Origin of the sequence: Brevibacillus choshinensis, assembly GCF_001420695.1 — a bacterium.
GTDB classification, from domain to species: Bacteria; Bacillota; Bacilli; order Brevibacillales; family Brevibacillaceae; genus Brevibacillus; species Brevibacillus choshinensis.
Genome location: NZ_LJJB01000007.1, coordinates 785,979 through 843,649, shown reverse-complemented (window position 1 = coordinate 843,649; position 57,671 = coordinate 785,979). Strand labels below are relative to the sequence as shown.

The 57,671-nt window shown below is 49.3% G+C and carries 57 protein-coding genes and 1 other annotated feature (1 of these 58 only partly in view); of the genes, 11 read left to right on the top strand and 46 right to left on the bottom strand.

Translation table 11 applies throughout. The features are described from left to right. Positions 1-84: 84 nt before the first annotated feature. Positions 85-414, bottom strand: a complete 330-nt coding sequence (locus tag AN963_RS04010; protein ID WP_055743261.1) for a histidine triad nucleotide-binding protein — start codon at positions 412-414, stop codon at positions 85-87. 193 nt (positions 415-607) lie between these two features. Here AN963_RS04010 and AN963_RS04005 point away from each other — a divergent pair, with 193 nt between their 5' ends. Beyond that, positions 608-1,990: a UDP-N-acetylmuramoyl-tripeptide--D-alanyl-D-alanine ligase gene (locus tag AN963_RS04005; protein WP_055743260.1), complete on the top strand. Its 1,383-nt coding sequence runs from the start codon at positions 608-610 to the stop codon at positions 1,988-1,990. Positions 1,991-2,081: 91 nt separating this feature from the next. Here AN963_RS04005 and AN963_RS04000 read toward each other — a convergent pair whose 3' ends face one another. Together AN963_RS04000 and AN963_RS03995 are read right to left on the bottom strand one after the other, a co-directional pair. Then, complete coding sequence (locus AN963_RS04000) at positions 2,082-3,218, bottom strand: TolB-like translocation protein (protein ID WP_055743259.1); 1,137 nt, start codon at positions 3,216-3,218, stop codon at positions 2,082-2,084. 153 nt (positions 3,219-3,371) lie between these two features. Then, a complete protein-coding gene (locus AN963_RS03995) occupies positions 3,372-4,502 on the bottom strand; it encodes a D-alanine--D-alanine ligase (RefSeq protein ID WP_055743258.1) in 1,131 nt (376 codons plus the stop codon). A 223-nt stretch (positions 4,503-4,725) separates the two neighbouring features. Between AN963_RS03995 and AN963_RS03990 the strand changes: the two genes are divergently transcribed. Then, entirely contained in the window at positions 4,726-5,217 is a 492-nt protein-coding gene (locus AN963_RS03990) for a hypothetical protein (protein WP_055743257.1), read from the top strand. A gap of 73 nt (positions 5,218-5,290) precedes the next feature. Here the strand turns inward: AN963_RS03990 and AN963_RS03985 are convergent, their stop codons facing one another. Continuing rightward, positions 5,291-6,586: a class I SAM-dependent rRNA methyltransferase gene (locus AN963_RS03985; protein WP_055743256.1), complete on the bottom strand. Its 1,296-nt coding sequence runs from the start codon at positions 6,584-6,586 to the stop codon at positions 5,291-5,293. A 99-nt stretch (positions 6,587-6,685) separates the two neighbouring features. Here AN963_RS03985 and AN963_RS03980 point away from each other — a divergent pair, with 99 nt between their 5' ends. Beyond that, on the top strand, positions 6,686-7,642 hold the full coding sequence (locus AN963_RS03980) for a Na/Pi cotransporter family protein (RefSeq protein WP_055743255.1): 957 nt from the start codon (positions 6,686-6,688) through the stop codon (positions 7,640-7,642). On the opposite strand, the gene AN963_RS03975 is transcribed toward AN963_RS03980, so the two are convergent. The 13 genes from AN963_RS03975 to lepA form a co-directional block, all read right to left on the bottom strand. Next, on the bottom strand, positions 7,639-8,304 hold the full coding sequence (locus AN963_RS03975; RefSeq protein ID WP_055743254.1) for an LrgB family protein: 666 nt from the start codon (positions 8,302-8,304) through the stop codon (positions 7,639-7,641). The genes AN963_RS03980 and AN963_RS03975 overlap by 4 nt on opposite strands. Next, the gene (locus tag AN963_RS03970) at positions 8,297-8,692 is read right to left on the bottom strand and encodes a CidA/LrgA family protein (protein ID WP_055743253.1); all 396 of its coding nucleotides are present in this window, start codon (positions 8,690-8,692) and stop codon (positions 8,297-8,299) included. Before AN963_RS03970 ends, AN963_RS03975 begins: the two co-directional genes overlap by 8 nt. 110 nt (positions 8,693-8,802) lie before the next feature. After that, on the bottom strand, positions 8,803-9,468 hold the full coding sequence (deoC, locus tag AN963_RS03965; RefSeq protein WP_055743252.1) for a deoxyribose-phosphate aldolase: 666 nt from the start codon (positions 9,466-9,468) through the stop codon (positions 8,803-8,805). A 3-nt stretch (positions 9,469-9,471) separates the two neighbouring features. After that, a complete protein-coding gene (locus AN963_RS03960) occupies positions 9,472-9,900 on the bottom strand; it encodes an NUDIX hydrolase (protein ID WP_055743251.1) in 429 nt (142 codons plus the stop codon). Next, positions 9,897-11,255, bottom strand: a complete 1,359-nt coding sequence (gene mtaB, locus AN963_RS03955) for a tRNA (N(6)-L-threonylcarbamoyladenosine(37)-C(2))-methylthiotransferase MtaB (RefSeq protein WP_055743250.1) — start codon at positions 11,253-11,255, stop codon at positions 9,897-9,899. The genes AN963_RS03960 and mtaB overlap by 4 nt, the downstream gene beginning before the upstream one ends. A 29-nt stretch (positions 11,256-11,284) precedes the next feature. Beyond that, positions 11,285-12,037 carry a 16S rRNA (uracil(1498)-N(3))-methyltransferase gene (locus AN963_RS03950; RefSeq protein WP_055743249.1) on the bottom strand — a complete coding sequence of 251 codons (753 nt, stop codon included), beginning with the start codon at positions 12,035-12,037 and terminating at the stop codon, positions 11,285-11,287. Between the two features lie 18 nt (positions 12,038-12,055). Continuing rightward, positions 12,056-12,997: a 50S ribosomal protein L11 methyltransferase gene (gene prmA, locus AN963_RS03945; protein WP_055743248.1), complete on the bottom strand. Its 942-nt coding sequence runs from the start codon at positions 12,995-12,997 to the stop codon at positions 12,056-12,058. Between the two features lie 70 nt (positions 12,998-13,067). Next, positions 13,068-14,195: a molecular chaperone DnaJ gene (dnaJ, locus tag AN963_RS03940; RefSeq protein ID WP_055743247.1), complete on the bottom strand. Its 1,128-nt coding sequence runs from the start codon at positions 14,193-14,195 to the stop codon at positions 13,068-13,070. A gap of 107 nt (positions 14,196-14,302) precedes the next feature. Further along, entirely contained in the window at positions 14,303-16,135 is a 1,833-nt protein-coding gene (dnaK, locus tag AN963_RS03935; protein WP_055743246.1) for a molecular chaperone DnaK, read from the bottom strand. A 50-nt stretch (positions 16,136-16,185) separates the two neighbouring features. Beyond that, positions 16,186-16,725, bottom strand: a complete 540-nt coding sequence (grpE, locus tag AN963_RS03930; protein WP_236707867.1) for a nucleotide exchange factor GrpE — start codon at positions 16,723-16,725, stop codon at positions 16,186-16,188. Between the two features lie 57 nt (positions 16,726-16,782). Continuing rightward, positions 16,783-17,811 (bottom strand): heat-inducible transcriptional repressor HrcA, encoded by a 1,029-nt coding sequence (gene hrcA / locus AN963_RS03925; protein ID WP_055743244.1) that lies wholly within the window; start codon positions 17,809-17,811, stop codon positions 16,783-16,785. Between the two features lie 242 nt (positions 17,812-18,053). After that, a complete protein-coding gene (gene hemW / locus AN963_RS03920) occupies positions 18,054-19,196 on the bottom strand; it encodes a radical SAM family heme chaperone HemW (RefSeq protein ID WP_055743243.1) in 1,143 nt (380 codons plus the stop codon). Between the two features lie 60 nt (positions 19,197-19,256). Next, entirely contained in the window at positions 19,257-21,074 is a 1,818-nt protein-coding gene (lepA, locus tag AN963_RS03915; RefSeq protein WP_055743242.1) for a translation elongation factor 4, read from the bottom strand. A 276-nt stretch (positions 21,075-21,350) separates the two neighbouring features. On the opposite strand from lepA, the gene AN963_RS03910 reads away from it, so the two are divergent. Continuing rightward, entirely contained in the window at positions 21,351-22,217 is an 867-nt protein-coding gene (locus tag AN963_RS03910; RefSeq protein WP_055743241.1) for a GNAT family N-acetyltransferase, read from the top strand. A 51-nt stretch (positions 22,218-22,268) separates the two neighbouring features. Here AN963_RS03910 and AN963_RS03905 read toward each other — a convergent pair whose 3' ends face one another. From AN963_RS03905 to AN963_RS03895, 3 genes are all read right to left on the bottom strand, one after another. Continuing rightward, positions 22,269-23,258, bottom strand: a complete 990-nt coding sequence (locus tag AN963_RS03905) for a hypothetical protein (RefSeq protein WP_055743240.1) — start codon at positions 23,256-23,258, stop codon at positions 22,269-22,271. After that, positions 23,228-23,776: a sigma-70 family RNA polymerase sigma factor gene (locus AN963_RS03900; RefSeq protein WP_055743239.1), complete on the bottom strand. Its 549-nt coding sequence runs from the start codon at positions 23,774-23,776 to the stop codon at positions 23,228-23,230. The genes AN963_RS03905 and AN963_RS03900 overlap by 31 nt, the downstream gene beginning before the upstream one ends. Before the next feature lie 554 nt (positions 23,777-24,330). Further along, positions 24,331-25,422, bottom strand: a complete 1,092-nt coding sequence (locus tag AN963_RS03895; RefSeq protein WP_055744437.1) for a M24 family metallopeptidase — start codon at positions 25,420-25,422, stop codon at positions 24,331-24,333. A gap of 123 nt (positions 25,423-25,545) precedes the next feature. Between AN963_RS03895 and AN963_RS03890 the strand changes: the two genes are divergently transcribed. Continuing rightward, complete coding sequence (locus AN963_RS03890) at positions 25,546-26,325, top strand: alpha/beta fold hydrolase (protein ID WP_055743238.1); 780 nt, start codon at positions 25,546-25,548, stop codon at positions 26,323-26,325. A 27-nt stretch (positions 26,326-26,352) separates the two neighbouring features. Here AN963_RS03890 and AN963_RS03885 read toward each other — a convergent pair whose 3' ends face one another. The 8 genes from AN963_RS03885 to gpr all read right to left on the bottom strand — a co-directional run bounded on the left by AN963_RS03885 (position 26,353) and on the right by gpr (position 35,194). After that, positions 26,353-27,246: an ABC transporter permease gene (locus AN963_RS03885; protein WP_055743237.1), complete on the bottom strand. Its 894-nt coding sequence runs from the start codon at positions 27,244-27,246 to the stop codon at positions 26,353-26,355. A gap of 13 nt (positions 27,247-27,259) precedes the next feature. After that, the gene (locus AN963_RS03880) at positions 27,260-28,270 is read right to left on the bottom strand and encodes an ABC transporter permease (RefSeq protein WP_055743236.1); all 1,011 of its coding nucleotides are present in this window, start codon (positions 28,268-28,270) and stop codon (positions 27,260-27,262) included. Between the two features lie 117 nt (positions 28,271-28,387). After that, a complete protein-coding gene (locus AN963_RS03875) occupies positions 28,388-30,061 on the bottom strand; it encodes an ABC transporter substrate-binding protein (RefSeq protein ID WP_055743235.1) in 1,674 nt (557 codons plus the stop codon). A gap of 112 nt (positions 30,062-30,173) precedes the next feature. Continuing rightward, positions 30,174-31,145 carry an ABC transporter ATP-binding protein gene (locus tag AN963_RS03870; protein WP_055743234.1) on the bottom strand — a complete coding sequence of 324 codons (972 nt, stop codon included), beginning with the start codon at positions 31,143-31,145 and terminating at the stop codon, positions 30,174-30,176. Between the two features lie 18 nt (positions 31,146-31,163). Beyond that, the gene (locus AN963_RS03865) at positions 31,164-32,132 is read right to left on the bottom strand and encodes an ABC transporter ATP-binding protein (RefSeq protein WP_055743233.1); all 969 of its coding nucleotides are present in this window, start codon (positions 32,130-32,132) and stop codon (positions 31,164-31,166) included. A gap of 314 nt (positions 32,133-32,446) precedes the next feature. Further along, a complete protein-coding gene (locus tag AN963_RS03860) occupies positions 32,447-32,755 on the bottom strand; it encodes a DUF3679 domain-containing protein (protein WP_055743232.1) in 309 nt (102 codons plus the stop codon). Positions 32,756-32,760: 5 nt separating this feature from the next. Further along, a complete protein-coding gene (gene spoIIP, locus AN963_RS03855; protein ID WP_055743231.1) occupies positions 32,761-33,939 on the bottom strand; it encodes a stage II sporulation protein P in 1,179 nt (392 codons plus the stop codon). Between the two features lie 154 nt (positions 33,940-34,093). Continuing rightward, on the bottom strand, positions 34,094-35,194 hold the full coding sequence (gpr, locus tag AN963_RS03850) for a GPR endopeptidase (protein ID WP_055743230.1): 1,101 nt from the start codon (positions 35,192-35,194) through the stop codon (positions 34,094-34,096). 156 nt (positions 35,195-35,350) lie between these two features. Here gpr and rpsT point away from each other — a divergent pair, with 156 nt between their 5' ends. Further along, a complete protein-coding gene (gene rpsT, locus AN963_RS03845) occupies positions 35,351-35,626 on the top strand; it encodes a 30S ribosomal protein S20 (protein WP_055743229.1) in 276 nt (91 codons plus the stop codon). 56 nt (positions 35,627-35,682) lie between these two features. Here rpsT and holA read toward each other — a convergent pair whose 3' ends face one another. The 4 genes from holA to AN963_RS03825 form a co-directional block, all read right to left on the bottom strand. Further along, a complete protein-coding gene (gene holA / locus AN963_RS03840; RefSeq protein WP_055743228.1) occupies positions 35,683-36,723 on the bottom strand; it encodes a DNA polymerase III subunit delta in 1,041 nt (346 codons plus the stop codon). 251 nt (positions 36,724-36,974) lie between these two features. Continuing rightward, a complete protein-coding gene (locus tag AN963_RS03835; RefSeq protein ID WP_055743227.1) occupies positions 36,975-37,832 on the bottom strand; it encodes a hypothetical protein in 858 nt (285 codons plus the stop codon). Next, positions 37,832-38,377, bottom strand: a complete 546-nt coding sequence (locus tag AN963_RS03830; protein ID WP_055743226.1) for an RNA polymerase sigma factor — start codon at positions 38,375-38,377, stop codon at positions 37,832-37,834. Before AN963_RS03830 ends, AN963_RS03835 begins: the two co-directional genes overlap by 1 nt. A 53-nt stretch (positions 38,378-38,430) precedes the next feature. Then, positions 38,431-40,815 (bottom strand): DNA internalization-related competence protein ComEC/Rec2, encoded by a 2,385-nt coding sequence (locus AN963_RS03825; RefSeq protein ID WP_330218813.1) that lies wholly within the window; start codon positions 40,813-40,815, stop codon positions 38,431-38,433. Between the two features lie 199 nt (positions 40,816-41,014). Between AN963_RS03825 and asnB the strand changes: the two genes are divergently transcribed. From asnB to comER, 3 genes are all read left to right on the top strand, one after another. Further along, on the top strand, positions 41,015-42,940 hold the full coding sequence (gene asnB, locus AN963_RS03820) for an asparagine synthase (glutamine-hydrolyzing) (protein WP_055743224.1): 1,926 nt from the start codon (positions 41,015-41,017) through the stop codon (positions 42,938-42,940). A 97-nt stretch (positions 42,941-43,037) separates the two neighbouring features. Next, the gene (locus AN963_RS03815; RefSeq protein WP_055743223.1) at positions 43,038-43,772 is read left to right on the top strand and encodes a ComEA family DNA-binding protein; all 735 of its coding nucleotides are present in this window, start codon (positions 43,038-43,040) and stop codon (positions 43,770-43,772) included. A gap of 76 nt (positions 43,773-43,848) precedes the next feature. Continuing rightward, positions 43,849-44,682: a late competence protein ComER gene (gene comER, locus AN963_RS03810; protein WP_055743222.1), complete on the top strand. Its 834-nt coding sequence runs from the start codon at positions 43,849-43,851 to the stop codon at positions 44,680-44,682. A 143-nt stretch (positions 44,683-44,825) separates the two neighbouring features. On the opposite strand, the gene leuS is transcribed toward comER, so the two are convergent. The 9 genes from leuS to AN963_RS03765 form a co-directional block, all read right to left on the bottom strand. After that, positions 44,826-47,243, bottom strand: coding sequence for a leucine--tRNA ligase (gene leuS, locus AN963_RS03805; protein ID WP_055743221.1), 2,418 nt, complete (start codon positions 47,241-47,243; stop codon positions 44,826-44,828). A 94-nt stretch (positions 47,244-47,337) separates the two neighbouring features. Beyond that, positions 47,338-47,580: a binding site (T-box leader), on the bottom strand. A gap of 44 nt (positions 47,581-47,624) precedes the next feature. Next, positions 47,625-48,368, bottom strand: coding sequence for a class I SAM-dependent DNA methyltransferase (locus AN963_RS03800; RefSeq protein ID WP_055743220.1), 744 nt, complete (start codon positions 48,366-48,368; stop codon positions 47,625-47,627). A gap of 5 nt (positions 48,369-48,373) precedes the next feature. Then, entirely contained in the window at positions 48,374-48,730 is a 357-nt protein-coding gene (gene rsfS / locus AN963_RS03795; RefSeq protein WP_055743219.1) for a ribosome silencing factor, read from the bottom strand. Continuing rightward, the gene (gene yqeK, locus AN963_RS03790; RefSeq protein ID WP_055743218.1) at positions 48,723-49,319 is read right to left on the bottom strand and encodes a bis(5'-nucleosyl)-tetraphosphatase (symmetrical) YqeK; all 597 of its coding nucleotides are present in this window, start codon (positions 49,317-49,319) and stop codon (positions 48,723-48,725) included. Before yqeK ends, rsfS begins: the two co-directional genes overlap by 8 nt. Further along, complete coding sequence (locus tag AN963_RS03785; protein WP_055743217.1) at positions 49,312-49,896, bottom strand: nicotinate-nucleotide adenylyltransferase; 585 nt, start codon at positions 49,894-49,896, stop codon at positions 49,312-49,314. Before AN963_RS03785 ends, yqeK begins: the two co-directional genes overlap by 8 nt. Positions 49,897-49,905: 9 nt before the next feature. Then, the gene (gene yhbY, locus AN963_RS03780; RefSeq protein WP_055743216.1) at positions 49,906-50,196 is read right to left on the bottom strand and encodes a ribosome assembly RNA-binding protein YhbY; all 291 of its coding nucleotides are present in this window, start codon (positions 50,194-50,196) and stop codon (positions 49,906-49,908) included. Between the two features lie 34 nt (positions 50,197-50,230). Then, a complete protein-coding gene (locus tag AN963_RS03775; RefSeq protein ID WP_055743215.1) occupies positions 50,231-51,085 on the bottom strand; it encodes a shikimate dehydrogenase in 855 nt (284 codons plus the stop codon). Between the two features lie 76 nt (positions 51,086-51,161). Continuing rightward, on the bottom strand, positions 51,162-52,280 hold the full coding sequence (gene yqeH / locus AN963_RS03770) for a ribosome biogenesis GTPase YqeH (protein WP_055743214.1): 1,119 nt from the start codon (positions 52,278-52,280) through the stop codon (positions 51,162-51,164). Beyond that, the gene (locus tag AN963_RS03765) at positions 52,277-52,801 is read right to left on the bottom strand and encodes a YqeG family HAD IIIA-type phosphatase (protein WP_055743213.1); all 525 of its coding nucleotides are present in this window, start codon (positions 52,799-52,801) and stop codon (positions 52,277-52,279) included. Before AN963_RS03765 ends, yqeH begins: the two co-directional genes overlap by 4 nt. A gap of 199 nt (positions 52,802-53,000) precedes the next feature. On the opposite strand from AN963_RS03765, the gene AN963_RS03760 reads away from it, so the two are divergent. Then, complete coding sequence (locus tag AN963_RS03760) at positions 53,001-53,564, top strand: TetR/AcrR family transcriptional regulator (RefSeq protein ID WP_055744436.1); 564 nt, start codon at positions 53,001-53,003, stop codon at positions 53,562-53,564. Positions 53,565-53,648: 84 nt separating this feature from the next. Next, positions 53,649-54,866: an MFS transporter gene (locus AN963_RS03755; RefSeq protein ID WP_055743212.1), complete on the top strand. Its 1,218-nt coding sequence runs from the start codon at positions 53,649-53,651 to the stop codon at positions 54,864-54,866. 64 nt (positions 54,867-54,930) lie between these two features. Here AN963_RS03755 and AN963_RS03750 read toward each other — a convergent pair whose 3' ends face one another. The 5 genes from AN963_RS03750 to AN963_RS03730 all read right to left on the bottom strand — a co-directional run. Further along, on the bottom strand, positions 54,931-55,137 hold the full coding sequence (locus tag AN963_RS03750; protein WP_055743211.1) for a hypothetical protein: 207 nt from the start codon (positions 55,135-55,137) through the stop codon (positions 54,931-54,933). A 12-nt stretch (positions 55,138-55,149) separates the two neighbouring features. After that, complete coding sequence (locus tag AN963_RS03745; protein WP_055743210.1) at positions 55,150-56,202, bottom strand: DNA polymerase IV; 1,053 nt, start codon at positions 56,200-56,202, stop codon at positions 55,150-55,152. A gap of 93 nt (positions 56,203-56,295) precedes the next feature. Continuing rightward, positions 56,296-56,640, bottom strand: a complete 345-nt coding sequence (locus tag AN963_RS03740; protein WP_055743209.1) for a YkgJ family cysteine cluster protein — start codon at positions 56,638-56,640, stop codon at positions 56,296-56,298. 148 nt (positions 56,641-56,788) lie between these two features. Further along, positions 56,789-57,223 (bottom strand): peroxiredoxin, encoded by a 435-nt coding sequence (locus tag AN963_RS03735; protein ID WP_055743208.1) that lies wholly within the window; start codon positions 57,221-57,223, stop codon positions 56,789-56,791. A 107-nt stretch (positions 57,224-57,330) separates the two neighbouring features. Beyond that, on the bottom strand, positions 57,331-57,671 hold the end of the coding sequence (locus AN963_RS03730) for a gamma-glutamyl-gamma-aminobutyrate hydrolase family protein (protein ID WP_055743207.1). The gene runs 394 nt beyond the window's last position; 341 of the gene's 735 nt are visible here — the last part of the coding sequence; its start codon lies off the right edge, out of view — the gene reads right to left on this strand; the stop codon is at positions 57,331-57,333.

Below are 57,671 nucleotides of genomic sequence, written 5' to 3'. Positions count from 1 at the left end.
ACCGTGGGACGCCTGAATCGAACGTACGAACAGACTGTCACACTTCATTATAGGATAGTTGACTAAAGAAGGTCAACCTTTAGTTCATTTTTCTTCCTGAAAGCCTGCAAGAAGATGATAATGAATGTGGAAAACTTCCTGTCCACCTTCTTTGCCGCAGTTGTTGATCAGGCGGAAACCTTTCAGTCCCAGCTGATTCGCTAGCTTTTGAGCAACCACATGAATATGGCCGATCAAGGGCAAATCCTCTGTCTGTACATCCATCAATGTCGCGATTGGTTTGCGCGGAATGATCAACAGATGTACGGGAGCTTTTGGAGCGATGTCGTGAATGACGATGACCTGCTCGTCTTCGTATTCTACACGTGCAGGGATCTCACCGTCCATTATTCTCGTGAAAATACTTTTTTCCATCTCAAATCACCCTTCATTTGCAATGATGCAGCATACTTTCGTCCAACTATGTATGAGAAGATAGTACTATGATAGCGGAGAGTCCAAACGAAAAGCAATCTTTCGACAGCAAATTACCCTTGCGGCGGTAAAGTGTGCGTGATAGCATGACTTCGAGGTTTGGACTCATTACAACATAAAGGAGCTCGTGGACATGAAACCAATCGCATTGGAACATGCGGCCATAAAAGCGGAAGGGCTGGTGCGAGCAGGTGATCCTGACTTGCAGTTGACTGCCGTTCACTTTGACACGCGCCAGTTAGCAGAAGGATCGCTGTTTGTTGCGTTGACCGGCGGAGCCCGTGACGGCCATGACTTTCTCCTCCAAGCGGCCGAGCAAGGCGCCGTCGCAGCGGTTATTTCAGATGAAAATAAAGTTCCGCAGGGCTTGCCACAGGGATTTGGACTGATTCTGGTCAATGACACCGAACGTGCTTTTCAAAAGCTGGCTGCCGGGTATCGGAGAGAGCTTTCGATTCCGCACATTGCCGTTACGGGAAGCATCGGAAAAACGACCGTGAAGGATATCATTGCACACGTACTTGAGAGCCATTTCCCCGTTTATAAAACGTACAAAAACTTGAATAATCATTTGGGCGTGCCCTATTCTCTCCTGCAAATCGAGGAGCATCACCAGGCAGCTGTATTGGAGATGGGGATGAATCACGCAGGGGAAATTGATCTGATTGCTTCCCTTGCTAAGCCCGAAATCAGCGTCATCACCTACATAGGGGATTCTCACATGGAGTTCTTTGGTTCAAGGGAGAAAATTGCCCTCGCCAAAGCAGAGCTCCTCCCTCACACTTCCCCAGACGGGCTCGTTCTCTTGAACGGCGACTCCGAATATTTGCGTATGATTGCCCATCTGTATCCGGGCGAGGTCGCCTATTATTCGGTGGAAGGTCCGGCTGATATCTGGGCAGAAGAGATCCGCTCTGACGAAGACGGCATGCATTTTACCGTGTGCTTTGCCTCAGGAGAGCGTTTTCCCGCCTTCCTGCCCTTGTTCGGAAAGCATAGCGTCCTAAATGCCCTGCCAGCTGTAGCAATCGCCAAACGGTTGGGAATGTCCGTGACACAAATCGCAGACGCACTCTCGACAGTAAAGCTCTCCGCCATGCGGTTTGAGCAGGTGAACTCCACTCATGGGGCCCTTTACATCAGTGACGCTTACAATGCCAGTCCGACCTCCATGGAAGCGGCGATCGGTACGTTTGCGGATCTGTTCCCTGAACGACAAAAGGTATTAGTTCTGGCCGACATGTATGAACTAGGCCCTGATAGTGACGACATGCATGCTCAAGTAGGAGCATTTGCAAACGCTCTGCGCAATCGTTTTTCCATGCTCCTGACGGTCGGGGAGCATTCCCGCCATATCAGCGATGCTTACGAAGGTAAGAAGCTCCACGTTGCCACTAAGGACGAGGCAGTAGCCGCTTTGCTCCCTTTACGCGACGAGAATCATGCATTTCTGTTTAAAGCTTCACGCGGTATGGAGCTGTGGACTGTCATCACTGATCTGGAACAACAACCGTAACCCGAGAAGCTAGTAAATGAATACGACGCCACTTCTGCGATTCTTGCAGAGAAGTGGCGTCTTTTTATTCCTCCCATCTATTGATTCACCCTTATTTCTCCATAACTTGTAGGTAGGGGTCGAGCTTTTCCGGAGAGAAATCCGAGCTGTAAATGGAAGCCCAGTCCGCAACGTAGAATGATTTTCCGTCTTTTGCCCAGCCGATCAGTCGGACGTTGGCTTTTTTGTTCAGATATGGACTGTAATCACTCAGTCCCACTCCCCCAAATGGAAGCAGGAAACCTGGAGCTTCTCGATAGTACCGAAGCATCATATAGGAATCTTGGCTATTGGAAGGCCGAAAAAATTGTTCTGCCGCAAACTGGTGACCAGCTGGCGACCAGGAGATGGTATCCAATTGCCCTTCCATGATCATCTGCGGCTCTTTTTGCAACATCACCTTTTTCCCTGATTGCAGATCCAATAGATATTCTTCGTTAGATGCGAGCACATACCGATACTTCATGTCCATCGAATACGAAGGAAATGCATACAGCTTGTGTACATACTTCAATCCAGTCGGAAGATCCAGCTCCTTGTACGCATCCTTGGTCCGATAGAACAGCTTTTTCGAGGTGGGAAGCCAGTAAAATTGCTCAATCCCTCTATATGCAGTCAGTTCCCATGCATAGCGGTCATTGATTTTCATTTTTCTCGTAGGCAAGTGCTGCAGGTAGAGATGCGTCGCTTGGCTAGCGTCCCCGCTTTTTTCATTTTTTCTGGAAAAGGCCATATACTGTTCGTCCGGCGACACAAGAAAATCGAGCACCGGATACTGTGGGACAGCTTGTACCAGCACAGTCTTCGTTCCATCTGCAGGATTGACTCGGATGATTCCCCCTCTTTCCTGAATATAAAGGGTGTCCTGTTTTGGAGACCATTTGGCAAAACCGCTCAGCTGTGTGAGCTTTTTGGTCTGAATGTTGTACAAATACGGCACCGTAGGGTCATCCTTCCCATAGCCGATGCGTTCGGTATAGACATAGCGTCCTGATGGCGATATAGCCCCTCTATGCATGTACGGCATTTGGGCCACGACTTTCTTTGACTTTCCATCCGCTGTGATCTGATAGATAACAGAAGGTTCGTGGGTCGGTTGTTCAGACTGTCCGTTCGCCTGCGTCCCCGATGGAAGTACCGAACCAAGCAAACCAAGGGTAAGTATAGATACAAGTAGTAATCGTTTCACGTAAGCACGCTCCTAATTTGTAAAAAATGGATCTCTTCTGAGACGGGGAAGAGCTTACTTTTGTTACGGTCAGTAGGGGCAGATATGCAAAAAAGGATGCCAGACATTGGCATCCTTTGAATTATCGTCATGTTAAGTCGCAGAGCACTGTTCCTATTCCAACTCTTCGGCATCCACGATATTACGCTGTTTGTCTGCGTGTCGCTCGATACCCAGTTGCACCAATCTATCGATCAGTTCGCTATAGCTGATACCCGCTGCCTGAAACAGCATGGGATACATACTGAACGGGGTAAAGCCAGGCATGGTGTTGACTTCATTGATGTACAGCTTGTCGTTTTTCTCATCCCAGAAAAAGTCAACGCGGGAGAGACCTGAGCCGTCCAACGCCTGAAATGCTTTCTTCGCGACATCAGCGATTTGTTCCGATACATGTTCCGGTACCATAGCTGGAATAGCCAGCTCTGTGCCAGCACCTTTGTACTTGGCTTCATAATCGTAGAATTCTTTGGCTGCGATGATTTCGCCGACTACCGATGTAATCATCTCTTCATTTCCGAGGACACCAATCTCCAGCTCGCGGGCGCTCACAAACTCTTCTACAATCAATCGACGGTCAAATTTTGCGGCAACATTGAGTGCCGTCGCCAATTCTTCCCGATTCTTCGCTTTATTGACTCCTACACTGGAACCCATATTAGCTGGCTTTACAAAGCAAGGGTAGCCGAGCTCATGCTCGATCCGGTCCATGGTACCTTCCCGATTATTCTCCCATTGCGAACGCAGCAGACCCACATACTTTACCTGAGGCAATCCTGTTTGGGCAAAGACCGTTTTCATCATCCATTTGTCCATACCGACTGCAGAAGCCATGACACCTGCTCCTACATACGGTAGATTTGCCAATTCCAGCATGCCTTGGATGGTGCCGTCTTCTCCGTTTGGTCCGTGAACAACCGGAAAGATCACATCTACCTGTTGACCGATTGAAAACAGGGAAGCTGGCTTGGAGGAAGGAATCATTTGCCGTCCTGTTGAGCTTATCTCTGTGTTTTCGTCTGGGCTTCCTGATGACAGCCGTAGCGCATCGATTCGTTCCGGCAATTGTCCGGCGATCGCATCCCCTTTCACCCATGAGCCATCGAGCTGGACGTAAATAGGAGTCACTTCGTATCTATTTGCGTCCACCGCCTTCATAATGGACAAGGCCGTACGCAATGAAACCTCATGCTCCGAGGATTTCCCACCGTAAATAATACCTAGACGAATCTTCTCGTTTCCCATTCTTCCTTACTCCTTTCCCCTCTGCTGTGGCAGAGAGCCTACCCAGTATCTTTCTCTCCTATGCTATGCAAAAGCCCATCATCTGCTCTTTACCGGGCCGAGCCCATCACCCAGCATACACAAACCATTTGCTAATTTCAAGGGATTCACCCATGGACTCTGTCCGTCATATCATAGCAAATAAACTTCCTGTCATGGAGCTATTTTTGTTGGAGGGATGTCCATGAGAGACTATCTCGTCTATTGTACGTACTGCTCTTCTTATACGTTGTTGCACAGTTTTGACAAAGACAGCGGGTCTTTTTTAGGGGAGTACTCCCTCTTGCACAATAATTACACCCGCAATGATGTCGTTCTGAACAAATTTCTGCTCTCCCACCTCGGTCATACCGTCCGTACGATTCCCTCCCAGACGGAAGACTATCGTAACATCATTTGCACCGCTTCACACTTTTTGGAAAACGACATCGACAAGTACGTAGAAGAAAGTCAGGAACGTCTGAAGTTCAGTGAGCGTGATCGAAAGAGCGAACGAGAAATTGGACAGGTACAGCTCTATTTGATCGAACATTTGCTCTCGCACGAGCTGCAAATGATGACCCAGGCGCGAGCTTCCACCCCAGCAGAAGGACAAGTTATGCTGGGCAAAGAGCTGGGGCTCAAACAGTCCCTCGAGATCATCCGTCGTATCAGGAGCGACAAACAGTTCGCTTGATCGTGCAAACACATAGAACCCCCGTTTGATGCGACGGGGGTTTTTCTCTATTTTCTTTTACAATCCAGGTTCTCTACTTCCGATCCCGCACCTCGAAGATCGCAAACTTCAAGTAATGAGCCTCATCTGCTCCAGTAATCTGCGGGTGGTCTTTTCCTGCTCCCCGCCATTCGATCAGGCGAAGAATCTTTTTCGCGTCTACCGCTGCCTCTTGAATCGTGTCGAGGAACAGCTCGGGAGACATGTGGTACGAGCACGAGGCTGTCACCAGGAAGCCTCCCGGACGAACTAGCTTCAATCCGTTCAGGTTGATATCTTTGTAACCTCGGATTGCGCCTTTTACTGCTCCACGCGATTTGGCAAAAGCAGGTGGGTCGAGGATGACGACATCCCAGTTGCGTCCTGCCTCTACATTTTCACGCAGGTAATCAAATGCATTGGCTACCACAAAGTCGACACGATGCAAAAAGCCATTCAACGTGATATTGCGCTTTGCTGTTTCGATGGCATGCTCGGATATATCGAGTGCAGTGACTTTTTTCGCCCCGTGCTTGCAGGCGTTGAGTGTGAACGAGCCTGTATGGGTAAAGCACTCCAATACCTCAGCGCCATCCCAGAACGGATTTTTGATCACTTTCCCTCTTTTGTCGACTGGCACCACCATTTGCTCTCCATCGACGTCGACGGGTTGCAACGAGATGCCATGCTTTTCTCCCCAGCCTTTCATCAACGGGGCGATAGAAGCGCGGTTTTCTCGCTGATCGTAGAAAAATCCGGTCTTTTGTCCTTCGACGATATCCACGTAGTACTTTAGTCCGTTTTCCTCGATCAAGACCTCACGAGGGCATTCTCCGTACAGGACGCCCTGACCTTGCTCCAGCCCTTCCAGCTTGCGCACAGGCACATCATTACGCAAATAAATGCCTTCTGGCGCAAATACTTCCACCAGCGCGTCGCGAATCCAGTCCAGGCGTTGCTCGATTCCGAGAGAGAGCACTTGCACGACCAGCACGCCATCATAACGGTCAACAATCAGACCGGGCAAAAAGTCCGCTTCTCCATAAATCACCCTGCACGCGCGTGGGTTGTCCACAAAGCGGTTACGGAATTCTGCTGCCTGCCGAATTTTACGAAGGAAAAAATCATAGTCGATCTCTTCATTCGGGTCAAAGCTCAAAATGCGGACGATCATTTGAGAGGCTGGATTGATGTAGCCCTTCGCGAGGAAATGTCCTTTGTGATTGGTAACTTCCACGATTTCTCCCGGTAATACGTCTCCCTGAATCTCCAGTACTTCTGACTGAAATATCCACGGATGACCGGATTCTAGTCGTTTTTTTCGATGTTGATTCAATAATACTCTCGCCACTGTTATAGGGCCTCCTTGTCATGCTCGTCTCGGTACAGGCATAGCGTATAAGTATCTTGCAGAATAGCATGTATGTCTAGGGAAGGAGGATTTTGCTTTGTGATCGTGTCCATCCTCGCCCCGTTCACTTTTGGGCTCAGTTTTTTTCTGTTCGGTATGTATGCCATGAGGACCGGCTTTCAAAATCTTGCCGGCAAAAAAATGGAACAGTGGATGGCACGCTTTACCCGAACGCCGATCCACAGCTTTTGGATGGGGCTGTTAGCCACCTTTGTCTTGCAAAGCTCCAGCGCCGTGACTGTACTCACTATCGGACTAACCAATGCAGGTATTATCCAGTTTTCGCAGACGGTCGGAATTATCCTCGGAACGAATCTGGGAACGACGGTCACGACGGAGCTGATCGCCCTCAAGCTGGAATCGTTCGCGATCCCTATGCTGCTCATTGGGGTAGCACTTTGGCTCATGCCCCGGCGCAATATTCGCTGCACCGGCCTCGTGGTCGCGGGATTTGGGCTGATTTTTCTCGGCATCGACACCTTGAAGCTGATGGCGGCACCATTGGAACAATCCGAAACCTTTCGATCCTTGTTTCTGGAGAGCAGCCATTCGATCGGAGTAGGACTGCTGACAGGGATCATTTTTACCGGATTGATTCATAGTGGATCAGCTACGACCGTCATTACGATGGGACTTCTCGCCCACAACGTCCTCTCTATGGAGACTGCATTGGCCATCGTGTTGGGAGCCAATATCGGCACTTGCTTCACAGCCGTCATCGCGAGTATCGGTACGAATACAGCCTCCAAGCAGGTCGCCTGGTGCCATACGTTGTTTAATGTTGCGGGAGCCCTTGCCTTTTTACCTTTTCTTCCACAGCTTGCCCAGGTCAGTGCCTTTTTAACGGCGAATCCTTCTATGCAAATCGCCCATTCCCAAACCATTTTCAATCTAGTTTGTTCGTTGGTCGCACTGCCGTTTACCAGCCAAATCGCCAGGTTCATTCAGTGGCTCATTCCGGACAAGCGAAACCCGTCCAAGCGTGTAAAAATTTAAAAAGAAAATGGAATCAGATAGATCGAGGTAATGACTCCTGCCACAATCATCGCAACACTGGAAGCAGCCGTCTGGACAGAGGAGATCCGATTCAGGCTAGCGGTACCGATGGCATGTGCACTTGTGCCTACTGCAATCCCAATCGCCCAGTCTTCTCGTATACCGCCCCATTTCAGGACAGGTCGTGCGATAAGGACGCCGATCATTCCTGTCAATGCCGTGAAAAAGGCAGTCAATGCAGGCACACCCCCCACAGAGCGAGAGAGCTCCAATGCGATGGGAGTGGTAACGGATTTACTCAGCATGCTTTTGACGAGTAGTTCATCAGAGTCCAGGCACCAGTGTATAACGTAAACAGTGAGGATCGCAACCGCACAACCAACGGCCACACCTAGCAGGACACCTTTCCAGATATGAGCAAACTCTCTGATTTGTTTTGCCAAAGGGACCGCGAGCGCAACGGTAGCTGGACCGAGCCAGAAAGAGATCCACTGACCTCCTGCGGAGAACGACTCCCAGTCGCCACTGAATAGCCACCACATCAGCCAAACGAGCAGGACAGCTACAATGAGTGGTTGTAAGCGAGGAAAGCGGGATGTAATCGATGTCGCGCCTTTGTACCCGGCGATCGTAACGATAATGGCGAACAGTTGACTAAGCATCGAGCGCCCTCCCTTCCTGTTTCACGGAAGGCTCTGCTTTATGCTTTTGGCGATGCAGATACCACTGAACGACTCTCCCGGTTACCAGCATGACAATCATCGGGCCAAGCACCATCGACAAGATGATCGACCACGGGTCTTTGGCAATCCAATTCATGTATGAAGCTACCCCCACAATGATGGGCACAAAAAACAGCATCATGTGTCGAACCAGAAAGGCACTCGCCTGTTCTACCCAATCCATACGTATCCAGCCCATGCACAAGCACAGTGTCAATAGAAGCATTCCCAGTAGATTGCCCGGCATGGGTATGTGCAGCCACTTGCTCGCCATAGTCCCTACACCGTAAAAGGCGAGCAAGATCAGAATTCCCTGGACGATCTTCATACCGCCACCCCCTCTCCCACTTTCACCCATTCTGCTTTTCTCTTTTTTGTATGGTAGTAGATATGTAGAAGAAAAGCCCGGCCTATCCTTGGCCAGGCTTTTCTGTGTTCCTAGTATCCGTTGCCTGTCGCTTTTGCTCCAGTCACAATCGATACGCCCGAGCTGGTGCCGATACGGCTCGCTCCAGCTGAGATCATCGCTTGAGCAGCTTCTCCGTCACGCACGCCACCCGAAGCTTTCACACCAATATCAGGTCCGACAGTCTTGCGCATCAAAGCGATGTCTTCTACGGTCGCTCCCCCTGGTCCAAATCCAGTGGAAGTCTTGACGTAGTCGGCACCAGCTTCTACGCAAAGCTTGCAAGCTGTCTCTTTTTCTTCATCCGTCAACAAGCCTGTCTCCAGGATGACCTTGAGCAGTACGGATCCAGCTGCTTGCTTTACAGTCGCTACATCCTGCTTGACTGTTTCCAGATCTCCCGATTTCAGTGCTCCCACGTTCAAGACCATATCTACTTCTGTAGCACCATTTGCGATCGCATCACGAGTTTCCGCTGCTTTTACCTCAGGCGTATTCGCTCCCAGAGGAAAGCCAATCACTGTGCAGACTTTCACGTCGGTACCTGCCAGCAAAGATGCAGAACGCTTTACCCAGTAAGGGTTGACGCAAACGGAAGCAAAATCGTGCTCCTTTGCTTCAGCACACAGCTTGTCAATCATCGCTGCGGTCGTTTCCGGTTTCAGTAAGGTATGGTCGATATATTTGTTGATATTCACGGGTTACACCTCTATCCCTAATTGTTGGAAAGCCAGGAGGAAAACCTTGTCATTATTTCGATATCCCCGCGCCTGTTGGAGTGCCCACGCTTCCGCTGCCGGATGCCAGTGAACGTCGTTGATTTCTTCCAATTGCACAGTGATCTCGGTATTATAAGCCTCCACCAGATAGTAATGGACTTCCTTATCCACTGCTTCTGACGTCACTGGATGGTGATAAACATACGTAATCATGTCCAGCTTGCCACCCAGGCGCCCAGCAACACCGGTCTCTTCCAGCACTTCACGCAGGGCTGTCTCTTCTATGGTCTCGCCTATTTCCTGCTTCCCTTTTGCTAACGTTACTTTGCCATAGCGGTCTTCGATCAAGAGAAGCATGTATTCTCCGTCTTGCTCGCGGTAAACAACGCCTCCTGCCGAAATTTCCTTCATATGGCTCGCTCCTTCAAAAGGGGCAGCTTCTCGTTTTCCATTACACGTACAAATGTCCCTTTGCAATATTCAGAGCCTGGTTCGTCCAGACGCACTTTGCAAATTTTCCCGATCATGCTCTCGTCGCCTTGGAAAACGACATTGAGGTAGTTGTCGGAGTAACCCATGAGGAGCCCACTGTCCGGAGCTTCCTTGTACGGGCGCTCAGGAATGACTTCCAGAACGTCACCAACGAACTGAGAAGAGTAGGAGAGCGTCAATTGCTGATTCAGTTCCAAAAGCTTGGTAACACGCTCATGCTTTTCCTCTTCCGGAATCTGGTCCGTCATGCGAGCAGCCGGGGTACCAGTACGCATCGAGTACGGGAACACATGCAGTTCTGCAAAACCGATTTTCTTGATGAACTCAAAGCCGTTCATGAACTGTTCTTCCGTCTCGCCTGGGAAACCGACAATCACGTCAGTCGTAATAGCTGCACCCGGAAGTGCTTCACGAACTTTGACCATTCTTTCGTAGAATTCTGCCGTTGTGTACTTGCGGCGCATTCGCTTCAGCACTTCATCATCACCTGCTTGAAGGGGCACGTGCAGATGGCGTACAACACGATCAGAATTGTTGATGACTTCGATCACTTCATCGGTAATCTGGCTCGCTTCGATCGAGCTGATGCGAATCCGTTTCAGCCCTTCGACTTGATGCAGGTCAACCAACAGCTTCGCGAGGTTGTAGTCTTCCAGATCCTCTCCGTAACCGCCCGTATGAATCCCGGTCAGAACGATTTCCAGATAGCCTGCTTCCACAAGCTTTTGTGCCTGTTCAACGACGCTCTCCGGTTTGCGGGAGCGCATCAGCCCACGCGCCCATGGAATAATGCAGAACGTACAGAAGTTATTGCAGCCTTCCTGGATTTTCAGGGAAGCGCGTGTGCGATCCGTAAAGTTAGGAACATCCAGCTCCTCAAACTCGCGAGCTTTCATGATGTTTCCAACGGCATTGATTGGTTGACGTTCAACCTGAATCTGATTCACGTACTCAATCAGCTTTTCACGTCCCTGTGTCCCTACGACAATGTCGACCCCAGGAATTTGCGCAATTTCACTCGGGGAGGTTTGCGCATAGCAACCTGTTACAGCGACGATCGCTTCAGGGTTGCGGCGAATCGCTCGGCGAATCACCTGGCGACTCTTTTTATCACCTGTATTGGTAACGGTGCAAGTATTGATCACATAGACGTCGGCCTCATCTTGTTCAAAATCGACGCGATCATAGCCCTCCGCCTTGAACAATTGCCAGATGGCCTCTGTTTCATAGCTGTTTACTTTGCAGCCTAATGTATGAAAAGCAACGGTAGACATTGCGATTCCTCCTTTCGTCCTTCTCAAACTTAGCGTGGTGATGGAGTCATCCGTTCAAACTGATAGGAAGCGCAGGCCAGAACAAATTGACTGGCCGTTTCCGTACGCAGGATTCGAGGTCCAAGCGATACGGAAAGGAATCCTTTTGCTTCGGCTTGTGCCACCTCATCCGGGGAAAAGCCCCCCTCAGGACCAATGAGAACGAGCAGGGAGTCATCCGCTGTCATTTCCGTCAGCACCTGATGCATAGTCGTGCCGCCTTCTTTTTCATAGGCAATCGCGCAACGGGTGTACTGCTTACCAGCTTCGAGTGCTTCACGGAACGAAACAGGAGACAGCAGCTGAGGAAGTACATCTCGATGGGACTGTTCCGCTGCTTCCTTGACAATCTTTCGCCAGCGCTCCAGTTTTTTTGCTTCTTTTTTGGCATCCAGCTTGACGATGGTGCGTTCTGATGAAAACGGGAAAAAGGAGTACGCCCCTAGTTCCGTCCCCTTTTGCAAGATCCACTCCATCTTCTCGCCTTTCGGGAGCCCTTGGCCAATCGTCACGCGAATCGGCAATTCCCGTTGCTCCGCCAATAATTCCAGTACGGTCGCTCTCACTTCTTTTGCAGACAGTGAGACAAGCTTGGCCACGGCAGACCTACCTGTTCCGTCAGAGACGAATATTTCTTCGCCTTCTCTTGCCCGCATCACGTTTACGATATGGTGGACGTCGTCTCCGACAATCGTTACCTCATGTTCAGTAAAGTGATCTGGCTCGACAAAATATCGTTGCATCTCGCCAACCTCACTATTCTATCTTTTTTTTGACACAATTGCTACCCAGTCGTCGATCATAATCGTTTCCACTACGACGAGGCCGGAATCTGTCAACGCCTTTTTCACGTCAGCCTCACGTGCCTGAATGATCCCTGATGCAATGAAGACACCTTCTGGTTTGAGCACACGGTAAACGTCGTCGGTAAAGCGCACGATTACCTCAGCCAAAATGTTCGCTACCACAATATCTACCGGTTCTTCTACGCCATCCAGCAAATTGTTTTGTCTCACTGTAATGCTCTCGTGAACGCCGTTTAGTTCGGTGTTGGCCTGAGCAGAACGAACAGCTACTTCGTCCAGGTCCATCGCCAGCACGTGCTCCGCACCGAGCTTGATTGCGGCAATACTCAAGATCGCTGTGCCTGTCCCAACGTCATACAAACGGTCCCCTTGATCCACGTACTTTTCCACTGCACGCAGACACAAAATCGTCGTCGGGTGCGTTCCTGTACCAAACGCCATTCCCGGGTCCATCTCGATGATGACTTCGTCAGCATGTCTAGGATCGTACTCTTCCCATACAGGCTTGATCGTCATCCGATCTGTTACATGCACAGGCTTGTAGTACTTTTTCCAGGCGTGGGCCCACTCGTCTTCGTGCACATCGTTTACGGCAATGTTCGCATTTCCGATGTCCAAACCGTACTCAGTCAACTGTGTCAGCTGTTCTTTCAATTCTTCTACCACATCAAACAACTCACTACTGTCAACCGGCAAGTATGCTTTGACGAATACGCCCTCGGCCGGAAAATCATCCGGAGAGAGCTGGTAGATTTCACCAAACGGTGTATCCCACTCGCGATATAGCACCTCTGGGTCCTCGATTACGACACCGTTTGCGCCCATTTCATACAGAATGCTGGAAACCGCCTCCGTAGCCTCCGCTGTTGTATGGATACTGATTTCTGACCATTTCATGAATCTACCACTCCCCACGTATGCTCCCTAGTAAACAAAGCTGTAAGAAAACCGGACAAAGCCGCGGAAGTTATTCGCCGCGGAATGCCCGTTTCATTTTTTCAAAAAAACCTTCGTCTTCGCCGCCGTGCTGCCCTGGCTTTTCACCCGACAATTCAGCCAGCTCTCGCAACAGCTCTCGTTGCTTGTCGCTCAGCTTGGTCGGGGTAATCACGCGCACTTTGACGTGCTGATCGCCGCGTCCATTTCCTCGCAGATGAGGGACACCTTTCCCCCGCAGACGGAAAAACGTTTCGGTCTGTGTCCCTGAAGGAATCTTCAGCTTTACACGACCGTCTACCGTTGGCACTTCGATCTCATCGCCCAGCGCAGCCTGAGCATACGTCAGCGGTACCTCACAGTAGATATCATTTCCTTCGCGCTCGAAAAACTCGTGGTTCTTCACACGCAATACAACGTACAGATCGCCAGGAGGGCCACCGTTTACACCTGGTTCGCCTTCACCCGTTACGCGAAGTTGTGCTCCGTCATCCACACCAGCAGGGATGTTGAGATGAATTTTACGGCGCACTTTGACACGTCCGCTGCCTTTGCAGGACACGCATTTTTCCTTGTAGACTTTCCCTTTTCCTTCACACGTCGTACAAACGCGTCGGTTCACAATCCGTCCAAATGGCGTATTCGCCGCCACTTCTTGTTGTCCGGTACCGCTACAAGTCCTACACGTTTCTACTCCTGTTCCAGGTTTTGCGCCTGAGCCATGGCATGTATCGCACTCTGCTTCCTTGGGAATTTCCACATCGGTTTCTTTCCCAAAGACAGCCTCTGTAAAATCAATGCTCAAGCCAAATTGCAGGTCGGAGCCTTTACGCGGCGCATTCGGATTCGCCCTTCTGCCACCACCGCCGAAAAACATATCAAAGATGTCACCGAATCCGCCCATTCCAGAACCATCAAAACCACCGCCACCAAATCCCTGGTTTGGATCTTGATGTCCGAAACGATCGTACTGTGCACGCTTTTGCGGCTCAGACAAAACATCGTACGCTTCTTTTACTTCCTTGAACTTCTCTTCCGCGTCAGCGGCTTTATTTACATCCGGATGGTACTGGCGCGCCAGCTTGCGGTATGCTTTCTTGATCTCATCCGCATCCGCTTCCTTGCCGACTCCCAATACCTCATAGAAATCGCGTTTCATCTCCTAAATCACTCCCATGACAGTCAACTGTTATCATAGCATGTGACAGACTTGAAAAAAAGTCAAAGTCAGCATTCCGTGACTTTGACTTTCTTGGGCCAACGTGATTACTTTTTATCGTCTACCACTTCATAGTCTGCATCTACCACATTGTCCTTCTTCGGTTCTTGACCGCCTTCTGCTCCGCCCTGTGCACCTTGCGCAGCTTGAGCCGCTTGCTCATACAGCTTCACAGAAATTTGTTGAACGATCTCGGACAGTTCGTCTTTTGCGGACTTGATCTCGTCGATGTTGCCACCTTCGAGTGCTTTTTTCACTTTATCTTTCGCAGCGTTCGCACGGTCGATCTCCGCTTGATCCACTTTGCCCTCTACTTCTTTCAACGTTTTCTCGGTTGTGAACACGAGCTGGTCAGCTTCGTTGCGGATTTCAACTTGCTCTTTGCGTTGCTTGTCAGCTTCTGCATTCAGCTCCGCTTCTTTTACCATGCGCTCGATATCATCATCGGAAAGACCGGAGTTCGATGTGATAGTGATGCGTTGCTCTTTACCAGTACCCAGATCTTTCGCACGCACGTTTACGATACCGTTCGCATCAATGTCGAAGGAAACTTCGATTTGTGGAACACCGCGTGGTGCTGGCGGGATATCGTTCAGGTTAAAGCGGCCCAGCGTTTTGTTGTCCGCAGCCATTTGACGCTCCCCTTGCAGTACGTGAATTTCCACGCCTGGTTGGTTGTCAGCAGCTGTCGAGAACACTTGGGATTTGCTTGTTGGGATCGTCGTATTGCGATCGATCAGCTTGGTGAATACGCCACCCAAGGTTTCGATACCCAGGGAGAGTGGCGTTACGTCGAGCAATACAACGTCTTTCACATCACCAGTGAGTACGCCCGCCTGTACAGCTGCACCCAATGCTACTACTTCGTCAGGGTTTACGCCTTTATGCGGTTCTTTGCCTGTGAACTTTTTGATCGCTTCTTGTACAGCCGGGATTCGAGTGGAACCACCGACGAGGATTACTTTATCGAGTTCGTTTGGAGTGAGTCCTGCATCATTGAGCGCTTGGCGAGTTGGGCCCATCGTGCGCTCTACGAGAGTGGCAGACAGCTCTTCGAATTTCGCACGAGTCATGTTCATCTCCAAGTGTTTTGGTCCAGTTGCATCTGCTGTGATAAATGGCAGCGAGATGGTGGTGGTCAGTACACCGGAAAGGTCTTTTTTCGCTTTTTCAGCCGCATCTTTCAAACGTTGTTGAGCCATGCGGTCTTTGGACAGGTCGATGCCGTGTTCTTTTTTGAACTCGCTCACCAGATAGTCCATCACTACTTGGTCGAAGTCGTCCCCACCCAGTTTGTTGTCACCGGAGGTCGCTTTTACTTCAAAGAAACCTTCAGACAGTTCCAGGATGGATACGTCAAAGGTACCGCCACCCAAGTCGAATACGAGAACGGTTTGATCTTCCGACTTTTCCATACCGTATGCGAGCGCTGCCGCAGTTGGTTCATTGACGATACGCAAAACTTCTAGACCTGCGATTTTACCAGCATCTTTGGTTGCTTGACGTTGGCTGTCGTTGAAGTATGCAGGAACCGTAATAACTGCCTGCGTCACAGCTTCACCCAGATAGGCTTCCGCGTCCGATTTCAGTTTTTGCAAGATCATCGCAGAAATCTGTTGAGGGGTATACTCATTGCCTTCGAGGGTTTCTTTATGAGCAGTACCCATGTGGCGCTTGATGGAAATTACGGTGTTATCCGGGTTGGTGATCGCTTGGCGTTTTGCTGCTTCCCCTACGATCTTTTCTCCATTTTTAAAAGCGACTACAGATGGAGTGGTGCGGTTTCCTTCTGGATTGGCGATAACGACTGGCTCTCCGCCTTCCATTACTGCCACACAAGAGTTGGTGGTTCCCAAGTCAATTCCGATTACGCGACTCATACAAAATGTCCTCCTAACACTTCACTGTCTATTTAATAGAATAATGGATCTTACTCGTTTACTTTGACCATCGCCGGACGAACGACGCGATCTTTAAACATGTAGCCTTTTTGCAGCTCTTCCACTACTACTCCGGAATCAAACTCCGGATCTTGTGTTTGCATCACTGCTTGGTGAACATGGGGATCAAAAGGTTGACCTTTTGCCTGGATCGCAGCCAAGCCTTCTTTATCAAAGACTTGCACCATTTGGCGATATACCATGTCTACACCGGTCAACAAGGATTCCAGCGTCATCGCTTCCTTGTCAGCCGCGAGTGCGCGCTCAAAGTTGTCCAGGATCGGCAGCAGCTCTTCCACTACTTTTTGGGAAGCGTATTTAGCCAAGTCTTCCTGTTCCTTGCGAACACGTCTTCTGAGGTTATCCATGTCTGCCATGGCACGAAGCATCTTGTTTTGATGGTCTTCTGCCTGGGCCTTCCAATGGCCAGCCTCCTGTTCCCAGTTCACATCTGCGGAGCTCTGCTGATCTGCTGCTTCTGTTTGCTCCTCTTCAGCATTCGGGTCTTGCGTCAATTTTTCTTCGCTCAACGTCGATACCTCCTGCGGCTCAGCTCCGGCTAGTAGTCCTGGAGCCTTTCCATCCATTTATTTCTCAAACTGCGAAGTCAGCATGCGCGATAAGCCTTCTGCCAAATAGTTAAGAACGGTAATGACTCTACCGTATTCCATTCGGGTCGGGCCAAGTATCCCTACCATCCCTACAGGCTTGCCTCCAAGAGAATAAGAGGTAGTAATGATACTGCATTGCTTAATCGCGTCTAGCTGGTTTTCCTGACCGATGCGCACCGTGAGTCCATCTGCTGGCATGCCAAATAGATGAAGAAGCTGATCATTGCGCTCCAAGAGCTCCAATATATCCTTTACCTTATCGACATCACGGAACTCCGGCTGATTCAGAATCTTGGTCGCACCGCGTAAATACACTCGATCCTCTTCTTGCTGGATCAGGGATTGATCGAGGAGGTTCAGCATTTCCTCATATTGCTCCGCATGACGGCGCATCTCTCCCGAAATCTCATGATACAAGCGCTGGCGTAATTGCCATAACGGCACGTCGGAAAGCTTGCTGTTGAGCAGGTTTACGAGACGCTCGATCTCTGTTGCTCCTATGCCATCTGGCAAAGCAATCATCTTGTTTTCCACGCGACCGGTATGGGTGACCACGATGGCCACTGCCTCCTTGTCGTTAAGAGGAACGATTTGTATATGTTTTAACCGATGCTCAAATATCTCTGGTCCCAAGACGACTGCTGTATAATTCGTCAACTGGGAGAGTATCTGAGCGGTGTACTCTACCACTTGTTCAGCTTGTAGAATACGCTCGGCAAACAACTGTTTCAGTTTACCCAATTCGCCTTCATCCAAAAGGTGTGGTTGAATCAGATTGTCGACGTAAAAACGATATCCTTTGGTAGAAGGAACGCGTCCCGCCGAAGTATGAGGCTGTTCGAGAAACCCCAACTCCTCCAAGTCGGACATCTCGTTGCGTATGGTCGCTGATGAAAAACCGATGTCTTCCCGTTTGGAAATGGTGCGGGAGCCAACAGGTTCGGCAGAATGAATGTAATTATCGACAATCGCATTCAAGATCAATTGTTGACGGTCAGATAACATAAATGTCGCTCGCCTCCCTGTTGTTAGCACTCATCTCGATCGAGTGCTAATTCTATTTACTAAGGTATCAATAGTAGAAGGATTTGTCAACGGAGTTCGTGTGTTCCGCCGTAAGAAAACCTATACCGAGGCCTCCTCAGGGAAGCGCGACCGCGTTTTAGCGGAAAGTTTTCATGTGCTCCGGAATACTTATAAATTCCTATACGTTCAAAATGGCACAAAATTCGCTAGTTCTCCTTGCGCTAGCGCAAAAACCGAGCAAAGACTTCGTTGCCAAGCGGAAGACCTTTCTTGGTCAAACGGAGATGCCCTTCCTGCTCTTCCAGCATCCCTTTAGCCAACTCTTCTTTTATTATGTTCCCAAAGACTTCATGTACGGATACGCCAAATCGCTCAGTGAACTTCGCCGTATCTACTCCTTCTCGCAATCGCAGGCCAAGGATCATCTGTTCTTCCATCGCATCCTCGCGCGGAACGGCGAACTGCTCGACCCTTGGTTGACCTTCCTTGCTCATTTGCATATAGACAGCAAGCGGGCCAGCATTTACATGTCTTTCTCCACCCACATAGCCGTGGGCACCTGCACCCAAACCATAGTATTCGTCATTGAGCCAATAGGTTTTATTATGTTTGCTTTCAAAACCCTTTTTTGCGAAATTGCTGATCTCATACTGCTGGAAGCCGTGCTTCTCCATTTCCTCGATCAAAAGCATGTACATCGCAAGCTCAGTGTCCTCAGAAGGTAACGGGAGCTGATCTTTTTGATACAGGGTATGGAAGAGCGTATTTTCTTCTACTTTCAAACTGTAAGCGGAAAAATGAGTCGTTCCCAAAGCGAATGCCTTTTGAAGTGTCTCACGGAATATATCCATCGTTTGATCTGGCAAGCCGAACATCAGGTCGATCGTGATGTTTTCAAAGCCGACATTCCGCGCATTCTCGATGCTACGGTAGACATCATCCGTATCATGAATCCGTCCGAGCCTCTTCAGCAGGGCATTGTCAAAGGACTGCACCCCAAAGCTTAGTCGATTCACACCGAGTTCTCGCATGATGCGAAGCTTCTCTTCATCAGTCGTACCCGGATTCGCTTCCATCGTAAACTCGATATCCGGCGTCCAGTACTGTGCGAGGTTGTCCCGCACGGTCTCCAAAAACATCCGCATTTGTGCATGATCCAGGAACGTCGGTGTGCCCCCGCCCACAAAGATCGTCTTGACACGCTCTGGTGGTTGGCTCGCGAAGGTCCGTTCCATTTCCTTTTTCAATGCCTCGAGATAATCCCATACCAGCTGTGGATTGTTCGTCACAAACGAGTTGAAGTCACAATAAAAGCATTTATTTGTGCAAAAGGGAATGTGGATGTAAACCGATTGTGGCATCATGTCCCTTTCCCTCCTTTTTTCCTGAATATAGAATGGAAAAGACCTGACACATGGTCAGGCCTACTTCTTATCATCCATGCGCAGAACTGCCATGAAGGCTTCCTGTGGAACCTCGACGGAACCGACAGATTTCATGCGCTTCTTCCCTTCTTTTTGCTTTTCGAGGAGTTTGCGTTTCCGCGAAATGTCCCCGCCATAGCACTTGGCAAGTACGTTTTTACGCAGAGCGCTGATCGTCTCACGCGCTACGACCTTTTGCCCAATGGTCGCCTGGATCGGCACTTCGAATTGCTGACGTGGAATGAGTTCCTTCAGCTTTTCGCAAATGACTTTTCCGCGAGCATAAGCGGTATCTTTGTGTACGATGAACGACAGGGCATCCACCATCTCACTGTTCAGCAGAATATCCATTTTCACCAGCTTGGATGGTTTGTAGCCAGCCAATTCGTAGTCAAAGGAAGCATAACCACGTGTGCTGGACTTCAACAGATCGAAGAAGTCGTAGACGATCTCAGACAAAGGCATATCGTATTTGAGTTGTACGCGGTTTTCACCCATGTACTGCATGTCGAGGAAATCGCCACGCTTGCCTTGGCACAGCTGCATCACGTCACCCACATATTCTTTCGGCACCATGACAGTGGAGAGAACATAAGGCTCTTCGATGGTCTCGATCTTCTGTGCATCCGGCATCTTCGACGGGTTGTCGATCTCGAAAACTTCACCGTTTGTTCTCGTAATACGGTAAATAACGCTCGGTGCAGTCGTGATCAGGTTGATGTTGAATTCGCGCTCAATGCGCTCCTGAATGATTTCCATGTGCAACAATCCGAGGAAACCACAACGGAAGCCAAATCCGAGAGCCTGTGATGTCTCAGGTTCAAACTGCAGCGAAGCATCGTTCAGCTGCAATTTCTCCAATGCTTCACGAAGGTCGTTGTACTCGTTCGTTTCGATTGGGTACAGACCACAGAATACCATCGGGTTGATCTTGCGGTAACCTGGCAGCGGCACGGAAGCAGGACGGCTCGCATCTGTGATGGTGTCCCCCACGCTGGTATCTCCCACCGTTTTAATGGAAGCTGCCACGTAGCCTACATCTCCGACGGTCAACTCTTCTACTTGCGTCTGGCGCGGAGTAGAAGTCCCGATTTCGGTAACCTCGAATGACTTGCCTGTCGCCATCATCTTGATTTTCATACCTTTTCGCAAGGTACCGTTGACCACTCGGATCGAGGCAATTACGCCACGGTAGGCATCGAAATAGGAGTCAAAAATCAATGCTTGCAATGGAGCGTCTGGATCTCCCTCTGGCGCCGGTACTTTTTGCACCACCGCTTCGAGCACTTCTTTAATCCCGATTCCTGCTTTGGCAGAGGTAAGAACTGCTTCGCTGGCATCCAGCCCGATAACATCCTCTACCTCTTGCTTGACGCGCTCTGGCTCCGCGCTAGGCAAGTCGATCTTGTTAATGACTGGAATGATCTCCAGATTACTATCCAGCGCCAAGTAAACGTTTGCCAGCGTCTGTGCTTCGATCCCTTGCGCTGCGTCCACTACGAGAATAGCCCCTTCACAAGCAGCTAGGCTGCGGGAAACCTCGTACGTAAAGTCGACGTGTCCAGGGGTATCGATCAGGTGGAGGATGTATTCCTCCCCGTCATCCGCTTTATAGTTCAAACGCACGGCATTCAGCTTGATCGTAATACCGCGCTCTTTTTCCAGCTCCATCGTATCCAGAAACTGGGCTTCCATCTCACGTGCTGTGAGCGCACCGGTCAATTCCAAAATACGGTCAGCCAGCGTAGACTTCCCGTGGTCAATGTGGGCGATGATGGAAAAATTTCGAATCCTTTTCTGTCTTTCACGGCGATCCATGTGTTGTTCGTTCCCTCCCACGCGAATCCATTCACTCGTTCCGGATTGCGGTTCACAAAAAATACACTAACGTTAATTATATCAAACGCATGACATATGGCGCAACCAAAGAGAATCAGGCATTCGCCGCTTTTCGTATCGCCTCCAATTATTTCCTGTGTTAGAGTGGAATAGGATATGTTCAAGGCAGAGCTTCGGCTTACAGAAGCAAGGCGTAAGATGGTACGAGCCATGAAGCGCCTATCGTCAAACGTTTTCGTCAAGGAGGCTACCTAGATGTTGAATCAAACTATCCCTCTCCTGCACGTATTATCCGAGCTAGACATCCCCGGACTGATCGAGTTATCTTCGTCCGTTGAATGGGATTACAACGCAGAAGAACTACGCACCGTCCTCGCAATCGGTACCGTGTATGGGCACAAAAACGAAGCCAACCAGCTCGTCTCCTGCGCGGCTGTCATTCCCTATGAAGATCAACTCGCGACCATCGGAATGGTTATTGTCCATTCCTCCTGCAGAGGCCTAGGTCTGGGGCGTTCGCTCATGAAAGCATGCATGGAAGCCGTCCCGCTCGACTCCGCAATCATGCTGATTGCCACAAAAGAGGGCCAGCCTTTATATGAAAGCATGGGCTTCGTAACAGTAGATACCATTCACAAATCGATCAGAAAAAACGTTTCCCCACTGACTAACGAGCCTGCTTCTGAATTCGTTGACATCGTGCCTATGAAAGAAAGTGACCTGACTGCTGCCATCGAATTGGACGCTCTGGCGGTGGGAAGCAAACGCTCCGCCTTTTTGTATACACGCATGCAGCAGGCAAAGACTTGTTTGGTCATCAAAGATCAAGAGGGTACCATCGTTGGCTTTGGCTTTGCGGTACAAGGTCCGATAAACCTCGTAGCTGGCCCTATTGTGGCACGAAATTCTGCCGAAGCAACGAGTCTGCTCTGCAAATTAACGGAAGGACATGAAGGTCATATTCGAATCGATGTACCAGATGGACAGGAAGACTTCCTGCGCTTTCTTGCACAAAACGAATTTGAAAAGGCGAGCCAGCCTCCAGTCATGATTGCACGTGCAAACAGCTTGCCACCACGTTCCGGCCACTATTTTGGGATCGGGGCTCAAATATTCGGATAAACAGTAAAACGGACCATTAGAAGTGGTCCGTTTTTTCATATGCAGCTATTGTTAGCGAGAATGAAGCCGTTCCAGCACCTTTTGCGGGAACATCTTTTGCAAACTGCTTTGATAACGGTTGCCGTCTTCTGGCATCTGGAATTTCGTAACCTTGTACTCGTTTCCGTTGTAGGTAATCTCAAACGCCATAGGTGCACTAACTCCTGACGACAGTAGCGGATCCTTGCTCAATATTTTTACCCACGCATATACGTTTCGTCTTGCAGCATCGGGGGCTTCGACTCCCAATAGCTCGATCGTCACTTCCCGGTCATCTCCGAGTCCCCCCAGTTTGGACCCCTCTGTCTCAAGGTATGTGCGAATGATTGGCTCCACCATTTCTCGATTGGTCGGAGAAATGCCCGCTTTCACCTCTACAAACACTTGCCCCAGATGTTTTCCATTTGCGAGCACCTGCAGCTTCCAGATGCCCGGCTCCGGTAACGTAATACCAGACGGAAAGTGACCCTGTGCATCAAATAACGGCCCACTTACCTGATATGTTCCAAGCGACAACCGCTCCCCGTCACTACTGTAGCCAACCACCTCGACCTTTGTCGCCTGGCTCGCATCAAGTAACCAAAATACGCGCTGTTGCTGCCCTTCATAAAAGCCGGTCTCATCGGTCACGATCCTCACTGGCTTCTCACCGACGTAGCTAAAGGGCTGGTTATCGTACACGGTTTCCGTACGTGGAGACGGCTTCCAGAGTACTGGCACTTCCAACGCGCCCCCTGGTAACAAGTCAGGTGCAGGCTTCGTAGGTATCGCTGCATGCTGTTGCCCCGATGGACTTTGCACGGGCCATGTTTGCCATAGGATGACGAGCACTAGGAAGGTAGCGACAGGAATAGCTAGGCGATGCCAGCTAGTGAGAAATCTCGAGCGCCGACTGATCGTAAGCCTGACATTCTCTTCCATGGCACGCGTAAAGTGGACATCACGAAAAACCGTTTCATCTGCCCGCTCCTTTAATTGTTCGACCCACTTGTTCTCGTCCATTCCCAATCACCCTCCTCTCCCAGTTGCTTCTTCAAATGCTGCCTGGCCCGATGCAATCGTGTCCGCACCGTACCCTCTGACACAGATAAGACGTTTGCCACCTCTGCAATGGATAAGTCCGCATAATAATGAAGAACGATCACTTGACGGTACATCGAGGGAAGATTTTGTACCTGCATAACCAGTTCATCTCTCTCTGACTGATGCATCACGATTTGTTCTGTAGAGACATTAGAGTCCCGTTTGATCCAAGAGCGTGGCAGGATCTGGCGAAAAGCCCATGAACGCAAATGCCCTTTGCACTCATTGACAGCGATCCGGTATATCCACGTATGGATACTGCTCTCTTTGCGAAACCGAGGCAGATGGCGATATACTTTCACAAATACATCTTGGGTGAGATCTTCAGCCACGTTCCGATCCTTGACCAGAAACGTCACCAGTCGAAGCACACGCGTCCCGTACTCCCGCATGATTTGTTCAAATGCGGCATCGTCTGTGGGTTGCAATTTCTCCACGTGCGCGTCCTCCTCTGCTTGGTTTCTTACTGGTTAGATGCAGCTGATGATCATTTGTTACACGTTCACGGATATTTTTTTGCAATGACCGTCAAGCGAGTGCTGCTCGCTGACCCCTTCTGCCAGAATTTTCAACGCAATCGGTGAACGAACGCTTTCCGCTGCTGTAAACAATGGCAGGACCATCAGCCTTTTGTTTTGAATCGCGGATACGTTTACCAGCTCTGCCTCATGTCCTGTGGATGCAGGCGTGCCACACGCTCACTAGTACCATAAGCGCAAACAGAAGTCCTACCCAACCACCTTTGCATAATCGATTCCATTTCTTTGTGGATGTTTTCATGTGCTTGTTCTCTCCGTTTGTATATTCCCCCGGTTATTGGCTAATCAAATCGCAATGATTACGTTTTAACGTTTTAACTTTTCTACTATTCCGGCTTTAACACTTGTCAGCAAAATCTTTCTCGCCCCACCTCCTTTCCTGGCAAACAAAAAAGCACCTCCCAACGCTCAATCGGGGGATGCTTTCTATTCAGTTATAGATGATCGCTCTCTTAGCCGATTACCGTCAGTTGTTTCGGGAATTGAGTAAGCACTTCTACGCCAGTCTCTGTCACGAGCACATCGTCTTCGATCCGCACTCCGCCTACTCCTGGAACGTAGATTCCCGGTTCAATGGTAAATACCATGCCGGCACGCAGCTGTTCTTGATTTTGCCCGTGAACGGATGGATATTCATGAACATCCATACCCAGACCATGGCCTAGACGATGCATGAAATACTCTCCATAGCCTTTGGCAGAAATCACATCACGCGCCGTTTGGTCGAGATGAGCAAACGTCACGCCTGGTCGAATTTCAGCGATGGCCGCTTCGTTGGCAGCCAGTACAGTCTCATAAATCTCGCGCAGTTGTTCGTTAATTTCTCCCACAGCAAATGTACGGGTAATATCGGAAACATAGCCGTTTGCTTCGACGCCGATATCAAACAACAGAACCTCGCCTTCGCGCACTTCACGTGTTCCCGGTTTCCCATGTGGCAATGCAGATTTTTCGCCAGCCAACACCATAGAGGTAAAGGAAGGACCTTCTGCACCCAGTCGCTTCATCTGGAATTCCAGCTCCGCTACGAGTTCCATTTCTGTAACACCTGGCTTTACTTTTTTCAATGTTTCGCTCAAAGAATCTTCGACCAATTGGATTGCGTGTTTCATGCGCACCACTTCATCCGCCGATTTGATCAGTCTCATTTCACGCAGAGGCTCTTCTACATCGAAGTAGCGGGAAGCACCTACTACCTCGCCCATCGCTTCGTAACGCTCCACAGTCATATGGCTTTTTTCAATCCCCAGATGCTGTAAATTAGATGGAAGCGTTTGCTTTAATACGTCATATGGATTTTGTATATCCGTGTGGGTGAAAATATTTGGGACGGATGAAGCCGCAGACGCTGCTTCACGGTCCAGTGCCGGAACGATCAACGATGGCTCACCTGTTGCAGGAATGATCAGGCCTAGAAAACGTTCATGAGGATCGGTGAAAAAACCTGTCAAATAATAAACATGCTTGGGAGAGGAGATCAACACCGCGTCGAGTTCTTGCTTGATAAGAAAATCATGCAGCTTCTGAATGCGTTCTTGGAACATCTTCGCCACCTAGCTTTCTCCAGTTATTCTAATGCGAGAATACCACTTCCCTATGCAAAAAAGAAGTTTATTCTGGAAAAATTCCGGTACAATCATAATTCTTATACACAAGGAGAATATGTCATGGAACGAATCCTCACTCTTTCAAACGGAGAACAGATTGCGTGCACCTTTTTGGGTCAAGGCACTCCACTCGTTTGCATTCACGCTCCCTGCATTGGTTCTATTAATTTTACTTCCCAACAGCCCCTCTCGGATTCATACCAGTTAGTACTGCCTGATCTACCCGGTCATGGTCGAAGCAGTTCTCTCGCAAAGCCATTCACTATTCACGATCTGGCTGTATACCTGCATGAGCTAATGGGTTTATTGGGTCATGAACGTCCGATATTGCTTGGCTATTCGCAAGGAGCCTCCATAGCTTTAGAATACGCGCTCTCTTTTCCAGACGAGGTTCAAGGCTTGATCTTAGTCAGCGGCTTTTCTGAAGTGAGCGATCTTTATTTACACAGTCGCTTTTACATAGCAGAAGCCATGGCCAGTATCCATGGCGTTCCCCTCCTCGCCAGGAGCATTACCACTTCCCATGTAGAAAGCCCGGACATGCAAGAAACATGGATCAGGCACGTTTCCTTGACTGACGCCGATACCTTGAAACATCTGTATGTAGCTGGCCATTCCTATCATTGCACGGAAAGACTACCTGAGATTCACCTGCCGACCCTCCTCGTCTATGGGGAAGAAGACCGACATATGTACCGATACAGACTGCTGCTCCATCAAGGGCTACCCCAAGCTGAAAGCGTCATAATCCCAGGCGTTGCTCATCAAGTAGTTACCAAAGCTTCTGCTGAATTGAATCGACTATGTCGTGAGTTTTCCTACGTAAAAAAGGGAGGGTAGCAATCTCCCTCCCACTGTTCATGCCTATTAGTTTTTCATCCGTGGGTCGAGTGCATCGCGCAAACCATCCCCAATCAAGTTAAAACCAAGAACAGTCAGCATGATTGACAAGCCCGGGAAAATAACGGTCCACGGAGCTTTTTGGATGTACTGACGGGAATCAGACAGCATTTTCCCCCACTCAGGCTCAGGTGGCTGTGCACCCAGACCCAAAAAGCCAAGAGCCGCTGCTTCGATAATGGCCGTTGCAATCCCCATCGTACCGGTAACGATGATCGGAGCCAAGCTATTCGGCAAAATATGCTGCATGAGAATGCGTGAATCCTTCATCCCAATCGCACGTGCCGCCATGACGAATTCTTCTTCTTTTAGACTCAGAACCCGCGAACGCACCAAGCGACCAAAAGTCGGAATGTTAATGATCGCAATCGCCAACAATGCATTCTGTAATGACGGACCTAATATGGCGACAATGGCAATCGCCAAAAGGATACTTGGAAATGCCAACATGATGTCAAAAATACGGGAAATGAGCGTATCTACCCATTTGCCATAGTAGCCGGCCAGCAAGCCAAGGATCGTACCTGCGACTACCGAGCCAATAACGGAGAAAGTACCTACCCACAAGGAAATGCGTGCACCATAAACCACGCGGCTAAATACGTCCCGCCCGTTATAGTCCGTACCAAACCAATGCTCTTCAGAAGGCGGCTTGTTCTTCATGACCAGTTCACCTTCATCGTATGGGTAAGGGGCAATAATCGGTGCAAAAAGGGCAACGACTACGAAAAAGATAATAATCCCCAGTCCGACCATCGCCAGCTTGTTTTTACGCAATGCTCGCCAGGCTTCTCGCCAAGGTGAGATAATCTGCTCGTCCTTCACTTTCAAAGGTACAGTTTGTACTTGTGTATTTGCCATATCTCAATCCCCCCTAGCGATATTTGATACGTGGATCAATAAAGGCATACAGGAGGTCCACCAGCAGGTTAATCAACACGAAAATCGTGGCAATCACCAAAATGCCTGACTGGATCACCGGATAGTCACGGTTGCCGATCGCGGTAAAGATGTATCGTCCAACTCCTGGCCATCCAAAGATGGTCTCGGTCAGTACCGCGCCACCAAGCAACAAGCCTGTCTGCAAGCCGATCACCGTCAGCACCGGAATCATTGCATTTTTCAACGCATGCTTGTAAACAACCCAGAATTGAGCCATCCCTTTTGCTCGCGCAGTTCTCACATAGTCTGCACGCATGACCTCCAGCATACTGGAGCGTGTAATACGGGCGATAATCGCCATCGGAATGGTACCCAGAGCAACACCTGGCAGAATGAGATGCTTGATAACCTCCCACAGCTGATCCCACTGTCCAGCGAGAAGCGTATCCAGTATATAGAACTGCGTAATGGCCTCCACGGGATTACGCGAATTGTCACGTCCAACTGATGGCAGCCACTTCAGCTCTTGCGCAAAGAACCATTGCTCCATCAAACCCAACCAGAAGATTGGCATAGAAACGCCAATCAAGGCGATCAACATCGCACTGTAGTCAAACCAGGAGTTTTGCTTCCATGCAGAAAGAATCCCTGCATTCACACCAATGATCACTGCGAAAAGCATGCTGACGATCGTTAATTCCGTCGTCGCTGCCAAATACGGACCGATTTCTTGCGTAATGCTGGCACCGGAGTGTAGGGAAACACCCAAATCCCCCGACAAAATCTGTTTTAAATAGTCAAAGTATTGAACATACCAAGGATTGTTCAGACCAAGTACTTCCCGTAAATCTTCAATTGCCTTTGGACTTGCTTTCTCTCCCAGAATGGTGAGAGCCGGATCACCTGGGATGGCACGGATGATAGAAAAAACGACGATAGACATGCCCAGTAGAACGGGGATGAGCATGAGAATTCTTCGGATGCTGTAGGATAGCAATGCCATCTCCTCGCTTTCCTTAATAGAAAACTACGTACAATAAGTGCTGAATAAATAAGGAAAGGGCAAGAAGAGGGATAATCTCCTCTTACCCTTTCAGCTATTTGTCGATTCCGATCAAACCTACTCTTTGAATTCAACCTTCTCCAAGCTCTCGGAACCTTTTGGATGTGGCTTGTAGTTGATGATGCTAGCTTTGGCAGCCAATGCAGGAGTGGAGTGAGCCAGTGGAACCATTGGCACGTCCTTGAAGATGATTTCCTGTACTTGCAGGTACAGTTTTTCACGCTCTTCCTTGGTGGTTGCGGATTGTGCTTGCATCAGCAATTTGTGTGCATCTTCATTTGCCCAACGCGTACGGTTGTTACCGCCGATGTTGTTTTTGTCGAGCAAGGTAGCCAGGAAGTTGTCTGGGTCTCCGTTGTCGCCAGTCCATCCAAGCATGAACATTTCTTGTTCGCCTGCTTTTGTTTTTTCCAGGTACGTTGCCCATTCCATCGTGACGATTTCTGCTTCAACACCGATCTTTTTCAGATCTTGCTGGATTGCTTCAGCAATTTTCACACCATCTGGCATGTATGGACGAGCTACAGGCATAGCCCAGAACTTGATTTTGAAACCGTTCGGGAAGCCCGCTTCTGTCAGCAATTGTTTTGCTTTGTCCAGACTGAACTCGCGGTCTTTGATGTTGCCATTGTGGCCCCAAATAGAAGGAGGCATTGGGTTAACAGCCGGTTGGCCCAGTCCTGCGAAGAATGCTTCGATAATAGCGGGCTTGTTGATTGCATAAGCAAGTGCTTCACGAACTTTCGGATTGTCGAGTGGCTTTTTCTCCACGTTGAAACCGACGAAGCCGATGTTCATGGAAGGACGAAGAATCAGTTGCAAATCTTGATTGTCTTTTACAGCCTGAGCGTCATCTGGATTCAGACCGTCCATCATGTCGATCTCTCCGGAAGTCAAGGCAGTCAGACGAGCTGTGTTCTCAGGAATGGTTTTGAATACGATCTTGTCCAATTTCGGGAATCCTGCGTTCCAGTAATTTGGGTTCTTTTCCAAAGTGATCGTGTCGTTACGCTTCCATTCTTTGAATACGAATGGACCTGTACCTACTGGGTTTTCGTTAAACTTCTCAACGCCCATCTCTTGTACCGCTTTTGGAGAAGCGATAGCGAAGCAGGACATGCCCAGGTTTTGAATGAATGGAGCCAGCGGACGGTTCAGCGTGAACTTCACTGTTTGTGGGTCAACCGCTTCCACCGATTTGATTACGTGGTCTTTGTCGCCCTTGTAACCGCCGAACATGTCGTTGTAGTATTCAAAGCCTTCCTTGTTATGCTGTGGATGGCTCTTGTCGCTCCAACGCTCGAAGTTCCATTTCACCGCTTCGGCATTGAAATCAGTTCCGTCGTGGAATTTCACTCCGGAACGCAGATGGAAGGTGTAAGTCAAGCCATCTGGAGCAATCTCCCATTTCTCAGCTAAAGAAGGAACGACCGCAGTGCTCTCTTCCTCGTAGCCTACCAATGTATCGAATACGTTTTCTGTTACCTTGAAAGACTCCCCATCGGTTTGTTGGATTGGATCCAAACCAACGGAATCGCCACCGCGTCCTATGATCAACTGTTTAGGACCACTTTTAGCAGGTTCTGGTGCAGGTGTTGCTGCTGGCGCCGGTGCTTCTGTCTTTGGCTGTTCTGCCGGCTTTTGTGCGGTTTGAGATCCGCCGCAACCTGTGAGCAGCATCGCGAGTGCCAGCAAGCTGGTCATGGCAGCAGAGAGTACTCTCTTCTTCATGAATAATCCCCCTCTTCTAAACTTTCAGATTTTACACATGGTAGATAATAGATAGTGTCAACCCTGCTTCGCATCCCCCCTTTAATGAGGCTCTCTTCTAGCCCAAAGCAGGCTATGACTTGTATAGATGGCAAGCCACAAAATGCCCGTCTCCCGCATCTCGGAATTCTGGTCGTATTGTGCGGCATTCATCCGTCACATGGGGGCAACGCGTATGGAACGTACAACCGCTGGGTGGGTTGGCTGGACTCGGCACATCTCCTTGGAGGATGACCCGATCGCGCACAGCGTCTGGATCTGGCGTAGGAACCGCTGACAGCAAGGCTTTGGTATAAGGGTGAAGTGGATTGCTATAGAGCTGACCACTCGTCGTCAATTCTACAATACGCCCCAGGTACATCACTCCAACCCGATCGCTGATATGACGGACCACGCTGAGGTCATGGGCGATAAACACGTAGGTCAGACCCATTTCCTTTTGCAGATCCTGCATCAAATTCAAGACCTGAGATTGGATCGACACGTCAAGAGCAGATACCGGCTCGTCCGCTATAATCAGCTTGGGATTAAGCATCAAGGCACGGGCTATCCCGATCCGCTGGCGTTGACCGCCACTGAACTGATGCGGATAACGGCGTGCGTGATAGCTGCTCAAGCCAACCACCTCTAGCATCTCTAGCACTCGTTTTTTCCGCTCTGCAGAATTACCGATGCCATGTACAATGAGAGGCTCTTCCAGAATCTTATCAATATTATGACGAGGATTCAGAGAAGCAAATGGATCTTGAAAGACGATTTGCATGTCGCGGCGCATCTTGCGCATGTCATCTTTTGAAAGGGATGACACGTTCACTCCGTCGAAATAGATTTCACCTGCTGTCGGTTCGATCAAGCGCAGTAAGGAACGTCCTGTCGTCGATTTCCCACAGCCACTCTCCCCTACCAGCCCCAACGTTTCTCCTCGCTTTACCGCGAACGAAACATCGTCTACTGCTTTTACGACTCCTACTTCCCCGCCGAGGACACCGCCTGTGATCGGATAGTATTTTTTCAAGTTTTTAACGACGAGTAATTCTTCAGCCACCTGCATGCTCCTCTCGGGTTATTCTGCTATCCAGCAGCGCGAGCGATGGTTTTCTCCCACTACTTTCAGCTCTGGCATTTCTACTCGGCATCGATCCGTCACTTTGTCGCAACGTGGAGCAAAACGGCATCCGACTGTCAGCGACCCTGGGATAGGAACGTTACCAGGAATGGAATACAAGCGCTCCTGGGACTCCTCCAGCTTTGGCAGTGACTGTAGCAAGCCTACCGTGTATGGATGCTGCGGGTTTTTCAAGATAGTCCGCACATCCCCTTCTTCAATTACGTTGCCCGCATACATAACAACGACTCGGTGGCACATTTCCGCTACCACTCCGAGATCGTGCGTGATGAGCAAAATGGCCGTGTCTGATTCCCGATTGCACTGCCTCATCAAGTCCAGAATCTGGGCCTGAATGGTAACGTCCAATGCCGTCGTAGGCTCGTCCGCTATCAGCAGCTCTGGATCACAGGCCATCGCCATCGCGATCATCACACGCTGACGCATCCCGCCTGATAACTGGTGTGGATATTCGTCCACGATCGCTTCGGCACGCGGAATACCTACTTTCCTTAGCATTTCGACCGCGCGCTGCCGGGATTCCTTTTTACTCGCTTTGGTATGTAAACGAACGGCTTCTCCGATTTGGTCGCCAATCGTAAAGACCGGATTGAGCGAGGTCATCGGTTCCTGAAAGATCATCGCGATTTCGTTGCCGCGTATTTCCCGCATCCGTTTTTCGTCTGCAGTAACCAGATCTTCTCCCTTGAAGCGAATCGCTCCACCGACGATTTTACCCGGAGGATTTGGTACCAGCTTCATGACGGAAAGCGAGGTTACGCTTTTTCCACAACCGGATTCTCCTACGATGCCGACTACTTCACCTTTATTTACTGTGATTGTGACACCGTCAACAGCAGGGATTTGGCCGCGGTCCGTAAAAAAGTGCGTCTGCAAGTTTTCGATTTGAAGGACAGGCTGTGACACGTGGCGCACCTCTCTTACCGATATATTCAATAGAAATACTTCTATCAATAGATATTATGCCATTAGTACAATTTTTTGGCAACACAATAAATTCAAACAATTATATTTTCACTGACTATATTAAATCTTGTGTTTATTCAGCAAAAACATGATCAAATTCATTTTCCATACCCTTTGGCCTCAGGCGTAGCTTGTGATACCCCACTTCTGTAAAATGTTCCAGAACCATCTACACAGACAAAAAAGACCCGATCACCCGGGTCTTTCGTCATTCGTTCTTTCTGCCTATTATTTTTTTGTCCATAAACAATATGTTACGGTGCGAAGAAATTACCCACCCAATCTACAAACGTTTTTGCTCCACTCTTAATCGTCGATCCCATGGTCAATCCCATATTGCTCATGTAATTAACCATCTTCTCCGGATTAGCCGTTTGGACTTGCTTGCCCATCACCGCGATCTCCATTTTTCCTTCATCCATCTTCTTGATGTAAAAGGTCTGCGGTTGTTGCTCTGTCAATCCGCTCACTTTTGAAATACCTCGTTCGGCTGTCTGCAGTCCCAAAACTACGCCGACCAGCAAGATCACCAATATTCCTGTCAGTTTTGCCGTCACGTTCATGCTCGTCACCTCTTTGCCGGTTCATCCGCTACCGGTTTGCCCACTTTTTCCGCCTTCAGGTAGTAGGCCGCAAATACATCTGCCATTGCATCTGCCGTATTCAGACTTTCCTGTAGCGTGTTTTCCGTGCCACCTATTTCCATTAACAGGCTTCCCGGTGAAATGGACTGGTTATACTCCCCATGGTCAGTTTTTGCACCTTTTTCCATCACACCGCGCGATAGGTCTGGATACATCTCTTCCATGAGCTGGTGTAATTCAGTCGCAAACGCTTCATTTTTCTCAAAGCTCTTATTTCGTTTGCCGATGACGAACATGACGCGTGCATACGTTTTTCCTTTGATGGTGACGGTCGTACGATCCCGCGGGGCAGTATCGCGATGCAGATCAAAGAAGTAGTGAAGCTCACGATTGCTTTCCACCGCTGCTTTGACTACCTGCAAAGACTGTGCATAGGACAGCGCGTAGTCCTTTTTCTGATTGAGAAGCTCCTGGTAAATGTCATCCTTGCTCACGTCAGAGCCGATGCCCCGGTCGTTTAACGCTTCCGCCAAACGCTTGCCCACCATGGAGATATTTCTCGTCGGGTGATCCACTGATGTGCCAACCGGCTTTGTCTCGCTGTACCATGACTCTCGATTGTGTGTGTTGTACACGTAGACGATTTTCTTTCCACCCGTACTCGGATTGGCTACTGGCTTTGTCGGTTCGTCTATCGGCTTGTCTTGACCCGTATCCGTAGGCTGTGGAAGCGGAATCGCGTCAGATGCGTCGATAACCTGCTTGGGATGTGGTGGATACTCTACGTAAAAATCGGCCAGCGTCGCTCCTTTTCCCGCTACGACGAAACGAGCGTCCTCCGTCGTTACCATACCCGGAAGCTCTCGACCCAACAAGCTCCGCAAATCACCCGGCTGGATGCTAGTTGCAAGCTGGAACAGAAAACCTGTCACACTATTCGTCCGACGGTCAGAGGTCGTCTGTACCGTTTCATTGAGCACCGGGATTTCCTGTCCCATCCACCCCAAGATGGCAAGACTGGAAACGTGTGTAGCTGCTTGCTGAACCGCAGAGGATGCGATAATGAGTCTGTTGCCGCCCAAAGAGAGCACCCCGGTTATGACAAATAAAAAGGCTGTTATAAACGACAGGACAACAAATTGGCGCTGGATTAAGGAAGCCATCTGTCTCACTCCTCATGCTGTGGCATTGACGCGGGAGCATTTCGTTCGCTCTTCCCGCTTGTCTATGCTTTAGCTTATGAGCCTCATAGAGACGATAGAACCCCTTTTCTAGCTTTTCTCTCAAATGATAGGGAGAGCTCTCTTGCCAGCTAGTCTAGTGCGTGTATGAGCCGCTATTTTCCTCATCGACAGCTCGGTGCAATGCCCGATTCAGCCCTGTGGCAATGACATTGGAGATTCCTTCAATAAAGTCATCTACTTCCTTGGGAGTGACGACAAGATCCTGCCCCAACGGTCGGAGAACCTCGTGAACCAATTGGCGCTTTTCGTCTTCCGGTAACGATCCTACCAGTCCCATAAACGTCTTGCGTGATTCGAGATCAGGCAGATCATCTTCGGTGTACGGTTCCTTGCGTTCCGGCAGGGTACTCATGGAGAGCTTGTTAAAAGCCCTTTTGCTCTCTGCCATGGATTGTCCGAAGTGACCGAGTAGGTAGGTGATTGCATCGTTGACAATCGTCGAAGCGAATACGACTGTCGGTACTCCGATCGCGATGACAGGAATCCCTAACGTATTTTGATCAATGGCTTTGCGTTTATTGCCGACGCCAGAGCCAGGATGTATCCCCGTATCGGAAATTTGGATCGTTGTATTCACCCGATGCAAGGCACGAGAGGCGAGTGCATCGATGCAGATGACAAAATCCGGCTTGCTTTTTTCCACGACGCCAAACACAATCTCACTCGTTTCTATTCCGGTAATCCCGAGTACCCCTGGCGACAGTGCACTCACTTCCCGATAGCCGTCTCCTACTGTTTCAGGTGCCAGCTGGTACAAGTGACGGGTAACCAGTAAATTTTCCACCACCATGGGCCCTAGCGCATCAGGAGTCACATTCCAGTTGCCCAGACCTACAACGAGTGCCTTTTTATCCTCGGTAATCCCCAGTTTCATGAGGAAGCTGGCAAACTCCAGCGCGAATCGTCTCGCCACCTGCTCTTCAATAGAAGTATCGTTATCACGCAGCTTTGGCACTTCAATGGTAAGATAATGGCCAGGCAGCTTTCCGATTGCTTTGCCTGCCTCTTCATTCTGGACATGCAAGCGAGTGACCGTTATATTTGGTTCTTCAGTATCGGCCTGAAGCCATACCCCCGGTATGTTACTTTCATTTTGCTGCTGTGCTAACTCATGAGCTTCCACCGCGAGATCCGTGCGAATGGAATAGCCTGACAGATCAATATTATGTTCCATGGTTAGATGGCTCCCTTCTCCATTTTGTTCCTGCTACTATGTTGCTTGAATCCTTCATTTTTATTCCGAATCCTTTCTTGCAAATGGTAACTGTGCATGCTAGAATTACTTTGTTGTATGACTGTATGTCTATGGTCGTCTAAGGAGGTGACACACATGCCAAACATTAAATCCGCGATTAAGCGCACCAAAACCATTGAAAAGCGTCGCGCACACCGTGCTTCTCAAAAGTCTGATCTGCGCACTTCCCTGAAAAGCTTTGAGAAAGCTGTGGCCGCTTCCGATGTAGCATTGGCGAAATCCACTCTTCTGGTGGCTGTGAAAAAGCTGGACAAGGCCGCTTCGAAAGGTCTCATTCATAAAAACGCAGCAAACCGTCAAAAGTCTCGTTTGATGAAAAAGCTTAACGTTCTGAGCGCTCCTGTAGCGTAAGAGACCCACGTTGCAGAAAAAACCCCGCGAACCATCGTTCACGGGGTTTTTTCTTTTTATCCGGCTGTCTTATTCCGTTCCTCGTGTGCGCGAGCGATGAACAGCTCCAACGCCAATCGCTTGTCCACTTGCCCCGACTTCATGCGAAAATCTTCTTCCGCCAAAATCAGCAGCAGCTTTTTCAGGGAATCCTCAGAAAAGTGCCGAGCTTGCTCCATCGCCTTTTTCACTGCATACGGGTGCATTTTGATCATACCGGCCATTTGCTGCTGCGAATAGCCACGCGGAGCGAGCTGTCTTACCTGCAAGAGCATGCGAAATTGCCGAGCAAATAACGACAAAAGCTTGATCGGCTCTTCCCCTGTCTTCATGCAGTCGTAGAGCATGCGCAACGCCTTGTCGAGTCTGCCGGAAGCGACTTGCTCAATCAGCGCAAAGACGTCCTGCTCCAGCGTACGTGCACAGAGGTCTTCGATGACCTGATCCGTAATCCTACCGCCATCACCCACAAACAACGCCAATTTTTCTACTTCCTTGTCCAGAAGTCGTAGCTCACTCCCCACACGCTCCGCCAGTTTCATCGCCTGTGGCCGCTCGATGGACGCCCTGTATTTTGCAGCCTGTCGCTCTACCCAAGCGTGTAGCTCCGCATCCTTCAACAGGAAAAAAGGAATGACTTTTGCTTTTTGTTGAAGCGTTTTGACCATTTTTTTACGCTCATCCAGCTTTTCTGCATCCGTATGTAAAATGAGGGTCGTATAGGTAGGCGGATTCTGCATATATCCAAGCAATGCGTCCGGGTCGCTCTCAACCTTGGAAGGAGGCTTGCTGCCTGTCAAAAAGTACGCTTGCCTTGCGATGACGAGCCGATGTTCGCCCATAAAGGGGAGCGTTTCCGCATCCTGTAAAATGTCGCTGAGACTATTCTCGGTGCAATCATATACGCTCACATTGAGATCACTGAATTCTGGGTCGATCATTTCCCGACGAGCTAAAGACAGAAACTCTTCTGCCAGAAAGGACTCCGGACCGTGTAAGACATAGACGGATGAAAACTGTTTTTGTCGTATTTCCCGGATAGCTGATAGCAATGGCATGGGATCTCCACTTCCTTTCTTTGTTCTGTCCTGCGTTATTATAGCACACAAAAGAAAAAAACCGCTCCCATAATGGTTAGCGGTTTTTCTATCTGTTGGCACCTCTATGTAAACGTTTAGGGAAAAGCCCCGGGATTCCTCCTCCCCAAACGGTAAGCAGGGGGTGCTTGATAGTGTAGGATACGCGAGAAGCCCCTGTTTGGTGCCGGTCCAATTGTGAATTCCACATTTGCCTCGCAGCAAATTTCACATTAGTCTCTGTTGCTTTTTTTTTCTTTTTTGTCATCATTTTGTTTTTCTTTGCTTTTTTCCTTACTCTTGTCCCTGTCCGCGTCGCCACTCTCTTTGTCGCGAGCATCTTTTTTGTCGTCCTTGTCCGAGTTCTCCTCTAAGCCGAACGGGAATGCCGGTGGCTTTGGATCTTTAACTACAGGCGTTGGTGGGACTGCAGGAGTGGTTGCTGCCGGTTTCGTAACCGGTTTCGTGACGGAATGATTGTTGTTCGGCTTGGAGACCTTCTTCGTCGTTTGCTTTTTCGCAAGTGAAGAAGATTGCGCCTTTTTTTCCTCCTCCGGTGGATTCGATGTAGATGGATTAGTGCTGGGAGTAGGAGGAGGCGGTCCGACGAGTGCGGGTTTCTCCGTTGTTGCCGGTGTGACGTTGTCCGATCCTTGTTGATACGGGTCGATCTCGTTCTTCTTGCCATCACTACCCGCGAACATAATTCCGATCAAGAGGCAGGCAGCCACTGCGGTACTACCGATACTGGCTAACCACACTTTCATCCGCTTCCACTTCTTCGTTTCCGACGGCGAAGACACATTGCGTTTAACTTCCAGAGTGGGCAGGATTTCTTCATTCATAGCAGATGAGGCTGCAGGTACAGCCGCAGCAGATTCCAGCCGTGGCAGAATCGAATCTACGATGCTGAATGAAGGTACGACAGGGGGCAGCTGCTCTAGCTGTTGAGAAACAGTTTTCAGACGGTTGTACTTCAGTTGCAAATCAGAATCTTTGCGAATGATGTTGTATAGCGCGTCTTGTTCAACTAAAGAAAGATCTCCATCAAGGTCACGCTGCATCCATTCCCAAATTTCCTCGTTGGTCATCAACCGATTCCCCCTTTCTGGTAGTCGTACAGAAGTTCCTGCAATTGTTGTCTAGCCCGGAACAAATACGACTTTACCGTGTTAAGCGGCAAATCCAATGCTTCCGCAATTTCCTGGTAGGATAGATCCTCCAGATAACGGAGTACTACGACCATTCGATACTGCCTCGGCAGTTTTCCAATGGCTTCCTGAATGTCATTCGACAATCCAGTGAGAAGGATTTCATCTTCTACGTTGTTTCGATCAGGGATTATCAGCTCATGCTCGTCAATTGAGACCGTTTCCTTCTTCGCTCGAAATTTATCCATACAGACATTGCTGACGATTCGTTGAACCCAGGTGGAAAATTTTGCCTTTTCCTGATAGGTGTCTAATTTTCGATAGATGCGAATAAGCACTTCCTGGGCAGCATCGAGTGCGTCCTGTTCGTTCCCAAGAATATAGTAAGCGCTGCGGTAAACGGAGGTCTCAATGGATCGGAGCAGATCGACTAGCGCATCATGATCCCCGGACTGCGCTTTCCTGATCAACTCTGCTTCCTGCATATTCTCCTCTCCCCCCTACAGACGGATCGTTCAAAGAAAAGGTTGCAACCACATTATGTATTGGATCCTTGGGTCTTCCAAGCCATTCCATTCGGCGTAATGATCAGCGTCACAGCACCGTGCCTGTCGGTTCTATACACCTTGGATCCCGTTTTTTTTAATCGTTGTAATACTTCAGCTGATGGATGACCGTAGCGGTTATTTGCACCCACTGAGATAACCGCCGTTTTGGGGCGCAATGACGCCAGCAATGCATCCGTACTAGAAGTATCGCTGCCATGGTGGGCTACTTTTAATACATCGACTTCCGGTAACCCATATTGTACAACTCGCCTTTCCCCGTCACGTTCGATGTCGCCGGTGAACAACACCGATTTTCCGTACGCGGTAAGCTGCAGCACGATGGAGGCTTCATTGCCGGAAGCTTCTGATGGTTGTCCCGGTTGTAGCCATCTCCAATCCACACCCGGAGCATCTGACCACGACTGCCCGGGTCTTCCCGTCAAGATTGGAACTCCCTTTTGGTGAAACTGTTGAAGAACTTCTCTCTCTTTTCCCTCTGGTGTATCGCCATTTACTAGAACCTCCCCAAAAGAAAACCGGGGTACGAGTGCAGCCATTCCTCCGATGTGATCCAGGTCACCGTGCGTCAGGACGACACGGTCGATGGTCTCGATCCCTCGAGCTCTCAAAAAGGGGAGAACGATATCTTTTCCCACTTCAAAAGGATCGCGTTTCTCCCTCCATGATTCACGCACGGGGAAGCGAATGGTCCCACCCGCATCAATTAAGTATACCTTCTGATTACTAATTTCGACAACGATTGAATCCCCCTGGCCCACATCCAGAAAGGTAATTCTCACTTCCTGATCACCTGAAAACGGCTGCCTCGCCAGCACTAAGAGCCCGATATATAGGGCTAAACAAACGATTGCATCTCTTTGCCGATGATACCCCATCTGCCACAAAATGGGCAATACGAACAAGAGTCCTGCATACAGCAAGAGCCACCACCAGTCAGGATGCGGCCAATGAGAAAAGGGCATTTCCATTTGATTCAACGCAAACAAAGGCTCATGCAGCCACTGCAGAAGGTGAGTCGATAACAACACGGGCCAACTAGCCAAAAACGGATGAATCATACCCACTACGAGAGCAATATATCCCAACGGCAAGACGACCATGGAAAGGATGGGGGTAACGATCAGATTGACCAGCCAAGAAAGAGCAGAAAATTGATGGAAATGATAAATCAGAAACGGAAAAGACACCGCTTGTGCCGCTATCGTAACGGCGACCAGCGTACGGATCCACAAAGGGATTCGGATGAAGATGTGTTGGCTGAACGGCACGAAAATGATGAGGCCTAGAGTGACCGCAAACGAGAGCTGAAATCCGATATGCCAAAGTTGGCACGGGTTGGCAAGCAGCATGACGATGAGCGTGCCTGCCCATACGTCCTTGCCGTCTATCCTTTTGCCCAGCACCTGACAGGCAAGTCCGACTCCTCCCATAAGCCCAGACCGCACAGCCGAGGCGCTCGCTCCGACAATAAACACGTAGCCAATGAGCATGCTGACCGTCGCTGTCAAAGCCCATCTACGGCCAAGTCCGGTTCGTTCTAATGTCCACATGAACATGCTGCTGACAAGCGTGACATGCAAACCGGAAATAGCGAGAACATGGCTCAAACCCAAATCCGCGTACATTTCTGCCAGTTCGGGGTTCACATCGTCCCCTACGCCCAGTAGTAATGACTTCATATAACCTGCCACTTCGGGATCGTCAAAGAGTGACTCGACTCTACTTGCTGCATCGTCCTGCCAGTTTTGAAACTGTGCCCACATTCCGTTGCTCGCTTCTACCTGCACCGTTCGATACGATGCTTCGCCTATCACCTGTACTCCTTGCCAGTACAAATAACGCGAATAGTCAAAGGCATACGGATTGCGAGCTCCTGAAGGTACGGATAGTCGAACATGGCCCGACCATGCACTACCTCTCCTCCATGCTTCTGCCTTTTCTGCTTCTTCTTCTTGATCTAGCTTGATTCGGATGGCCAATCGTTCTGTTCGACCTATTTTATTCCAATTTTTACCACTAAATGTCCACTCTTGAACATCTAAATAGAAACGAGCGACATCTCCATCCCGGATCACTGCCGAATCAATTGTTCCACGCACCCAAATGCTTCGCTCTTGCTCCGCATACGGCTTTAACTCCGATTGATGGAGAATCTCGTACCCAGTAAAATAGAGACCTGATAAAATAGATGTGAATACATAGAGTATGATGCACCTACGTAGTGAGTCGGGTATCGCTGTGATCATTGGAACAGCACAGCCGATTGCTGCAGCAGCCAACAGCCAGGCTGGGTGCAAGTAGGCAGACAGTAACAGTCCGAAAACCATTGTGATGCTGGCTCTGTACAACGTCACGCTCACTCCTCCGTCCCTTTGTCGAACCATTCTTTCGTATTCCCGAGTATATCCTGTTGCACGGGGACAAAAATAGGAATGTAGAGGCCTGCAAGCTACGTTTTCGATGAGGTTCGTAGGCATTCGGAGTGATTGCACTGACTGTCGATACGTGATAGAGTTAGCAGGAGCAATCCAGTGAGAGGAAGAGTCATTTCATATGTGTGGAATCGTATCACTCTATAACAAGCGGCAAACGCCTGTCGGGCAAGAAGCGATCAGCGCGATGACCGGTGTCATCCTGCACCGGGGTCCAGACGACGATGGTTTTCATCTAGAGGATAACGTCGCCTTGGGCTTTCGTCGTTTAAGCATCATTGACGTGGAAGGCGGACACCAACCGCTGTTTAACGAAACACGAGACATCTGGATCATTGGGAATGGGGAAGTCTACAACTACAAAGAATTGCAACAATGGTTAAAGGACATCGGTCACGTCTTTCAAACCGATTCTGATATCGAAACCATCCTGCACCTCTATGAGGAAGTAGGAACAGACGCGCCTAAGCACTTGCGCGGTATGTTCGGATTTACTATCTACGACTCTCGTAAAAAACGCCTTTTTGGTGCACGTGACCACTTTGGAATTAAGCCACTCTACTATGTGGAGACAGCTGATTCTATCGGCGTTGCCAGCGAGATCAAAAGCTTGCTGGAGCTGCCGGGCCTGACTCGGGAAGTGAATCATACTGCTTTTTACCACTACCTCACCTTCCAATACGTACCGGATCCAGAGACCATGTATCGCGGCATTTACCGCGTACCACCGGCTCACTCGTTCATTGTAGAAAACGACCAGATCAGACTGGAACGTTACTGGGATGTCGAGTTCAATCCGGATGAGAGCAAACCGTTCTCCTATTATGTAGAAGGAACTCGTAGTGTCCTACTCGAATCGGTTGATAAACACCGTATTAGCGAAGTATCGCGTGGGGCATTTCTCTCCAGCGGGGTAGATTCCAGCAGTATTGTCGGTATGCTACGTACATTTGAGCCAGTCAAAACCTTTTCTGTCGGTTCTGACATTCCTGGCTATAGCGAGCTGGACTTTGCACGACGAACCGCACAATATTTGGGCTCAGAGCATCACGAAATGGTCGTTAACGCCCAGCAATATATGAACGAGCTGCCTCGCCTCATCTGGCATCAAGATGAACCGGTAGCGGATCCTTCTGCGATCTTGCTCTACTTTGTTGCACAGATGGCCAGCGAGCATGTAACCGTCGTTCTTTCCGGAGAAGGAGCAGATGAATTCTTCGGAGGCTACAACATTTATCGGGAACCAAACTCCTTGAAAATGTTCTCTGGCATGCCTGGCTGGATGCGCAACTCCATCGGCTACATGGCTGAACGCCTCCCTGATCAGGTCAAAGGAAAGAACTTCCTGATCCGCGGATCCAAAACAGTGGAAGAGCGTTTCTTCGGTAATGCATTGATCTTTAGTGAAGAAATGAAGAAGCGTGTCGTCATGGATGACATCGCAAACTCGGGCTCATATGTTTCCCCGTTCACGATTACGGAAGAAATTTACAAGCGCGCTTCTCAGTACGATGACGTGACCAAGATGCAGTACTTGGATATCCACACTTGGCTTCGCGGTAACATTCTGATGAAGGCAGACAAAATGACGATGGCAAACTCCCTGGAGCTGCGCGTTCCATTCATTGACCTGAAAGTCTTTGAATTCGCTGCGACCATCCCAACGAAGTACAAAATCGCTAACGGAACGACCAAGCATGTCCTGCGCGAGGCGATGAAAGACTTCCTACCACCAGAAATCAAGATGAGAAAGAAACTGGGCTTCCCAGTTCCAACTCGTCACTGGCTGAAAAACGAATTCTACAAATGGGCGAAGGAAATCATTTTCGAATCCAAAGTGGACGATTTGATCAACAAAGCCTACGTTCTCTACATGCTGGATGAGCATCGGGAAGGCAATGCCGATTACAGCCGCAAAATCTGGACAATCCTCGTCTTCATGCTGTGGCACCAGATCTTTATCGAGCAAAAACACACGTTTGACCCGTACGTTAGTCCAAATGTAGATATTCGACGTAAAAAGAATTCGCTCCAGCACATCGGATAAAATAGATTTGCACACCCTCTCTTACTTTTCGTAGCATCGTTGATAGAGAAGCCATCTTCTCTGTCAAGACACTCGAAGCCGTAAGGGAGGGTTTTTTGTGTTACTGGAATGGTGGGAGCGTTATCGGCGTATCATTTTGTGCTTTGGTGCCATCTTTCTCATTGGAAGTAGTCTATGGCTCTACCAGGCACGCTCAACGGAGCATGCTGGTATGAATTCCCAGCTTCCCTTGATTGCCCCAGCATACGCTTCTGAGGAATCCACGCTGCTATCTGAGGACACCCCCTCCCTCGAAGTCCAAAAAGAAACGACTCTTTCCAAGCCCAAAGAAACTCGAACCATAGATAAGGAAGGAACTCCCCCTCCTATGTTCGTAGACGTAAAGGGACATGTCAAACAGGCAGGGTTGTATCAATTGGACACAGGTATGCGGGTCGCTGATGCCATCGCCAAGGCAGGAGGAGCAAAGCCAGATGCTGACCTCGAGCAAATTAATCTGGCAGCACTACTCACAGACGGGACGGCAATCGTCATCCCCGCTAAAGGAGACTCACAAGCAGCGCAGATCACGCCTACAGGTCTTTCCCCTGCGACTTACAAGCCTGGTGGTGTCAGTCTTTCTGCACCCGCCACAGATGATTCCATCCAGCTCAACACAGCAACCGCTGAGCAATTAATGAGCTTGCCTGGCATCGGTGAAGCAAGAGCGAAAGCAATCCTCCGTTATCGTGAGGAAAAAGGCCCCTTTCGTTCCCCAGATGAGCTGAAAGAAATCGAAGGCATCGGCGATAAGATGTACGATCGGATAAAGGATCGTATACGGATTCAGTAGGTCCTCGGATTCTGCGGTCATGATGCATGCTCAGGACACATACAATGGGGAAAGAATAATGGATGGAGGTATGGACATGGATAGGATCGGGTTCATCGGTACAGGCAGCATGGGCAGCATCCTCATTGAAGCGTTGCTGTCAGCCAAAGCCCTGTCCCCCGGCCAGATCATCATTAGTAACCGCACTCCCGCCAAAGCGGAACAACTGGCTGAACGTCATCCCGGATTGGTCATTGCACCGAGCAACGCCGAGCTCGCCAAGCAAGCCCCGGTTTTGCTACTGTGTGTCAAACCACTGGAATATCAAGTCATGCTGGAACAGATCATTCCTGAATTGACACCGGAGCACCTCTTGATTACCATCACCAGCCCTATCAAGCTCACACAGCTGGAAGACATGGTTCCGTGCGCTGTCGCGAGGGTCGTGCCGAGTATTACAAATGCTGCATGCAGCGGAATCAGCCTCTGTGAATTCGGCTCTCGCATAGATGAGTCTCAAAAACAGTACATTCTCACTCTCGTCACCCACATCAGCCATCCTACACTGGTCTCTGAAGCTTTTCTACGAGTCTCCTCAGACATCACAAGCTGCGGTCCTGCTTTTTTGAGTTACATCCTCCAGCAAATGATCCAGGACGCGGTATCCGAAACAGGAATCGCCCACGAGGCTGCTACTTACTTGACCACACAGATGTTCATCGGTATGGCAGATCTTTTAAAAGAGGATATTTTTACACTCCCCTCCTTGCAACAAAGGGTATGTGTACCCGGAGGCATCACTGGTGAAGGTCTCATTGCTTTGCAAAATGGAATCCCTGGTGTCTTTGCCGATGTATTTCGCCGCACACATGCTAAATTCGCCGAAGATCAAGAGCTGGCGGAGCGCAAACTGTCCAATCAGCATCCGTAAATTAGAAAACTTGGCTACGCCAAGCATCTGGCGGAGCCTTAGTTGCACTTATACTGGATAGGATTCTTTTAAATTCCTATCTGTGCAAAAAAGGAGTGGAAGCCTGCTCGAGCACAGGTCCCACTCCTTTTTCTCGTTCTACCTTAACGAATTACGATATTGACGAGCTTGCCAGGTACCGCGATCATTTTCACGATCGTCTTGCCCTCGATCAGCTCTTTGATCATTTCGTTGGCCAGTGCCATCTCTTCCATTTGCTCTTTGGTCGAATCGGAAGCGATGAGCAGTTTTTCTCTGTTCTTGCCGTTTACTTGCAGAACGATTTCCACTTCATCCTCTACCAGCTTGGATTCATCGTACGTTGGCCAAGCTTCGTAAGCGATCGTTTCGCTGTGTCCCAGTTTTTCCCACAGCTCTTCTGCGATATGTGGGGCGATTGGAGACAGCATTTTCACAAAGTCTTCCATGTATTTCTTCGGCAGTACGTCTGCTTTGTACCCTTCATTAACGAACACCATCAGCTGGGAAATCCCCGTGTTGAAACGCAGGCCTTCGTAGTCTTCCGTTACTTTCTTCACGGTTTGATGGTAAACGCGCTCCATCCCGGTTACTTTGGACGTATCTACGATCTTCTCGTTCAGTTCGCCACTGTCGCTCACAAACAAGCGATAGACGCGGTCCAAGAAACGACGAGCACCGTCCAGGCCTTTGGTAGACCAAGCGATGGAAGCATCCAGAGGTCCCATGAACATTTCATACATACGCAGTGTATCTGCTCCATGGCTGTTCACGATGTCATCCGGGTTCACGACGTTCCCTTTGGACTTACTCATTTTTTCGTTGTTCTCACCCAAGATCATCCCTTGGTTGAACAGCTTTTGGAACGGTTCCTTGGTTGGTACGACGCCGATGTCGTACAGGAATTTGTGCCAGAAGCGGGAGTAGAGCAAGTGCAGTACTGCGTGCTCCGCACCACCGATGTAAATGTCGATCGGCAACCATTCTTTCAGCTTATCTGGATCTGCCAACGCTTTGTCATTGTGTGGATCAATAAAGCGCAGGAAGTACCAGCAGCTGCCTGCCCACTGAGGCATGGTGTTAGTCTCACGGCGAGCCTTTTGACCTGTTTCCGGATCTACGATGTTAATCCAGTCGGTGATGTTCGCCAATGGAGATTCACCAGTACCCGATGGCTTGATTTCTTTTGTTTTTGGCAAAATAATCGGCAATTCTTCTTCGGGAACGACTTTCATCGTGCCGTCTTCCAAATGAATGATTGGAATCGGCTCACCCCAATAACGTTGGCGACTGAACAACCAGTCACGCAGACGGTAAGTCACTTTGCGATTCCCTTTGCCGTTCTCTACCAGCCATTCGATCATTTTGCTAATCGCTTGATCTTTGTTCAAGCCATCCAGGAAACCGGAGTTGATGTGTGCGCCATCGCCCGTATACGCTTCTTCGGAAATGTCTCCACCTTCGATTACTTGTTTGATTGGCAGATCAAAGGTTTTCGCGAACTCATAGTCGCGCTCATCATGCGCTGGTACCGCCATGATGGAGCCAGTACCATAGCTGATCAGTACGTAATCGGCAATCCAGATCGGCAGACGTTCGCCATTCACAGGGTTGATGGCATATGCACCCGTAAAGACACCTGTTTTTTCTTTCGCGAGGTCTGTACGCTCCAGATCGCTCTTGCGTTTAGCTTGTTCCAGGTACGCATCCACAGCTTCTCTTTGAGCAGGAACGGTAATCTGATCTACCAGCTTGTGCTCAGGTGCCAGAACGGCGTAGGTCGCACCATATAAGGTGTCAGGACGAGTGGTGAATACGGTGAAGGATTCATCATGACCTTCGATACCGAATGTTACTTCTGCCCCTTCAGAACGGCCAATCCAGTTGCGTTGCATTTCCTTGATGCTCTCTGGCCAGTCCAGATCTTCCAGGTCATCCAAGAGACGCTCTGCGTAAGCAGTAATTTTCAAGACCCATTGTTTCATCGGACGGCGTTCAACCGGATGACCTCCGCGTTCGCTTTTTCCGTCGATGACTTCTTCATTCGCCAAAACAGTTCCCAGAGCTGGGCACCAGTTTACCGCTACTTCGTCGATATAGGCTAAACCGTGCTCATACAGCTTGGTGAAAATCCATTGGGTCCACTTGTAATAATCTGGATCCGTTGTATTCAGCTCACGATCCCAGTCGTAGGAGAAGCCCAAAGATTTGATCTGACGGCGGAAGTTGTTGATATTTTGCTCCGTGAAAATAGCAGGGTCATTCCCTGTATCCAGCGCGTATTGCTCAGCTGGCAAACCGAACGCATCCCAGCCCATTGGATGCAATACGTTGTAGCCTTGCATCCGCTTCATACGGGACAAAATATCTGTAGCTGTATAACCCTCTGGATGGCCTACATGCAAACCCGCCCCAGATGGATACGGGAACATATCGAGTGCATAAAACTTCTTTTTGCCCTCGTCTTCTGAAGTTTTGAATGTCTTGTTTTGCTCCCAATATTGCTGCCACTTTTTCTCGACGTTACGATGACTAAAAACCATGGTAAAGCACTCCCATCCTAAATGGTGATTAGAAAACTTGGCTTCGCCAAGCCTAAAGCAAAACAAAAAAACCCCACGTCCCCATCGATTGACGAAAAGGGACGAGAGGTTGTGTTTACTCCCGCGGTACCACCCAGATTGGTGAACAATGATCATTCACCCACTTGTTTCCATCCGTAACGGGGATGATTCGCTATCCCTTACGCAACCGATTGTACTCGGTCTTGGGGGAAAGTGCTGGGAGGCGAGTTCAGATCACTCCGGATTGACTTGCACCTGCCGTCAACTCTCTAATACTCGGAGTTAATACCTACTATTCCTCTTTCAACGCGTCGAATTTTGCAGTTATAACACGATTATAGTAAATGTGAACCAATCATGTCAACGTTTCGGCTTACGTGCTGCAAAAAATAGGCGATCGCTCTTCTCCTGAGGTGGCAAATCGGAGTAATCCGCTGACACCACGATGTCTGTAAATCCAGCATCCGTCAGCCAACGAATCAGTTGGATCGGCTGGTATGCCCGTTGCCAGTGCTCTTCTTCCATACGCTCGTACAGGCCATCTTGCTGGCGGATGAAAAACGTCAGCTGATGTTCCACCTCGAGGCGGAGCGGGTCGCAAAAACATTGCCAAATGTACGAAACTTCGTCGTCCACGTAGGTGAACGTCTCGTCCCCGAAAATGTGCAGCATTTTGTACGGACTATGCACATCAAACAGGAAGCTGCCTCCTGGAGCCAGATGGTCAAACACCTTGCGAAACGTTTCTTGCACATCGGCTTCTTCAGTCAAGTAGCTGAGAGAATCGCACAGCGAAATGACTGCATCCGTCTGTGGCAGGTCCAGCTCGCGCATGTCCTGCTCCACCCAGATGACGTCTGCCTGTTCCTGGCGCATTTTATCATAGGCGATCGCCAGCATTTCAGCAGACAAGTCGACTCCCGTCACACGATAGCCGCGCTTTGAGAGCGGGATGGCGATCGTGCCCGTCCCGCAGCCCAGGTCAATTACATGCTTCGGCTTTTCCCCTTTTTCCCAATTGCTTTCTACCCAGTCCAACCATTGGTCATAAGGTGAATCCGCCATCAGCTTGTCATACACAGCCGCCATATGCGCGTACGCCATGTTGATTACCCTTCCTCTGAGAAGGAAACGACCTCTGCATCCTTCCACAGACGCTCCAGGTTGTAAAACTCACGATCTTCACGATGGAACACATGAATCACGACGTCACCCAGGTCAACTAGCACCCAACGTCCTTCGTCAGCGCCTTCGATCCCGCGGACATTCGTACCGCTTTTATGAGCCTGATCGCGAATTTCTTTGACGATCGCCTGTACTTGACGCTCATTGTTCCCATGGCAAATCATAAAATAGTCTGCGATGACAGATAGATTTTTAATATCCAACACCATCAGATTCTCTGCCTTCTTGTCCTCAGCAGCTTTCACGACCAAACGAGCCAAATCTTCTACTGTTTTAACCATTAAACCCTCCTACTCTTCCTTTTCGGGAAATCAAGTCGTTATATGCCAATAGCGTTAACGGAAATACCGTCTTTTGCTTTTCTATCAAAAAATGCATTGTACTACCTAGCGCGAGAGCCAACGCAGCATCCAGATCTTTTTCTGCTTGCTGGCGGATTTGCTCTACACCGGGAAAATTGCGGTTGGGTTCTATATAGTCTGCCACACAGACCACTTTTTCTAACAGAGTCATACCTGCTCTTCCAGTGGTATGGTAACGGACTGCCTGCAATATATCAGGGTCCGTAATGCCGAGGTCTGTCTGGATGACGATCGCTCCAGCAAAAGCATGCCAAAGCTCTTTCTCCCCTTCCAGCAAATCAGTCGGCATATCGTGGCGCACGAGAATTTCAAACATCTTGTCAACAGGCCAGCACTTGCAGTAATCGTGCAGATATCCTGCCAGCTCCGCCTTCGCTGGATCGGCACCGTAGCGTACGGCTAGCTCCTTGGCCGATTTGGCAACTCCGAGTGTATGCTCATACCGTTTATCGTGCATTTGCGCCCGCACCAAAGCGAGCAGCTCCTCCCGATTGCTCCATTCATTCATAGAATCGGTTCTCCTTTATATAACGCTCGACGGAACGAGGGACCAAGTATCGAATACTTTGTCCTGCTGCTGCTTTCGTCCGAATGAGCGTGGAAGAAATATCCCAGACAGGCATCTCGACGAAGGTCACATTTTCATTGGATACACGATCTACTTCCGAACCTGGTCTCGCCAAGCCGATAAAACGAATCATCCGACTTAACTCCTCGAAACGATACCATTTCGGCAAGATTTCCACCATGTCTCCCCCAATGATAAAGGAAAACCGGCAGTCAGGAAACTGCTCCACCAGCTGCACGATCGTGTCGTACGTATAAGAAGGACCTTCACGCCTGAGCTCCACATCGATCACCCGAAACGATTCGTGGTCCGCGACAGCCAGCTCCACCATTTGCAGGCGTGTGGTTGCGGAAGTAAGGCTGACCCTTGTTTTATGCGGTGGAATATGCGTGGGCATGAACCACACCTCATCCAATCCAGCTTGCTCTCTCGCTTGCTCTGCGGCGAGAAGATGGCCGCAATGGATGGGATCAAAGGTCCCCCCCATAATTCCTACATGTTTGATCCGTTCGTTCATGACATTTGTTTACGGCAGCTTGATCGTCTTGTTTTCCCGTGATTCTTTATACAGTACAACAGTATGCCCGATCAGCTGTACCAATTCCGCTCCAGCACCTGCCGCCAAATCTTCCGCGACTTCATGCTTGTCGTCATTGTTGTTTTGCAAAATCGCTACTTTGATCAATTCGCGTACTTCCAACGCCTCTTTGATCTGGGTAATCATATTTTCATTTACGCCACCTTTTCCTACTTGAAAAATAGGGGTAAGATGGTGTGCTTCTGCGCGCAAAAAGCGCTTTTGCTTGCCGGTCAACATCGGCATGCCTCCTCTTTTATTCCGTGGTATGGTATCATTCTGCTGTTTTGGTCAATTGTTGCAGGACGGTGTCTCTCATGACTTCCGTCGGTGCTTTCTTTCCTGTCCATAGCTCAAACGCCAGCGCTCCCTGATTGACGAACATCCCTACACCTGAATGGACACGAGCGCCAATGGCTTTTGCCTCACTGAGTAGCTTTGTCTCCAGCGGATTGTAAATCAGGTCACTGACGATTAAGCGATCGTGCAGCCATTCACTAGGGACTGGCATTTCGTTTACATTCGGGAGCATCCCGATCGAAGTCGTATTGATCAAAAGAGAAGCATCTGCAATCGCTTCTTTCCCTTCTCCTTGTTCCACGATTCGGGTGGAAACGATGGATTGCAGCGACTCAGCGAGAATCGTCGCTCTTTCACGGGAACGGTTGATAATGCGAATTTCTTTTACGCCTTTTTCTGCAAGGGTAAAAGCGACCGCACGTGCAGCTCCTCCCGCCCCTACCATCGTGACTATCTGCTGGTCGAGCTCTATTCCTGTCTCCTCCACGAGAGAACGCACATACCCCATACCATCCGTGTTGTAGCCGATCAGGCGGCCATCATTGATCACAACAGTATTCACGGCACCAATGCGTTTGGCCAGCGGGTCAATCTCATCGAGCATTGGCATGATCGCGACCTTGTGAGGAATGGTCACGTTGATACCCTTTAGACCCAGTGCGCGAATACCCGCTACGGCATCCTCCAGGCTGTTTGATTCTACATCAAAGGCCACATAAGCATAGCCCAGTCCTGTTTCTGAAAATGCGGCATTATGCATCATTGGCGATTGTGAATGGGAAACCGGATGTCCGAAAAGACCAACCAGTTGTGTTTTACTCGTAATCATGATGCTCTCCTACCCCCTAATGGCTCTCTTTTGTAGCACGCAAGGAACAAGGGCGGCGCTATTCTCTTTGGAGGAGCTAGATCAGCCCTTTTCTTATCCCTACGCTGACGCCTTTTGGCGCATGAACCACGACGCTCGCGTCATGCTTGCCTTGCAGGCTAACCCAGCCCAGTCCCGATATGACAATGTCCGTCGTTCCTGTCGGCCTAATTTTAAACGTATGCTTGATAAATGGCGGTAACGCTTTTGCTGCTTCCTCGCCAGTCGGTGGGACAAGCAAGCTGCCATGGTGCTTCTCCATGACTTCATCGGCTTTATCCAGCTTGGTACGGTGGATGTACATATCGTTATCCACATAAACGATGAATGGCTGACGCTGCCCTTGTACGAAATCGATGCGGGCAAGGCCACCCAAAAAGAGCGATTGTCCGTCATTCAGCTGATACACCTTGGAGTTAATCCGGCTATTTGGCGTAATTTTACGCAAATCTGCTGGAGGAATCATGTGACCGATCTGGTCTCGATTAATAATTCCCGGAGTATCAAAAATGAAGCGACCGTCTTCCAGTGGAATCTCGATCTTGTCCAGCGTTGTACCTGGGAACGGAGAAGTCGTGATTTCCAGCTCAGCTGCCCCGTAATCGTGCAAAATGCGGTTAATCACGGTGGACTTCCCGACATTGGTCACCCCGACAATGTAAACGTCGCGACCTTTTCGCAGCTCGCCGATACGGGCAAGCAACTCATCGATATGCTGGCCTTTTTGCGCACTGATCAAGACGACATCCTCAGGACGAAGACCGCGTTCCTTGGCTTCGTGCTGCATCCAGTTGCGCACACGATTGAGATTGATATTGCGCGGGAGCAGATCCACTTTGTTGCCCACGAGCAAAATTGGGTTTTTTCCAACAAAACGCGGCAAGCCCTTTAGCCATGAGCCTTGGAAATCAAAGATGTCTACGACCATGACAACCAGGGATTGTGTGGAACCGATTCCATCCAGAATCCGCAAGAAATCATCATCCCCCATGTTGACAGGGGCTACTTCATTGTAATGCTTGATACGATAACAACGCTGACAAATCACGACTTTCCTGTCTAGCGCTGACGGGGGCGCAAAGCCCGGCCGTTTCGCATCTTCCGTCTGAATCATAATACCGCAACCGGCACAGGAAACAGACGATTGTTCCATCATGCTTTTCTCCTCCACGAAACCATTCCTTTCCGCTCCATCCAAATAAGGGCCAAACGTTCCATCTGACGGTTGAAACGAGTCCAAAAACCATCCGTCTGGGCAACCGGGACGACCAAAATGGTATGAAACCCGAGCCGATTTCCTCCCAGCACATCCGTAAACAATTGATCGCCAATCACAACCGTCTCGGCAATCGTGACATTCATCTGCCGCACCGCCTGCAAAAAGGCCCGGTTCGTAGGCTTACGAGCCGCACTAATAAACCCGAGATTGAGTGGATTGCAGAACCGATCAACACGCTCCTTGTTGTTATTAGAGACGACAGTGACCTGAATGCCTGCGTCATGCAAGCGTGCAAGCCATTTCTCGACCTCGGGAGTAGCAAGCGGCCTGTCCCATTCAACGAGCGTATTATCCAGATCTGTAATCACTGCGCGAATCTTATTTCGTTTCAATTGATCTATATCAATGTGGTGGATCGAGTCCACGAACTGATTGGGCATCAGCTTCTGTAAAAGCACGGGGCACCTCCAAATGATGTGAAGCATTCAACCGCGATTTCGGCACCTACTATACCATAATGGACCACTCTGTTGCAAAAGAAAAAGCGGTAGCCCTGCTTGCATTTGGAATCTAATCCTTGTAGAATGGAATTACTAAGAAAACTGTTTTTGTTTATTTAGTTTTCTGCAAGTGCAACGGGTAAGGAGGCGGTGCTTTATCAAAGACAGGATCATGCGTGGTTTTATCGAGGAGATTCGGGAAAAGGGCATGAAATTTTCCATGGACGATTTGGCCCGCAGACTCGGAATCAGCAAGCGAACGCTCTATGAGCATTTTTCTTCGAAGGTGGAAATATTGGAGACCATCATCGAGCACACGTTTGAGGAAGCGGATGAAAAGACGAAGCGGATCGTGGAAGACGAAGCCATGACGCTCATCGAAAAAATAAGAGCGGTCATGATGGTATTACCGACTCACTATGAGTTTTATGATTTGCGCATTCTCGAACAAATGAAACGATACTATCCTGAACAGTATGCGATCGTGAACACCCAACTCTCTGATGACTGGGCCATGCTGCGCCAGTTGATTGAGCAGGGGATTCGGGAAGGTCTCATTATCAACATGAACGTGACGCTCATGATGAAGCTGATTATCGATGCGTGCAATTCGACCCTCGACCAGCGATTCTACACCAAAAATCAAATTACGATGCAGCAGTCTCTCGAAGCAATCGCCGATTTATTGCTGTATGGCCTGGTGCCAGTGGATAAAAGATAATTCTTTTATTCCCTTTTTTTACGAAAACTATTTAAACGCTAATAGTTTTCGTAGTGACACAACTTTCTTTAGAGGTGAATACCCATGACATTCTTTCCGAAAATGACCAAATCACAACGGATCGGACTTCTTTTCGTCATTCTGATCTTGTTTATTGACATGATGCTCTATAGCCTATTAATTCCCATCGTCCCGTATTTTACGGAAACGCTGCAGCCTTCCTCGACGATGATGGGGATATTATTTAGCAGTTACGCAGTAGCCATGCTGATCGCGACTCCTATTTTCGGCCCGATATCTGACCGTATCGGTCGTCGCATCATGCTGTTGATCGGCCTGATTGGGCTTGCTTTGTCTACGATACTCTTTGCTTTTTCTGACTCACTGGCGCTATTGATCACTGCCCGCTTTGTACAGGGGCTAGCTGCCGCTGCCACCTGGCCGACCGCTCTGGCTTTACTGGCCGATCTATTCCCGCCTAAAATGCGCGGTGCCATTATGGGGATCGCTTTGACTGCTATCTCCACAGGAACATTGTTGGGTGCTCCAATCGGTGGCTGGTTATTCGAAGCGAGCGGTCATCGTACTCCGTTTTTGGTAGCAGCTGCTTTTACTGTGATTAACCTTGTACTAGTCTACTTTTTCCTCAAGGATGAGTCTTCCAGAAGCGAAAGCGAAAAGCTGCAGGTAGGCGGTTTCTTGCGTCATCCACAGGTCGCCTTTATCGCTGGTGTTGTCCTGCTCGCAGAAATCTCCCTGTGCCTGCTGGAGCCTACGCTCCCAGTCTTTTTGACTGAGAAGCTGAGTATTACGCCAGCTACAATCGGCCTGTTATTCGCCATCATGACGCTCGCTTACGGGCTCATTGCTCCTGTCGCTGGCTCGCTGTCAAGCCGCGTCAACCCGTTTACACTCATGTTTGTCGGTATCATCTCCCTGGCCGTTTTCATGCCGTTTTTGGCGTTGGCTGAAACACTCTGGCAGTCTGCACTGGCCATGGCGCTCGTAGGTGCCAGTGTCGGCTTTACCCTCTCCCCTACACTCGCCACCTTGGGAGAAATCATCGATCGTGGGGGAAGTGGCGCATACGGAACAGCGTATTCCCTGTTCAACATGTTTCACGGTGTCGGGATGGTCGCAGGTCCGCTTGCCGGGGGAATTCTGACAGACGTATTGCCAGCATCTGCAGCGATCATCATTGTCGCCGCGAGCGTTTTCAGCTTTGGCATTCTGATGTACGTCATGCTCAGATTCAAGCAAAACAGTCTCACCCGATCGGCTGGTAAAGAAATGAAAATGTAAGAGACGACAAATCGACGAAACCCCCGTGCTACTCATCCAGCACGGGGGTTTTTTACTTTATGGCTTAGGTTTTTTCGTTTTCAGTCTGTTCATTTTGCCTGACTTCCATTAACCGCTTGACGGTTTCTTTGGGCGTCCAGCATTGGAATTGATAATCGGGTCTTGTCTCATACGCTAGTCGAGAGCAACGGTACGTGACATTCCCAGTGATCTTTTCCACGCGAAAGTGTATACAGGTCGCGCAGCAATGAAACGGATTATGCCCTTCCATCAGCTACTCCCCCTATCTTCCCTGCTTCCAGGGAAACATCGACAGCTGCTCATAACGCTCCTGCTGAGGCTCCGCAAAGTTAGAGAAGCCCACCCCAACTAGTCGCACTCCTGGCGCATAATCAAAGACATCGAGTAAATCGTCCAGAAGATCCTGCCAATTGGCATCTGCCATCGCTTTGTGCTGCTTCGTTCTCTGCGTGAAGTCTGCGTACTTGATTTTCAACGTGATGGTCTGGGGTATGACACCTTCTTGACGAATGTCTTCCTCGACTTCTCGCAATAAGGAGCTCGCTATCGGTGCTATCGATTCACGATCATAAAGGTCAAAGGGTAGCGTGGTTTCACGGCTCAGCGACTTGGGGGAGCGGTCTGTCACGATCTCCCGATTGTCTTCTCCCCTGGCTCGATGGTACAAAGAACGTCCCATTTTGCCAAATAGCTGAATGACTTCCTCCAGCGATAACTGCCAAAAGTCCTCTACTGTCTCAATCCCTTTTTTGGCAAGAAGTTCTTGCGACTTTTTCCCGACGCCGTTCAAAGTACCGATCGGCAAAGGTCGCAGCACGTCCAGAGCCTGCTCCGGTCGGATAATGACAAACGCATCCGGCTTTTTCAGATCACTTGCGATCTTGGCCAACGACATGTTGTAGGAAAGTCCGATACTACATGTCAGACCTGTCTCTTTACGCACACGTCTTTTGATTTCCCGTGCTATTGGGACGGCATTCTCGTAATCCGATACGTCCAGATAGGCTTCATCCAGCCCAACCGTCTGATAGCTCTCCGTATAGGAGGAGAAAATCTCGCGAATCTCTGCTGACTTTTCCACATATCTGGCATACCGAACGGGCAAGAAGATCCCTTGGGGGCATTTTTTACGTGCCAGTGCAATCGGCATAGCAGATCGAACTCCGAACTTGCGGGCCTCGTAGCTGCAGGTGGACACAACACCACGGTTACCTGTGCCTCCGACGATGGTCGGTTTTCCACGCAGCTCTGGTCTGTCCAGCTGTTCGACACTGGCGAAGAAAGCGTCTATATCCATGTGCAGGATTTTCTTCATAAGCGAACGACCACCAAACATACATTCTCGTATGGTTGTATTATCTCTATTTTTCGCCTCCTGCGCAAGGTGCAGACGCCTATTGAGCAAACTTCAGAAATTTTTCCAAGTAATGTCAATACTCAGGTTTCCGATAGGTCTTTCCTTCCTCATTACCTTTTCTTTCGTTGCGAGTTCTGGCTTGCGGAAACAGACAAGATCCTCGTGATACCCAAAGCTTCGGCATATTTCAGGGCGAACCGTATGTATCCCACATCGATCCTTGTGCAAATCATAGAATATGCACGTACCAAAAAATCTCGGTTGATTTTCTAGCTCTTCACGGATCTTTCGTGGCATGGATTTGATCTTCTTTTGTATTTTTGTAAGCTCTTTCTCCGTGATTGGAACAGGACCACAGCATAGACCTTTACAACCTTCACAAGGTAATGTATCCATCTACTGTACAACCCCTCGAAATGTTCTTTAGCGATGATTTTCTTACAGAACATTATGTAAGGGCTGAATGAATTTGTAAATAATTAAATATTCTACTATATCACAAAACAAAAATATCGTCAACGTACTTTTGAATACTTGAAAGATGCTACTTGGACAAGACCTGCAACAGCTCGGATACTGGCGGATTCCCTTTTTTGGCGTAGAGGATTGTCCCGTTTTTACCAATGATGTAGACGATCCGCTGTTGAAAGAACAGCCCCAGGATTTTGCCGACGTCATACGCCTGACGAATAGTCTGGTCCGCATCCACAAGTAACGGAAAACGATAACCAAACTTACCAGCAAACGATTGCTTCTTTTCTAGCTCTGCAGGATTTACGCCAAATACCACGGTGTCCACGTGCTCAAAATCAGCATAATTGTCTTGTACGGCGCACAATTGTTTGGTACATACCGGGGTGTCGTCTCCAGGATAAAAGATCAAGACGATATTCTTTTTGCCTACATAATCACGCAGATCGATCGGACCCAGCGTGCTGTTCGCTTGAAATAGCGGGGCTTTTGTACCTGTCTGCAGCATATTTACCACCTCTTCGCAGTCATGACAATCATTATTACCCACTAGTATACCTTTCCTGCAGACAAAGAAAAACCGCTCTACTAGCTAGCAGAGCGGTTTTGTTCTCTCTATTTTGTTTGCAGCTTTTTTTGTTTCACTTTCGCGACAAACGCCTCTGCCACCTTCAGCATATCGCTGTCATGGCCCCACATGCGCTCTGGATGCCATTGTAAGCCGACATGCAGCCCGTTTGTGCTCTCAATCGCCTCGATAACACCGTCAGCCGCGCTGCCTGTCATCGTAAAGCCAGGAGCGACGTCTTTTACCGCCTGATGATGCGAAGTGTTTACCAGAATTTCCGACTTGCCGATCGCATCTGCGACAAACCCTGGCTGGAGTGTGACTTTATGTGCGCCGTATTGGCGTGACCCTTTTTGTGCGTGTTGGAATGCTCCCGGTACTTGTCTCG

Excerpts from the sequence above, each read along its gene's own strand:
- AN963_RS03735 (WP_055743208.1), bottom strand. The coding sequence starts at position 57,223 with ATGCTGCAGACAGGTACAAAAGCCCCGCTATTTCAAGCGAACAGCACG.
- AN963_RS03905 (WP_055743240.1), bottom strand. The coding sequence starts at position 23,258 with ATGGACGAGAACAAGTGGGTCGAACAATTAAAGGAGCGGGCAGATGAA.
- prmA (WP_055743248.1), bottom strand. The coding sequence starts at position 12,997 with ATGAAATGGTCAGAAATCAGTATCCATACAACAGCGGAGGCTACGGAG.
- AN963_RS03960 (WP_055743251.1), bottom strand. The coding sequence starts at position 9,900 with ATGAAGGAAATTTCGGCAGGAGGCGTTGTTTACCGCGAGCAAGACGGA.
- mtaB (WP_055743250.1), bottom strand. The coding sequence starts at position 11,255 with ATGTCTACCGTTGCTTTTCATACATTAGGCTGCAAAGTAAACAGCTAT.
- yqeH (WP_055743214.1), bottom strand. The coding sequence starts at position 52,280 with ATGATGGAACAATCGTCTGTTTCCTGTGCCGGTTGCGGTATTATGATT.
- AN963_RS03970 (WP_055743253.1), bottom strand. The coding sequence starts at position 8,692 with ATGAAGATCGTCCAGGGAATTCTGATCTTGCTCGCCTTTTACGGTGTA.
- AN963_RS03995 (WP_055743258.1), bottom strand. The coding sequence starts at position 4,502 with ATGGGAAACGAGAAGATTCGTCTAGGTATTATTTACGGTGGGAAATCC.
- dnaK (WP_055743246.1), bottom strand. The coding sequence starts at position 16,135 with ATGAGTCGCGTAATCGGAATTGACTTGGGAACCACCAACTCTTGTGTG.
- rpsT (WP_055743229.1), top strand. The coding sequence starts at position 35,351 with ATGCCAAACATTAAATCCGCGATTAAGCGCACCAAAACCATTGAAAAG.
- AN963_RS03910 (WP_055743241.1), top strand. The coding sequence starts at position 21,351 with ATGTTGAATCAAACTATCCCTCTCCTGCACGTATTATCCGAGCTAGAC.
- AN963_RS03975 (WP_055743254.1), bottom strand. The coding sequence starts at position 8,304 with ATGCTTAGTCAACTGTTCGCCATTATCGTTACGATCGCCGGGTACAAA.
- AN963_RS04010 (WP_055743261.1), bottom strand. The coding sequence starts at position 414 with ATGGAAAAAAGTATTTTCACGAGAATAATGGACGGTGAGATCCCTGCA.
- AN963_RS03875 (WP_055743235.1), bottom strand. The coding sequence starts at position 30,061 with ATGAAGAAGAGAGTACTCTCTGCTGCCATGACCAGCTTGCTGGCACTC.
- comER (WP_055743222.1), top strand. The coding sequence starts at position 43,849 with ATGGATAGGATCGGGTTCATCGGTACAGGCAGCATGGGCAGCATCCTC.
- rsfS (WP_055743219.1), bottom strand. The coding sequence starts at position 48,730 with ATGGTTAAAACAGTAGAAGATTTGGCTCGTTTGGTCGTGAAAGCTGCT.
- hemW (WP_055743243.1), bottom strand. The coding sequence starts at position 19,196 with ATGATGCCACAATCGGTTTACATCCACATTCCCTTTTGCACAAATAAA.
- asnB (WP_055743224.1), top strand. The coding sequence starts at position 41,015 with ATGTGTGGAATCGTATCACTCTATAACAAGCGGCAAACGCCTGTCGGG.
- AN963_RS03740 (WP_055743209.1), bottom strand. The coding sequence starts at position 56,640 with ATGGATACATTACCTTGTGAAGGTTGTAAAGGTCTATGCTGTGGTCCT.
- AN963_RS03860 (WP_055743232.1), bottom strand. The coding sequence starts at position 32,755 with ATGAACGTGACGGCAAAACTGACAGGAATATTGGTGATCTTGCTGGTC.
- AN963_RS03885 (WP_055743237.1), bottom strand. The coding sequence starts at position 27,246 with ATGGCAAATACACAAGTACAAACTGTACCTTTGAAAGTGAAGGACGAG.
- AN963_RS03895 (WP_055744437.1), bottom strand. The coding sequence starts at position 25,422 with ATGTTCCAAGAACGCATTCAGAAGCTGCATGATTTTCTTATCAAGCAA.
- AN963_RS03830 (WP_055743226.1), bottom strand. The coding sequence starts at position 38,377 with ATGCAGGAAGCAGAGTTGATCAGGAAAGCGCAGTCCGGGGATCATGAT.
- AN963_RS03750 (WP_055743211.1), bottom strand. The coding sequence starts at position 55,137 with ATGGAAGGGCATAATCCGTTTCATTGCTGCGCGACCTGTATACACTTT.
- AN963_RS03755 (WP_055743212.1), top strand. The coding sequence starts at position 53,649 with ATGACATTCTTTCCGAAAATGACCAAATCACAACGGATCGGACTTCTT.
- dnaJ (WP_055743247.1), bottom strand. The coding sequence starts at position 14,195 with ATGAAACGCGATTTCTATGAGGTATTGGGAGTCGGCAAGGAAGCGGAT.
- spoIIP (WP_055743231.1), bottom strand. The coding sequence starts at position 33,939 with ATGGCTTCCTTAATCCAGCGCCAATTTGTTGTCCTGTCGTTTATAACA.
- holA (WP_055743228.1), bottom strand. The coding sequence starts at position 36,723 with ATGCCATTGCTATCAGCTATCCGGGAAATACGACAAAAACAGTTTTCA.
- AN963_RS03835 (WP_055743227.1), bottom strand. The coding sequence starts at position 37,832 with ATGACCAACGAGGAAATTTGGGAATGGATGCAGCGTGACCTTGATGGA.
- AN963_RS03990 (WP_055743257.1), top strand. The coding sequence starts at position 4,726 with ATGAGAGACTATCTCGTCTATTGTACGTACTGCTCTTCTTATACGTTG.
- leuS (WP_055743221.1), bottom strand. The coding sequence starts at position 47,243 with ATGGTTTTTAGTCATCGTAACGTCGAGAAAAAGTGGCAGCAATATTGG.
- hrcA (WP_055743244.1), bottom strand. The coding sequence starts at position 17,811 with ATGTTATCTGACCGTCAACAATTGATCTTGAATGCGATTGTCGATAAT.
- AN963_RS03890 (WP_055743238.1), top strand. The coding sequence starts at position 25,546 with ATGGAACGAATCCTCACTCTTTCAAACGGAGAACAGATTGCGTGCACC.
- AN963_RS03800 (WP_055743220.1), bottom strand. The coding sequence starts at position 48,368 with ATGGCGTACGCGCATATGGCGGCTGTGTATGACAAGCTGATGGCGGAT.
- AN963_RS04005 (WP_055743260.1), top strand. The coding sequence starts at position 608 with ATGAAACCAATCGCATTGGAACATGCGGCCATAAAAGCGGAAGGGCTG.
- yqeK (WP_055743218.1), bottom strand. The coding sequence starts at position 49,319 with ATGAATGAATGGAGCAATCGGGAGGAGCTGCTCGCTTTGGTGCGGGCG.
- AN963_RS03950 (WP_055743249.1), bottom strand. The coding sequence starts at position 12,037 with ATGCAACGATATTTTGTCGAGCCAGATCACTTTACTGAACATGAGGTA.
- AN963_RS03745 (WP_055743210.1), bottom strand. The coding sequence starts at position 56,202 with ATGAAGAAAATCCTGCACATGGATATAGACGCTTTCTTCGCCAGTGTC.
- AN963_RS03880 (WP_055743236.1), bottom strand. The coding sequence starts at position 28,270 with ATGGCATTGCTATCCTACAGCATCCGAAGAATTCTCATGCTCATCCCC.
- gpr (WP_055743230.1), bottom strand. The coding sequence starts at position 35,194 with ATGGAACATAATATTGATCTGTCAGGCTATTCCATTCGCACGGATCTC.
- lepA (WP_055743242.1), bottom strand. The coding sequence starts at position 21,074 with ATGGATCGCCGTGAAAGACAGAAAAGGATTCGAAATTTTTCCATCATC.
- AN963_RS03775 (WP_055743215.1), bottom strand. The coding sequence starts at position 51,085 with ATGATTACGAGTAAAACACAACTGGTTGGTCTTTTCGGACATCCGGTT.
- yhbY (WP_055743216.1), bottom strand. The coding sequence starts at position 50,196 with ATGTTGACCGGCAAGCAAAAGCGCTTTTTGCGCGCAGAAGCACACCAT.
- AN963_RS03785 (WP_055743217.1), bottom strand. The coding sequence starts at position 49,896 with ATGAACGAACGGATCAAACATGTAGGAATTATGGGGGGGACCTTTGAT.